Genomic DNA, 47,906 nt, shown 5'->3' with positions numbered 1-47,906 from the left:
GATGGTTCCAGCTGAGGCTGACTATGTGGCAGATGCGCTGAAAGAAGCTGACAGCATCGTGATCGTACCGGGCTACGGTATGGCGGTGGCACAGGCTCAGCAGTCTGTTTCCGAGCTCACCAAGCGCCTGCGCGCCAAGGGCAAGGAAGTCCGCTTTGCGATCCACCCAGTGGCGGGCCGTTTGCCGGGCCACATGAACGTGTTGCTCGCTGAAGCCAAGGTGCCTTACGACATCGTTCTGGAAATGGACGAGATCAACGACGACTTCCCGAACACCGACGTGGTCATCATTATCGGCGCAAACGATATTGTGAACCCGGCGGCTCAGGAAGATCCGAACTCGCCAATCGCCGGTATGCCGGTTCTGGAAGTGTGGAAGGCCAAGCAGGTGTTTATCTCCAAGCGTGGTCAGGGCACCGGTTACTCCGGTATCGAGAACCCGCTGTTCTACAAAGAAAACAGCCGCATGTACTATGGTGATGCGAAAGGTTCCATCGACAAGCTGCTCCAGCTCGTCGACTAACCAAAGCACCACAAACAAAAACAACAAAGCCCCCGCCATAAACGGGGGCTTTGCCGTTTAGAGCAGCTAAACCTTAGTTTCTTAGGGGTGGCGTCCTTTAGCAATGGCCAGCAGACTTTTACTCTACGGAGGGATTTCATGGAAAAGGTCTGCGTACTCGGGCTAACACAGGATAGTTACCAGCTTATAAGAAGCCTCGTTTCCTACGGAGCGAAAGTGAATGTTGTTGAAAGCGATCCAGCAGCGATTGAGGCCATTAACACGGGAAGCGTGCATGTCAGAGATGGCATGGAATACTCATTTACGGCTGAAGTAGGCCTGAATGTTCGTGCAAGCTTTGACTTTGCCGATAATCTCTCCGAAATCGACCTTGTCATAATTTGCCTAGACCGGCTCGACTATCATCAGATGGCGTTGGCCGTTGAACATTTGGCTTTTGCTCTTTCTAAAGACGTTCCCGTTTCGCTTGTCCTTCTGGCATCAAAAACGGTTCCAATCAGCCATATTGAGCAGTTCTTCGATTTAGAGCGAAACTACCCTCATGCGGGCGCTGTGTATTTGCCAGCCAATCCTTCAGCGAAGACCGAAGCGTCTACAAACCTGCCCCTTGCAGGTGTTCTAGATAACGCAAACAAACCGGAGTATTTCGATACGCTGGCTGAGGTTCTTCCATTCATGAAGAATCCAATCATCGTACCTTTTAAGGATGCCCACTATCTTCATAGTGCGCTTGAATCACTTGAGAATACGCTAGATGCCTATGTGTGGGCATCGCAAGGGGCCTTAGAACAGGCTGGGTGTGCCTCTGTGAAAGAAGTCATCGCCGCTGCGTTTGTGGCCAAGTCTATGGTTCCCCCGCCATCTAAGCCTCTAGGATATGGGCTTTCCTCCACAGAACAAGAAGAACCGCTAAACGCTCCGCTGAGCCGTTTAGACCCTGAGGAACTATTTGCAAGACTTCCTCAAAGGCTGAGCCAAAGGCAGATCGAAAAGCTCATCAGCCTTACTGAGGTTTACTCGAAGAAAGGGGAGACCGTTGGGATTGTCGGTTTACCAGACTGGAGCCCTAAAGAGGCATCCACAAACATCAGCCTGCATCTGATCGAAGCACTACAAAACACAGACCGGATCGTGTCTTTTTGCGCCGCCAACGCCTTGTCGCGGACTGCAGGAATTGTATCTGCCTCAGTTCGGGTTGAAGAGAATGCTTTGGATATTCTCCCCGACCTAAAACTGATCTTATTTATGGAAGACTCGCCGGAATATCGAAGCATTCCGACATACTTGTTCCGACATGACGCCGTGGTCATTGATCCATGGAGTATGTTTTCCATGGATCGTCTACCGTCAGGCGTAACGCTTCTCCAGCCGGGAAATGGATACGATAGGGCACCCCTATTAATGGGCAGTGCCCTAGAGACCACATCTTAGGCTATTGGAATTTTCTGGAGGCATCCAGAGCGAGACCAAGGCCCACGCTACCAAAAGTATCACCGGCAACAAACGGCTGGTTTGGGAAAATCTCTCTCACTGCTAACTGCAATGCAGGAACGCGCGTGGAGCCACCGGTCAGGAAGATAGTATCAATCTCTTCAGCCTTAACGCCCGCTTGGGTGAGAGCATCGTTGATGGTTTGCTTTAGCTTTTCCAGCTGGCGGAAGATTGCTTCATTAAATGCGAAGACACTTGCCTGAACCTTCAACGTCTCTTCTTCAAGATGAAGCTGGATTCCAGCGGTCTCTTTCGCTGACAAGTGCATTTTGGCCTGCTCCACATAGGTTGCCAACGCATGACCCTGACGCTCTCGAATAACACTTGAAAGCATCTCTACAGCGTCCGGCAACATCGCATCTCGCCTTACTTGCACGAGTTCGCTCAGGATTTTCGGATCGTACAAATAGTTGATCCTATGCCACGTTGCGAGCTCGAAATAGTATTTTGACGGGAGAGGGCGTTTTCCATCTTTGGTCATAGAGCCATAGCCCATGGCAGGCATCACCTGCGCCATACTCAGCACACGGTCGAAATCCGTACCACCGATGTGCACACCGGTGTTTGCCAGAATGTCATCTTTGCGGTCTGCTTTGGAGCGTCCCTCAGGCGATACGCGCACAACAGAAAAGTCCGATGTACCGCCGCCAATATCAACTACGAGAACGAGCTCTTCTTTGGTGACGTCCTGCTCATAGGAAAGGGCTGCTGCGATGGGCTCGAACTGGAAACTGATATGCTTGAAGCCCTGTACGCGGGCCATGTCCTCAAGCGTAGTCTGCGCGGCTTTATCAGCAGCATCATCTTCATCTACAAACCGGACAGGGCGGCCCAGAACAACACTTTCAACGCAAGCCTCTGACTGAGTATCAAGCTTCTGCTTCAAGTGTTTCAAAAACATCCCAATGATGCTTTTGAATGCAACACGCCCCCCAAGAATAGCGGTGCGCTCTTCCACCAGTGAACTGCCAAGAACGCTCTTCAGAGACTGCATCAAACGGCCTTCATCACCACGGATGTATTCCGCTTTCGCCTGCCTGCCATAACTGACGGTTTGTTCTTCGAAATTGAAAAACAGAGCTGTAGGGATGTCAGTATGGGAGCCTTCCAAAGGAAGCAGGACAGGTTTGCCCTCTTGAATAAAGCCAAGCGTTGAATTGGATGTGCCGAAGTCAATACCAGCGTATTGGATGGTCATAGGGGTCAGGCCGTTTCAGAAAAGTTCTTGTAAGGTATCCCAGCGGAAATGGGAGGGGCTGTTTAGCCGACATACTCCACCGGCGCTAGTCTTTTCCGCTATCTGATGAGCAAACTGGGAAAACTGTTAGGGCGCAGCAACACTCAAGCGGTCCTTTAAACCCTGATAACCCTCGTTCTTTTCCCATACGACAAATAACGTGGCTGCAGACAATAATTGGGTAGCCCTTCTCCCCAAAACCGTGTAAACGGGCGCGACTGTGCGCAGGCTGCTTCGCCCTGAATGCACATGTAAAAACCCCGGATTTGCGCGCAGGTCTATTTTGCCTGAAGGCGCGAGGAGTTCTAAATGTCCGATAATTTACGCCTCAAGGCTCGCCTTGAAGGCTATGTTTTCTTGTGCGGATTTGCCCTTTGCATTCCGCTTTCCAACTGGATGCTGGCCAATGTTGGCAGTGTGTGCCCAGCTAATGGCCCATGTCTGATCCCTGTAGGGTTTGGATTGATGGCCCCGAGCGGCGTTCTGGTCGTTGGCCTCGCTCTGCTTTTCCGCGATATGATCCAAAGACGTCTTGGTATCAACTGGGCTTTGTTGGCTATCGCCGCAGGGGCGCTGCTCTCTTGGTGGATCGCACCTCCGGCATTGGTCGTGGCCTCAGTCGTAGCCTTCCTCTTTTCCGAAATCGTTGATCTCGCGATCTTCACTCCATTGCAGAAACGGGGCTTGGTTAAGGCGGTTGTCCTTTCCAGCGGCGTGGCCCTTGTAATAGACTCTTTCCTGTTCCTTTACCTAGCGTTCGGCTCGCTCGACTTCCTTGTGGAGCAGATCGTCGGCAAGGGGTGGATGGTGTTGCTTACAGTTCCGCTTATCGCCCTCATTCGCAATCGCGATGAAAAGCTCGGCCTTATGCCTGCATAAAAACAAAGGAAAAACACATGGCATCCTATACAAGCGAATTGACCCAGCTTGGCACAGCGACAGAAGCTGCAGCCTCTCCAGAACAGGCAGTTTTGGAGCGCGTTCCCAACCCACACGCTGACACCGATTACGTGACCCGCTTCACGATCCCCGAGTTCACCTCCATCTGCCCAGTTACAGGTCAGCCGGATTTCGCGCACCTTGTTATCGATTTTGTTGCCGATAAGTGGCTAGTGGAATCGAAGAGCCTAAAACTCTACCTCACTTCCTTCCGCAACCACGGTGCATTTCACGAAGACTGCACGGTTGGCATTGGTAGACGTCTGGTAGAGCTTATGGAACCGCGCTTTCTGCGCATTGGCGGCTACTGGTACCCACGTGGCGGTATTCCTATTGACGTGTTCTGGCAACACGGCGAATTGCCAAAGAATGTTTGGCTGCCAGACCAAGGTGTACCGACCTACCGTGGTCGCGGTTAACGCAAAAACCCCGCTGACGAAGGCGGGGTTTTTTATTTGTCTTTATCGAAAGCACTTTTCGATACCGAGACAGTAAAACTCAAAGAGGGCCTAGTCGAATTTGCGAATGCTGCAATAGCTCCAGCTCTTCCAGAGCAGGGTTGCGCATTACGCGTTCCTGACAGCGCGTATCTGTAGGTTTTTGAAGATTAAAGCGTACTGGGAGGAATTCGATAACCCCAACCATCCAGTTAATTGTTTGCTTTAGAGTATTGGTCATGGCTGTCCCTCATTCCGTGTCTTGTCGTTCCATGGCCGCGACGGCTGATACACTTATTATTACTCAGGAACACCTGAGCGCTTGTTTGATATATCTAATATAAAGAACCTCGCAAAAACGCTCCATTCGGACAAGCACCTATCATTTTACTTTAGCTTGGATAATTAAATATGGCAGAGCAATAATATTAATCCATAATTTACACTTGAGACACATTTCGAAAGAATACGTTTGCTTCACATCAATACGTCAGTATGCCTTATGCATAATTTCGAGATTTTTATTTACTGACTCCACTCCGGTTTTTACACTGATTCACATGAGACAGGTACGCTTACCTTTCCATTTTTACTTGAGTACAGCCGAATACAAAAGATGGTTGGTAGGCATCTAAATCAGCAAAAGGGCGATTGATGCAGCTTAACGGACAGCTATAAGCAAGTTTCTTCTACCAGCGGGCCACCAATGCAAATACGACCTATCAATGCAGAACAAACCCTTCCACTGCGCCACAAAGTATTATGGCCGGATAAACCGATGGACTTTTCCAGAGTGGAAGGAGACGAGACCGCTTCCCATTGGGGCTTGTTCATAGACACCGAGATAGTGGCTGTCGCTTCCGTTTTCACAGCGAACAACACCGCACGTCTGAGGAAGTTCGCCATTCATGCTGACTACCAGAGGCAAGGATACGGCACAAAGATCATCCAATTCATTCTCGAGGCATTGAGAACTGAAGGCGTAGAAACCTTCTGGTGTGATGCTAGAGAGGAAGCTGCTCCGTTTTATGAAAGGCTTGGGATGACAATCTCTCCGCAACGCTTTTTCAAGTCAGGTCAAGCCTACTTCAAGGCAACAATAGACCTTTAAATATCAGCATTGCCACAATCGTGCTTGAATTGCGGGTGAGGGTGTTGGGTAAGCAGCACCCTCAACTTCGTTATAGTGATAAGTAATTGATAGTTTATCAGGGTGTTATGAGCAAGATCCAAGAACCTTCGAAGTCCGTAAACAAATTACAACCCTAGCACCTCAAAAAATACTTCAGTCAAATTTGTAAAATATCGCCGCTCTACTAAAAATTGAATTGGCATAAAAATACTAAGTTCACATCCCTAAAAGTATATTCCAGTCAATATCTATTGAGTTGCTAACCAAAGACTTCGATACCATCTTATTAGGAGGTGCAACGGGTTGGTGGAGGCAATCTGAGAAAGGGCGCGTTATGGATGTATTTTCTCTGTATTCAGAAATTTATGACCGAACTAAAACCGAAGAAATGTCCCTACAGGACTATATTCTAGGCTGCCGCGATGATGCCAGCATGAGGGCAACTGTGGCCGAACGGATGATTTCTGCAATCGGAGAGCCAGAAGTCATCGATACGAGCCTTGACCAGCGTTTGGGACGCATCTTCCTCAACAGAACTATCAAACGATATCCCGCTTTTCGTGATCTCTTCGGTATGGAAGAGACCATAGAGCGAATTGTAGGCTTCTTCCGGCATGCCTCTCAAGGGTTGGAAGAACGCAAACAGATCCTCTACCTGCTGGGTCCCGTTGGCGGTGGTAAGTCCACCTTGGCTGAAACTCTAAAGACGCTTATCGAGAAAGAACCGATCTACGTGCTCAAAGCCGGAGATGAAATCAGTCCCGTGTTTGAGTCTCCGCTAGGACTGTTCGACCGCGAGCAAACCGGAGAGCTTCTGGAGGAAAAATACAATATTCCGCGCAGGCTCCTGACAGGGCTCATCTCTCCATGGGCAACCAAGCGGCTTGATGAGTTTGAAGGCGATATCTCCAAGTTCAAGATCGTGAAGCTTTACCCTTCAAAGCTACGCCAGATTTGCGTTACCAAGACAGAGCCAGGCGACGAGAACAATCAGGATGTATCATCGCTGGTGGGTAAGCTCGATATTCGTAAGCTTGAGCATCTCAGCCAAAATGATCCCGACGCCTACAGCTACTCAGGCGGCTTGAATAGAACAACTCAGGGCCTTCTAGAGTTCGTAGAGATGTTCAAAGCGCCAATCAAAGTGCTTCACCCACTGCTGACAGCGACGCAGGAAGGCAACTATGTTGGCACAGAGAACATTGGAGCGTTCCCGTTCCAGGGCCTGATTGTGGCCCACTCAAACGAGAGCGAATGGCTTCAGTTCAAGAACAATAAGAACAATGAAGCGTTCCTTGACCGTATTAGTGTGGTGAAGGTTCCTTACTGCCTGCGTGTGACTGAAGAAACTGAGATCTACAAAAAACTTCTAGACAATAGTGCCTTGGGCGATGCTCAGTGTGCACCGGAAACACTGAAGCTCATGGGTCGTTTCTCGGTTCTTTCTCGCCTGCAAGAGCATGAGAACTCTACGCTTTACTCCAAACTCTGTGTTTACGACGGCGAGAACCTGAAGGATATCGACCCGAAGGCAAAATCCGTGCAGGAGTATAGGGATACAGCTGGCGTGGACGAAGGCATGCACGGCATCAGTACCCGCTTCGCCTTCAAGGTTCTTTCCGAGACCTTTAACCATGACACAGACGAGGTTGCGGCTGATCCCGTGCATCTCATGTATGTTCTTGAGCAAGCGGTAAAGCGTGAGCAGTTCCCGGAGGATCAAGAGAACAGCTATCTGGACTTCATCAAGTCGGAATTGGCACCGCGTTATGCTGAGTTCATCGGCAACGAAATTCAGAAAGCTTATCTGGAATCTTACAAGGACTACGGCCAGAACCTGTTCGATCGATACATCGCCTATGCAGATGCTTGGATTGAGGATCAGGATTACAAAGACCCTGACACAGGCCAGATGTTCAATCGTGAGATCCTTGAACAAGAAATGTCTAAGATTGAAAAGCCAGCAGGAATTGCGAACCCGAAGGACTTCCGCAATGAAGTCGTAAAGTTTGTACTTCGAGCACGTGCAGAAAATGCTGGCAAAAATCCGGATTGGCAGACCTACAAGAAGCTGCGCCGTGTAATTGAGAAGCGCATGTTCGGTCAGGTGGAAGATCTACTTCCAGTCATCAGCTTCGGGTCAAAGAAGGACCGCGATACCGACGCAAAGCACCACGAGTTTGTCGAGCGTATGGTCGATCGAGGCTACACGCACCGGCAGGTCCAGCGTTTGGTTGAATGGTACATGCGTGTGAATAAGGCTGGCTAACACTCTTATTCCGAAAGCCGAAAAAGGACCGGAATCTATGGCCAACTTCATTGATCGCCGCCTCAACCCAAAAGACAAGAGTTTGGGGAACCGTCGTCGGTTCCTCAAAAGAGTGCGCTCGCATATCAAACGCGCGGTGGACGATAGCGTTCGTGAACGCGGTTTGACTGATGTCGAACGTGGTGAAAAAGTATCTGTGCCAACCAAGGGCATTGAAGAGCCAGTGTTTCGTCGCGACCCAAAAACGGGAAAGCGGGAACACGTTCTGAGCGGCAACAAGCAGTACATTGTTGGCGATAAAATCCTGAAACCCGGCGGCGGAGCAGGTGCTGGTAGCGGCAAGGAGGGCTCAAACAGCGGGGAGGGCGAGGATGAGTTCGTCTTCGCTCTATCGCGTGATGAGTTCATTGATCTGTTCTTTGAAGACTTGGAACTGCCTGACCTAATCAAACACTCTATCAAAGAGGTACAAACCTACAGGCCACGCCGCGCGGGATATTCTGTCTCTGGCTCGCCCAATAACATCAACGTTCTCCGCACCATGCGCAATTCGCTTGGTCGTCGATTGGCACTGAAACGGCCGGACAACAAGCAGATCAAGGAGCTTCAGGCAGAAGTCTTCAAGTTGGAGAAGGTTTCCAGGAAGACCAAAAAGCAGCAACAAGAGTTGGCGCGACTCCACGCTGAACTGGAAGAGCTTCTGCGTCGGCAGCGGGTCATTGCGTTTATTGATCCGCTTGATGTGCGCTACAACTATTTCGAACACGCGCCGGAACCTAATGCCAACGCCGTTATGTTTTGCCTTATGGATACATCTGCTTCCATGGGTGAGCGCGAGAAGGATTTGGCAAAGCGGTTTTTCATTCTGCTGCATCTATTCCTGAAACGCCGATACAAAAAAATCGACTTGGTCTTTGTGCGACATACCCACAACGCGCAAGAAGTTGACGAAGAGGCATTTTTCTATTCGCGGGAAACAGGCGGGACCGTAGTTAGCACAGCATTAAAGGAGATGAAGCACATCATAGATGAACGCTATCCGCCGTATGAGTGGAACATCTATGCCGCTCAAGCATCTGATGGTGAGAACTTCGCCGGAGACACCGATGTGTGCGTCGAGCTCCTGAAGAACGAAATTATGCCGGTCTGCCAGTACTATGCGTACATCGAAATTCTGGAGGAAGCCGAAGCCAAGCTTATGGAAGCCGAAGAAAACGGCATGGAGCTTTGGAGAGGATACAGAACGGTGAAAGCGGACTGGCAGAACTTTGCCATGAAGCGAATTTCAACACCCTCTGACATCTATCCTGTCTTTAGGCAGTTGTTTGCGAAAAAACAGGCGGGGGCTCAGCAATGACGAAACCCAAAGCTTCCAAGAAGGTCAGTAAGCCGCTTTTTGAGGATGCTGACTGGAACTTCGATACACTGCGCCGCACCTATGATGCCATTGAAGACATTGCACTGAACGAGCTTGAGCTAAGTGTCTACCCAAATCAGATTGAGATTATCTCGGCAGAGCAGATGTTGGATGCCTATTCCTCTGTTGGCATGCCTCTCATGTACGCCCACTGGTCTTACGGCAAGCACTTTGTCGCCAACGAAATTCAATATCGGAAAGGTCTCAGGGGCCTCGCATACGAGATCGTCATCAACTCCAGCCCGTGCATTAGCTACAACATGGAAGAGAACACCATGGCACAGCAAACGCTGGTCATGGCTCATGCTGCGTTCGGTCATAATCACTTCTTCAAAAACAATCAGCAGTTCCTACAGTGGACCGATGCCGAAGGTATTCTCGACTACCTAAATTTTGCAAAAAGCTACATCACTCAGTGTGAGGAACGCTACGGGGTAGCTGAGGTAGAGAGCGTACTCGATGCCGCTCACGCGTTAATGTCCCATGGCGTCTTCCGCTACCGCAGACCTCAAAAGCTCTCACTCAAGGCGGAAGAAGAACGTCGTAAAGAGCGGATCGCCTACGAGGAGCGGATGGTACATTATCTGTGGGATGGCCTTACGAGTTTGGCGAAAGCAGAACCGAACGATGCGCAGCGCGAGGCTGAAAAGAGAAAGCATACCCTACACTTACCAGAAGAGAACCTGCTTTACTTCCTTGAGCAATACAGTCCCATTCTCCATACGTGGCAGAGGGAAGTGCTACGCATCGTGCGCAATATCGCACAGTATTTTTATCCGCAGCGCCAAACCAAGGTGATGAACGAAGGCTGCGCGTGTTTTGTCCATTACTACATCACCAATCGGATGCATGAAAAAGGACAGCTAACCGATGGGACCATGCTGGAGATTTTGCATAACCACTCCAACGTAATTACCCAGCCGGACTTTGACGAAGCTCACTATGGCGGCTTTAACCCTTACGCCCTTGGCTTTGCTATGATGGAAGACATCAAGCGTATTTGTCTGGAGCCAACAGAAGAAGACTACGCTTGGTTTCCTGAATTTGCGGGCAATCGCGATTGGAAGAACACCATCAAAGACGCGTGGGCAAACTACCGCGACGAGTCGTTCATCACTCAGTTCCTAAGCCCTCATGTGATCAGAAAATTCCGGATGTTCACCTTGAGCGATGAAGCGCGCGCGGCTCACGTTCAAGTATCAGATATCCATAACGAGCAGGGGTACATCAATATCCGTGAAAAACTCGCTCGTACATATGATATCGCGATAATGGATCCGGATATTCAGGTCGTCGATGTGGACCTTCTCGGAGATCGTTGCCTCAAGCTGCAGCACCTCAAGCGCGATGGAATAGCATTGAACAATGTTGAAAGAGACAAGGTACTTTCGCATCTGCGAAAGCTATGGGGTTATGACGTCGCAATGGAAGAAGTGGAAGCAAGCTAGTACCGCGTGTTCTCCCGCAAATATAAACCTGAATTCACAATTCAGATAATCCACAACCTGCCCATTAAAAGGTGAACTTAAAAATCATATATTTCATGAACTTATGAGAAAAGGACAGTTTAGAAATATTCTAACATATTGTTTTTTCTAAAGTTTAGTTGACGAGTCACATGCCGATATAGTTTTTACCGTAGGTATATAGACGCAGTTCATCATTCTTCCTGATAGCCGGCGAGGGAGAAATAGAGAGCTGCGCCTCCCTCTTTATGTACCCTTCGGAGACTAATTCTATGGCTCGCTCTCTTTCCCTGCTTCTAGGTACTTCCTGCCTCGTTGCGGGCTTTGCATCCGCTTCCTTCGCAGCGCCAACCGCAGTTCTAGATAACTACGGCGATATCGCTGAAGCGATTTTCGAAGACTCTCTTGCCAGCGCGAAAGATCTTCAAGAAGCTATCAATACTCTGGTTGCAAATCCAACTGAAGAGAACCTCGCAGCAGCTAGAGCCGCTTGGGTAGAAGCACGCAACCCATATCAGCAGAGTGAAGTGTACCGCTTTGGCAACGCTATCGTTGATGAGTGGGAAGGCAAAGTGAACGCTTGGCCCCTCGATGAAGGTCTTATCGATTACACCGATGCGTCATACGGCACCGAAAACGAAGAAAACCCGTTCTATGCTGCGAACGTTATTGCAAACGCCAAGCTCAACGTAGCGGGCGAAACTGTAGACGCTACCAACATTACAGCTGATTTTCTATCAGATCAGCTACAGGAAGCAGGGGAGGTAGAAGCAAACGTTGCTACCGGTTACCACGCCATTGAGTTCCTGCTTTGGGGGCAAGACCTTAACGGAACAGGCGCGGGTGCAGGTTCCCGCCCTGCGACAGATTTTGATGCAGCGAACTGCACCGGTGGTAGCTGTGAGCGCCGTGTAGAATACCTCAAGGCAGCAACTGAGCTCCTTATCTCTGACCTTGAAGAAATGCTGGCAGCTTGGCGCGATGGCGGCGAAGCACGCAAAGAGCTTACAGCAAAAGGTGAAGCGGGCGGTATTGCTACAATTCTCACTGGCATGGGCTCCCTCAGCTACGGAGAGTTGGCAGGTGAGCGCATGCAGCTTGGTCTCATGCTTCATGATCCGGAAGAAGAACATGACTGCTTCTCTGACAACACGCACATGTCGCATTACAACGACGTTGTCGGAATTCGTAACGTCTTCTTCGGTGATTACACACGCATCGACGGTTCCAAGCTTGAAGGTGCTTCCTTGAAAGACCTTATTGCAGCGAAAGACCCTGCGGTTGCAGCGGAGTTGGAAGAAGGCCTCAACAAAACGCTGGCAGCGTTTGAAGTGATGAAGACCCGCGCTGAGACCGTTGAAGCTTACGATCAGATGATTGGTGAGAACAACGAAGAAGGTAACGCTGTGGTGCAGGCTGCAATTGATGCGCTTGTTGAGCAGACTTCCTCCATCCAGCGTGCGGTTAAAGTTCTCGAACTTGAGGAAATCGCGTTCGAGGGGTCGGACTCCCTCGATAATCCAACAGCAGTTTTCCAATAAGTTGAAGCAATTTAGGCGCGGCACCACTGCCGCGTCTTACCCTCAAAATTAAGGCAAGAACAATGGGTGGATACGGGTTCTTCGGGCTTAAGCGTTTTGCAGCGTTCGCATTGGCGGGCGCATTTTTGCTTTCCGGCTCCTTTGTTGCGGCAAACGGTCAATTGCCTATGCAACACCGCGATGACCTTTCGGCAAAAGATAAAGCGCGTGTATCAAAGGTCAGTCAACCAGCAGGCACTTTTGATGATGCGGAACCTTTTGAGGTTATGCAGGGGGGCGCGGGTACATCACGCAAACGTATCAATCGAGATGCCTTTTCGCACCCTACCCAAAACATCACGTTTGAAGAAGAAAAGCAGTTCAAGGTCGGCAACGGCCTCTTTAAAAAGCTCTGGGTTTCGTCGCCATCCTCCACACAAGCCTCAGACGGCTTAGGCCCACTTTATAACGCCAGATCTTGCCAAGGCTGCCACCTCAAGGATGGTAGAGGCAGACCACCTGCACCTGGTGAACGAGCAGTATCTCTTTTCTTACGATTGTCTGTTCTGCCTGAAACAGATGCAGAAAAGAGCGCCATTGAAAGTGGTAAACTTGCCTCCATCCCGCACCCCGTCTACGGCGGTCAGCTTCAGTCATTCGCTGTTCCCGGTTTAGCTGGTGAGGGTGAGCCCAAAATCACTTACACCGAGTTTCCGGTAGAGCTTGCAGATGGCGAAGTCGTCATGCTTCGCAAGCCTCTCTATTCGGTAGAAAATCTTGCCTACGGCCCTCTCGGTGATAGAGCATTGGTCTCTCCTCGTGTTGCGCCCCCGATGATCGGCCTCGGGCTGCTGGAAGCAATCCATCAAGGCGATATTCTGGCCAAGGCTGACCCTGATGACCAGAATGCAGATGGCATATCTGGCCGTGTTAGCTGGGTAAACAATCCAGCAACTGGTGAAAAAGCAATCGGCCGATACGGCTGGAAGGGCGGAAACCCAACAGTTCGGGCCCAAAGTGCAGGTGCTCTTCTTGGCGACATTGGCATCTCCAACCCAGATAAGCCAAATCCATACGGCGATTGCACAGAAGCTCAAACCGATTGCCGTGCGCTTCCGCATGGCGAGCAAGAGCGGCTAGGCCCAACAGAAGCACCTGATCCGGTTCTAGACCTCATTACGTTCTATTCAGAAAACTTGGCCGTTCCAGCAAGGCGAAATGCTGACGATCCGCAAGTTCTGGCCGGTAAAAAGGTATTTTATGAGGCTGGCTGCACTTCGTGCCACACGCCGAAATATGTAACTAGCAGAAGCGCAGAGACCAAGGCACATAAGTTCCAGTTGATTTGGCCTTACACTGATCTGCTTTTGCATGACATGGGTGAAGGGCTTGCCGACGGCCGTCCGGTTGGATCTGCCAGTGGGCAAGAATGGAAGACGCCGCCTCTTTGGGGCATCGGCCTAACCGAGACAGTCAACAAACACACATTCTTCCTGCACGATGGCAGAGCGCGCAATTTACTTGAGGCCGTTCTCTGGCATGGTGGTGAGGCAGAGGCTGCCAAACAGCGCATTGTAAATGCAAGTAAGCAAGAGCGAGAAGCACTCCTTAAGTTTCTGGAGTCCCTTTAGATGCTCAAAAAACTCGCAATAATAGTAGCGTCTCTTGCGGCTCTCACAGTTCCAGTTAGGGCAGACTTTTCAGTTCATGCTCCGGCATTTGTTCAGAACTACGTTCTGCCGGAAACTGCCAAACTCGTAAAAGCGCTAGAACGCCTTCGTGAAACGAGCGCTGGCCTCTGCACCACGCCCAATGATGAAACCACTGCTGCTTTTAACAGCGCGTTTTCAGAAGCTGTAGCGCAATATGCACGCATCGATTTTGTCCGCTTTGGACCCTATCTAGAAGACAACGCCCTTCAGCGGCTCGCCTTTGTGCCAGACCGGCGCAACGTAATACCTCGCCAGCTAAACAAGATACTTGCAAAGCAGGATAAAAGCGTAACAACCGCAGCCGACTTGAAGCGAAAAAGTGTAGCATTACAGGGCCTTACTGCGCTGGAACGATTTGCCTACGACAAGGAAGCCAATCTGACACTTGGGGATAATAGCGCCGAGCGGGGCTTTAAGTGCGCTTATGCAGTCGCGCTAACGGGCAATCTCGTTAAAACAGCGGCCACCATTGAGGATGGCTGGCAAGATCCTAACGGCTTCACTGCGACGTTCATCAATCCCGATCCATCTCATAGCGCTATCAAGACAGATCAAGAAGCAGCAGAGCTACTTTACAATTCGCTTGTGACTGGTTTGGTGTTGGTGAAAGATCAGATCATGCTGCCCGTCATCGGCCCAACTGCCAAAAAGGCCAAGCCTCACAGGGCACCTTTTTCGCGCAGCGGAAATGCGGTTACATACCTTACCAGCCACCTTTCTGGTATCGAAGATGCGCTTATAGCCTCCAACTTCTTTAAGGAACTGCCTGAGAACGGCAAGTGGGCTGGCGAAAGTCTCAGCTTTGAATTTGGAAACGCCCGAAAGCTATTGGACGACCTTCCAGTTTCATTCAACGCTTCAACCAAGTCACAAGAGGGTCGGGAGAAACTAAAGTTCTTCGTCGTTCTCATCGATAGCCTGAAGACAACAATGGCTGATGATACAGCAGGCTACCTTGGGATAACGGGAGGTTTCAACGCACTTGATGGGGACTAATCAGGGGCCACACCTTTCCCGCAGAGAGTTTCTGCGCGGGCTTGGCTCCATTGCAATACTAGCCGGTTCCACTCTACCAACTATGGCCTCATCTCAATGGCAAGCTGGAGAGGGTGAGCCTCTTTTTGCTAGCGCTCTACGAAAACCAGATGGAACCTATGCCTTTTCCATTCTCATGGAAGATGGGACAGCAGTATTTGAACATGCATTGCCTGACCGAGGGCACTGCTGCGCTTGGCACCAACAAACTGGAAAGCTTGTAGCCTTTGCACGCAGGCCAGATAACTTCGCTGTACTTATAAACGGGCGTTCGCGAACGGAACCAATTGCGTTTAAGTCTCCCACCAACCGACACTTTTATGGGCACGGCGTATTTTCGCCTGATGGCCGCCTCCTATTTGCTCCCGAAAACGATTGGTCTGCAAAACGCGGGGTAATAGGCGTCTATGATATGAGCGATGCTCGGGCGGTTCACCGTATTGGCGAGTTTCCGAGCTACGGCATCGGGCCGCACGAAATTCTCTGGTCTGAAATGCACCAATGTCTGGTGGTCGCAAACGGCGGCATTCTCACCCATCCTGACAGGAGAAGGCAAAAGCTTAACATCGCGTCCATGGCACCAAACATATCGTTCATTGATCCAAGTAGTGGGTCCTTGATCGCGCAGCACCAGCTACCTGCTCATCTTCATCAAGTTTCACTGCGCCATATGGCGCTTGATGCACTGGGAAAAGTTTGGGTAGGCGGGCAATATGAAGGGCCGGAGCAGGATTTGCCGCCACTAGTCTCCTGCTTCTCGGTTGATCACGAGCCTGAGCTACTTGAGCTACCAGAGCAACTGACGAGCAGCCTCAACAACTATGTGGGCAGCGTGAGCACCTCAAAGGACGGCACCGTCATCAGCACCACATGTCCGCGAGGCAATAAGGTTCTTTTTTGGGAAACTGCCACTAAAGAACTGATAGGCACCCAAGGCATAGATGACGGGTGCGGCGTTGCCGCTTTAGGAAAACGCGAGTTCCTGATAACCGACGGATCAGGAACTCTTCGCTATGTCCACGTAGATGAAAACTATCTGGAAGTGACGGGCGTCCGTTCAGGCGCGAGCTGGGATAATCACCTCACAGCATTGTAGAGATCAGCTTCACACCTTCATGAAGCTTTTGACCGCAAGGCCCAACTGCTCACGATTGACGGTTTTGGCCATAGATTCCTGACCACTGTCTGCAATTGCATCACTAAGGATCGTACCGCGACGGCTTTCAATAAGCGCGCTAGTGAAAGGTTTGCTGAACTCAGGGTGCCCTTGAACAGTTATCGCAAAGTCTGGATACCAAAGGGCCGCGAACTCGCAAAAATCACTGGATGCGATTGTAACAGCCGTTTCCGGTTTCGTTAGAACCTGATCCTGATGATAGGCTTGAATGGAAATCTGCTCCGGCTTTGCACCCAGTTCCACAGGCCATTCTTCTGTACTTGGATAGTCATGTACGCCAAGGCCCCAGCCTTTATCTGACTTTTTGACCAGCCCGCCCATGGCCTGAGCAATAAGCTGGTGACCAAAGCAGATTCCAACCATTGGCTGCTTAACGCTTGCACACTCGCGGATGAAAACTTCAAGAGGGGCGATCCACTCGTGGTCTTCATAGACACCAAATTTGGAGCCCGTGATAACCCAAAGATCTGCATCTGCCGGGTTTGTTGGCAACACGCCATCAAGCACCGCGTACACCTTGTACGAAGCAGGGATCTCTCCAAGCCAAGACTGTACCATTTGCGGATAATCGCCGAAGGCTCCACCCAGTTCTTCCGGCGGTCTGCCAGTTTCAATGATACCGACCGAAAGTGACTTTGCCGCCATGTCCTAGCCTTTCCGCAAATACGCCTTGGCATTTGATTGCCATGAGCTACCAGAGATAACACCGAGCAGGTGTAATGTCGCGGGCAATCAAACTGTAGTTTCACTGCCTTCATTTTGTGATCACATTATTAATCAGTCAAGCGAGCGTCTTAGGATACTGCCAGTTTATTTATGAACAGCACACGCGCTCCCTAACCTGCTGAAAGGTAGCCATAAAAGAGATCGCGGCGGTGCGCGTAGACATATCCGCCTTAAACCTTAAGTTCCTAGCCAAATAATTTGATCAAAATAACTTCCTGCTATAACCTCGTATTTTCATGTAGAAATCTATCAGAGCTATTCCGTGGGCTTTGAGTTACCCGCCAGTGTGGAGTTCAAAATTATATGAAGCGCATATACGAGAGCTTCGCCTATGGCGATGGGCCGATAGCAGAGCGTTATTGGGACACAACAGTAGACGCAAAGCCGAACTTTCCACCCCTCGAAGGTGATGTCTCCTGCGAACTAGCAATTATCGGCGGAGGTTATACGGGCCTAAGCGCGGCAATTGCTTTGGCGAAGGAAGGCGTTCGCGTTGTAGTACTGGATGCAAAGCCGGTAGGATGGGGCGCTTCCGGCCGAAATGGCGGATTGGTCTCGGCAGGAAGCGCAAAACTCGACGACGCTGCTATTAGCAAACATTTTGGAAGCATAGACGCGCAGACATTCTTCGACGCGGAAAAGCAAGCTGTAGCACTCGTTGAGCACTTACTTGAGGAGCACGGCATTGATGCGGACCGACACTCCAATGGCTACACCTGCGTTGCTCACTCTCCGCGCCATCTAGCGGGACTGAAAGACTACGGCGAGCAATACTCCAAACGCTACGGCCTCCCATTTGAATACCTTGACCAAAGTGAGATGGTAGGGCAGGGGCTCAATAGCCCTGACTTTTTTGGCGCGGTTCACCTACCCTTGGGCTTAGCACTTAATCCGCTGAAGTTTGTTCTGGGTTTGGCAACCACCGCAGAAAAGGCAGGCGCAACACTTGCCTATTCAACCGAGATTACTTCGATTGCATCTTCCTCCGGTTACGAATTGCGCCATAGCCGCGGAACCATCAGATGCAAAAAGCTAATCGTCGCTACGAATGGCTACACTAGCGATGATATGCCAAAGGCAAACGCTTCGCGATACCTACCAGTACAGTCTAACATTCTTGTATCTCGTCAGCTGACAGAGGAAGAAATAGAAGCGCAAGGTTGGTGGAGCAGACAAATGGTATGCGACACCCGCAACTTGCTCCACTATTTCCGTCTTCTGCCGGACAACAGGATGCTCCTTGGCTTGCGTGGCTCCATCAATGCCACACCGGAAAATCTGGCAGCGATGCGGAAAGTAGCAAGAAGCGACTTTGATCGCATGTTCCCCGCTTGGCAACACGTTGAAACCCCGTTCTTTTGGTCGGGCCTCATCTGCATGACACGCAACCTCGTGCCGTTCTGTGGTCCACTCCATGGGCTTGACGATGCGTGGGGGGCATTTGGGTATCACGGCTCCGGCGTAACCATGGGGCCATATGCAGGGCAGCTACTGGCCAATATGGTGCTGGGCAAAAGCACTCTGCCGCATCCAGACTTTATGAAAACAACACCGAGAAAATTTGAGTTTGGCCCCTTGAGAAGAAATCTGCTTGCACCAGTTTTCAGTTGGTACAAACTCGTCGACAAGTTTTAGTGAAAACCTTTTGGGAGGCACAATGGCTTACGCTAATACCGATGAATTCTATATAAACGGGCAATGGGTTACGCCAAAATCGAACCAGACTATTGCTGTTATTGATCCGGCGAGTGAGGAAGAGTTTGCCCGCCTGACTATGGGCACCGAAGAAGATGCGAACAACGCTGTTGCCGCTGCAAAAGAGGCTTACAAAACGTGGAAGCATTCTACGAAAGCGCAGCGTCTAGAACTTATTGACTCTATCCTTGCAGTTTATGAACGTCGCAATGAAGAGTTTGCCCAAGCAATCAGCCGTGAAATGGGCGCTCCAATCAAACTGGCAAGAGAACAGCAGGCAGCAGTTGGTCTTTCCCATGTAAAGGCATTCCGCAAAGCCTTTGCTGCTTATGATTTTGAGTCGACACTTCCGAATGGCGATTGTCTGGTTCACGGGCCTATAGGCGTATGCGGCCTAATCACCCCTTGGAACTGGCCGATCAACCAGATCGTTCTTAAAGTCATTCCGGCACTCGCTGCTGGCTGCACCATGGTTATGAAGCCAAGCGAACTTACCCCGATCTCGGCAATCCTTTACGCCGAAGTGCTACATGAGGCAGGCGTGCCAGCGGGCGTATTCAACCTCGTTCACGGCGAAGGACCGGTTGTTGGCGCTGCTCTCTCCAAGCACAAAGACATTGCTATGATGTCCTTCACCGGCTCCACGCGAGGTGGCACAGCAGTGACGCGTGATGCTGCAGAAACGGTGAAGCGTGTTGCATTGGAGCTAGGCGGCAAGTCACCAAACATCATCTTTGCAGATACCGATGTAGCAAAGGCTGTCACAAAGGGCGTGCGCACTTGCTTTAACAACACGGGTCAGAGCTGCGACTCTCCCACTCGCATGCTGGTAGAGGAAAGCGTCTACGACTTGGCCGTGGAAGCGGCGAAGGAAGCAGGCGCCAAGGTACAGGTTGGCGTGCCGTCAGAAGATGGACGCCACATCGGACCTCTTGCAAGCCAGATGCAGTTCGACAAAGTCCAGTCCATGATTGAGATGGCGATTGAAGAAGGTGCAACACTCATTACCGGCGGCCTTGGCAAACCAGAAGGTTTTGACAAGGGCTACTATGTGCGCCCGACTATTTTCGCCAATGTGAACAATCAGATGCGCATCGCTCAGGAAGAAGTGTTTGGCCCAGTGCTGACGATCATTCCGTTCAAGGATGAAGCCGACGCCATCGAAATCGCCAATGACACACTGTATGGCCTCTCTTCCTACATCTCGTCTGGAGATAAGGAGAAGATCAAACGCGTAGCCCTGCAACTGGAAGCGGGCATGGTGAATGTCAATGGCGGCTATATCGCGTCCGGCAGCCCATTCGGCGGCTACAAGCAGTCCGGCATCGGTAGAGAAGGCGGCGCAATCGGTATTGAAGAGTTCATGGAAACCAAGGTGATTTCCCAATACTGATCGACGTAGACATTATAACAAAAACAAAAAAGGGGCTGGAAATTCCAGCCCCTTCTTCTTGAATGGATCTAGCAGCGATTACTTCGCGCTTGGAGCCATAGCTTTTACGCGGTCGATGATGTCTGCAACAAGCGGGTTAGCTTTAGCAGCGCTTTCATGCATAGGCAGAACTGCCTCGATGAATGGACCTTTTTCAACTTCGATGAACTTCACGCCAAGGTCGTTCTTCGCGATTTCGATCATTTCGAGAGTCTGCTTGTTGTAAAGATCGCGCTGGAATGCGAGCATCTCTTTACCAGCTTCCATCAGAGCTTTCTGCTGATCTTCTGGAAGAGCATTATAGGTTTTTTCAGAAACAACCAGAACACCAGGGATCATGGTGTGTTCGTTCTGGGAGTAAACTTTTGCTACTTCGCCGTGACGAACGTCAACCAGAGCCTGTGGGTTGTTTTCTGCACCATCTACAACGCCCTGCTGAAGAGCGGAGTACAGTTCACCGAATGCGATTGGGGTAGGTGCACCGCCGAGCAGTTCAACCATCTGAATTGCAGATGGAGAAGGCTGAACGCGGATCTTCATGCCTTTCAGGTCAGCAGGAGACTTGATTTCTTTGTTGGCATAGAAAGAACGGGAACCGTCAACCATGAAGGAAACACCAAGGAAGCCCTTGCCTTCGGAAGCTGCAAAAATGTCGGATGCAACGTCAGACTTCAGCACTTCGTAGAAGTGTGGTTCACTTTCAAACAGGAACGGAAGGTTCATAGCTGCATATGCAGGCTCAAATGCTTCCATTTCAGCAGCGTTAGAGCGAGCCATGTCGAGCAGGCCGTTCTGCACCAGTTCAACGGACTCACGCTGAGTGCCAAGCTGAGCGTTTGCGAAAACGCGCATTTTCAGCTCACCGTTGGTCTTTTCCTTCAGCAGGTCAGCCATGTGTACGAGAGCGATGTGCGCTGGGTTTTCTTCTGGCAGGTTGTGGCTAACGCGCAGGGTCTTTGCGCCTGCTACAGTGGTGCCGAGCATGAGTGCGGAAGTAAGTGCGATACCAGCAATTTTAGCGGTGCGGAACATTCCCGAATTCTCCCTTGAAGCTGCGAGTGGCAACTTATTACTTCTTTGCGGCCGTCCGTCCTGAGGACAGCTTCCTCCGACCGCATGAGAGGAAGTGTTGTCCAATATTCATAATTGGTCAACCACGATTTTAACCGATAGGTAGTGAACCGGCAGCTTAAGCGCTTTCCTTTCGGCAGAATCCCGCCGTTCCTTGCTGTGATATTTTTGTATAGATAAACCTGATTTGATTTAAATCCGGCCGACCAATTAGTAGTTTACCGCATAACAAATCTAAAGGTTTTTCTTTGAGGACGTTACGTTTCCTGCAGCAATCGGCACCACATTTGCGCACTTCGAAAACAGAAAAGCCCCGCCGTTTTCACGGCGAGGCTTTCCCAAGACCTACGATCCAAATTGGATCAGTATTTGTCTTTCAAATTACTGCTGAGCAGGCGCCATGTCTTTGATGCGCTTGATCAGGTCGCCCATCTGAGGGGACTGCTTAGCAAGTTCGTCGTGCATAGGCAGAACTTTTTCTACGAACGGGCCTTTTTCAACTTCGATGAATTTCACGCCGAGGTCGTTCTTAGCTTTCTGAATCGCTTCTTCAGTCTGCTTGTTGTAAACGCCGCGGTGGAAGTCCATCATTTCACGAGAAGCCTGCTGCAGAGCTTTCTGCTGGTCTTCTGGAAGGCTGTCCCAAACCTGTTCGGAGATGATCAGAACGCCAGGGATCATGTTGTGTTCGGACTTGGAGTAAACTTTCGCTACTTCACCGTGACGAACGTCAACCAGAGCCTGTGGGTTGTTTTCTGCACCATCTACAACGCCCTGCTGAAGAGCGGAGTACAGTTCACCGAATGCGATTGGGGTAGGGGCACCGCCGAGCAGCTCAACCATGCGGATCGCAGATGGGGAAGGCTGTACGCGGATCTTCATGCCTTTAAGGTCATCAGGGGTTTTGATTTCCTTGTTAGCGTAGAAAGAGCGGGTGCCATCTACCATGAACGCAAGACCACGGAAGCCTTTGCCTTCAGACGCTTTGAAGATTTCGTCTGCTACGTCAGAAGTCAGAACCTTGTAGTAGTGGTCTTCATCCTGGAAAAGGAAAGGCAGGTTCATGATGGAGTAGGTAGGCTCAAACGCTTCCATTTCAGCAGCGTTAGAGCGAGCCATGTCGAGCAGGCCGTTCTGTACCAGTTCCACGGACTCACGCTGGGTGCCCAGCTGTGCGTTCGCGAAGATGCGCATTTTCAGATCGCCGTCGGTCAATTCCTCAACGCGGTCTGCCATGTGCTGCAGAGAAACGTGTGCAGGGTTGTCGGTTGGCAGGTTGTGGCTAACGCGCAGGGTTTTCGCGTTTGCAAATGCGGTGCTGAGAAGTAGAGCGGAGGTAAGTGCTACGCCAGCGATCTTTGCCTTGTGGAACATTATTATCGTTCTCCCAGAACATTTTTGAGCGAATTGGTCGCCCTATTTTTTTGTTTTTGCTCACGACCAATCCCCTAAAGCTTCCATCGGGGATCAGTGCCGCTGAGGTCATAACAACCGGAAAAGGCCAATTGGTCAACCAAATAAAGCCAAATACGCGTTTGCACCTACACTCTTTCTTCCTGTAATATATTGGCGACTTTAGGGCACATTTAAGCCAACACCATGACGGGTGCATTCAGCCACACTAAAACGGCAATTTCTCTTTAATTTCATTGAATTGGGCCGCCAATTTTCTAAATATATTACTACATACGGCTAGCTCCGTAAGGCTAATTTTCTACAGCTCACCCACAACGAAAGCTGCAAAAATTTTTCAGCTTAACCCACACCCATGGGGATTTCTCTCTTGTGTGCATGGCTTCATTTGCATTGGACCGCGCAACCAACGGCTTTAGCTTTCCCATAGAAAGGCGGGCGTAGATTTAAGCAGGATGATAGACGATCTAGCGGTCGCACCGCAGGCCGAAGCGGCGCATCTAAAACTTACGCTAGTGTATCGGACAAAATGATAAGATGAACCGCCGAGAATTCACACTAGTCAGGCAAAAGGAGTCTTCTTATAACAGACTTTTAATGCCTTATTCGATTCTAGCAGCCTTTCAGTATTGCAAGAAGGGGCAGGTAACTGCCGCATCTATTAAATGTGGCTCCGCGCGACCCTAAACCAACGGTTAGCAGGAGGGCTTATGTTAAAAAAATTCTTTTTTGGTTGGGCTAAGACAGCAGTTGTTGCTGTTGCAGCACTCGGAACAGCTGTTTTCGGGCTGTCTTCCGCCCCAGTACAAGCGGATGAACCGCTCAAGGTAGCCGCGATCTACACGGTTCCGGTAGAGCAGCAGTGGGTGGGACGTATCCACCAAGCCTTGAAGGCGGCTGAAGAAGCTGGCCAGATTGAGTATGTCTTTTCGGAAAATACAGCGAACACCGACTATGAACGCGTAATGCGTGAGTACGCAGAAGCTGGCCACCAGCTCATCGTTGGTGAGTCCTTTGCCGTTGAACGTGCAGCACGTGCGGTAGCAGCAGAGTATCCAGAAGTTGCGTTCCTCATGGGCTCATCTTTTGGTCCTGAAGAGCCAAACTTTGCAGTTTTTGATAACTACATTCACGAGCCTAGCTACCTCTCTGGCATGATTGCAGGCGCAATGACCAAGTCCAACACCATCGGCATGGTCGGCGGTTTTGCTATTCCAGAGGTGAACCGCTTGATGCACGGCTTTATGGCTGGCGCACAGTCGGTTAACCCGGATGTGAAGTTCATCGTGAACTTCATCAACTCTTGGTACGATCCGCCAAAAGCCAAAGAAGCTGCCTACGCGATGATCGATAACGGCGCGGACATCCTCTACGCAGAACGCTTTGGTGTTTCTGATGCAGCCAAGGAAAAGGGCATCTACGCCATCGGCAACGTGATTGATACGGCCCCTGACTATCCGGGCACCATTTTGGCTTCAGCAATCTGGCACTTTGAGCCAACCGCACAGAAGGCGATTGAGGCTGTAAAGGCTGGTAATTTCAAAGCCGATAACTACGGCATCTACAGCTACATGCAGCCGGGTGGTTCCACGCTTGTATTCGATGAAACCATCATTCCAGCAGATGTTTTGGAGGCTGTGAAGGCCAAAGAGGCTGCCATCATGGATGGTTCGTTTACTGTCGAAATTGACGACAGCGAACCAAAATCCACCAAGTAATCAAAGCATCAATGGCCGGGTCAGTCCCCGGCCATTTTTCCGCGTCCTTACGCTTTTGCGAGATTGGGACGCTAACTTATGAATTCAGCTGTTGTTTAAAGAGGGCTCATGACACAGCAGGAAGGGGAGCGGACCCCGCTGCTTTCATTGCAGGCCATTACCAAACGGTTCGGGCCGCTGATCGCCAACTCCGATATCAGCCTTGACCTGTATTCGGGCGAGATTATTGCCTTACTGGGTGAAAACGGGGCAGGTAAAACGACCCTGATGAACATTTTGTTCGGTCACTATGTGGCAGACGAAGGCGGCATTTGGGTGCAAAGTTCCGAGGGTACGTTGGAAGCGCTGGAACCTGGCACTCCGCACGCTGCTCTTGCCTCTGGTATCGGCATGGTTCACCAGCATTTCACCCTCGCTGAGAACCTTAGCGCCCTTGATAATATTCTCTTGGGAACCGAACCCCTTTTGAAGCCAAGATGGAGCCGAAAAGCTGCTCGCACTAAACTGCAAGCGCTGATGGCCAAGTCAGGGCTTGAGGTGGACCTCAACCAGCAAGTTTCCAAGCTGGCTGTTGGTGAACGGCAGCGCGTTGAAATTTTGAAGGCGCTCTATCGCGATGCCCGCATCCTCGTTCTTGATGAACCAACGGCGGTTCTCACGCCGCAGGAATCTGAGGGACTATTCAAAACGCTTGAGCTACTTGCGGCGAACGGCCTCGGCATCATCTTCATCTCCCACAAGATGGCTGAGGTTCTAAGCGCTTCAGACCGTGTTCTGGTACTGCGCCATGGGGAACTCGTAGCCGATCTTGAAACCTCAATTTGCGACCGCAATCTGCTTGCTGACCTGATGGTTGGCCACAGTGTAGACGTACCTACCCGTGATGCGGCAACACCGGGGCCTGCCACTCTCATGTTCCGCGGAGTAAGTGCAGGAACGGGACGCGAGGCGCTAAGCAACGTAGACTTTTCCCTTCGCTCTGGAGAGATCCTCGGTCTTGCCGGTGTTTCTGGTAACGGGCAGGGCACACTCTCCAAACTGCTATCCGGCCTGGAACAACCGACATCTGGAGCCGTCGAACTTCATGGAACGCCCCTATCGCGCAATGCTGCAGGCGTCATCAAACAAGGCGTTGCCCGCATTCCTGAGGATCGCCATCATGACGGTATCGTCGGTGCTATGAGCGTTGCTGATAATCTGGTTATCGAGGAAATACGCTCGCCTGCATATTCGCGCTTCGGCATGCTGCGCTTTGGTGAGATCAAGAAGCGCGCGGTAGAAGCAATTCAAGCCTACGACATTCGCTGCCCGGGGCCATCCGCACGAGCACGCCTTCTATCCGGGGGTAACATCCAGAAAATCGTTCTTGCCCGCACTCTGGATCAGGAACCGCAGGTCGTTCTGGCCGCTCAACCTAGCCGCGGCCTTGATGTTGGCGCGACAGCAGAGGTGCATCGTCGTTTGATAGCGGCAAGAGACAGGGGCGCCGCTGTTCTAGTCATCTCTGAGGATCTCGATGAGCTGCTCCGCATTTGTGACAGCATTGCTGTAATCCATAGAGGACAGATCTCTGCACCTGCTCCGACAGAAACACTAGATAAACAGAGGCTTGGCCTAATGATGGCCGGTCACCCGGCAAACAAGGAGTTGGCAGGATGATCCGCATTGAGCCACGCCAAAACGTTTCCCATCTCTACGCCTTCTTCGTACCGGTCTTGGCTGCGGTCGCGGCCCTTGGACTCGCCGCCATACCTCTTTACGCTGCTGGCGCTGATATCAGCTCGGCCTATGTCAGCATGTGGAAAGGGGCATTCGGTTCTGCCTTTGCGGTCTCCGAGCTTTTGACGAGAGCAACGCCGCTCATCCTCACAGGACTGGCTGCTGCTGTCGCCTTTAAAGCAAAACTCTGGAATATCGGGGCGGAAGGTCAGCTTTATGTGGGAGCCTTAGCTGCGGTTGCCATAGGGTCGGGTGCAATCAACGCGCCGCCTGCCATAATGATCCCGCTTGTCATGCTTAGCGGCATGCTCGCTGGCGGGCTGCTGATGCTGGTTCCTACGCTGATGAAGACAAAGCTAGGAGCGGACGAAGTCGTCACCACGCTTCTGCTCAACTTCATTATTTTGCTTTTTGTACAAATGATGCTGGAAGGGCCAATGAAGGACCCAATGGGCATGGGTTGGCCGCAGTCAGAGCCTATGTCTCCAGAGGCTACGCTTCCAAAGTTGTTTGCCCGAATGCGCGTGCATTGGGGCCTTATCATTGCGCTCGGCGCTGCACTCCTGCTCTACATCATCATGACCCGCAGTGTCTGGGGTTTTGAAATGCGCGCACTTGGTGAAAACGTATCCGCTGCGCGCCACGCTGGCATTCCTGTTACCGCAACTTACATAAAGGTCGGTTTGATTTCTGGTGCTATGGCTGGCCTAGCAGGCGTTAGCGAAGTGGCAGGCCTTAAGGGATATCTTACCTCCGACATTTCGCCGGGCTTTGGCTACTCTGGCATCGTGGTGGCTATGCTGGCGGGCTTATCGCCTATCGGCGTAATCGTCGCTGCTGTTTTCATCGCGGCGGTCTTTGTTGGCGCTGATAGCATGAGCCGCGCCATGAGCGTTTCCAACTACATCGCAGACCTCGTGGTTGCCCTATCGCTGCTCTGCGTTCTGATCTCCAGCGTATTCGTTCGTTACAAAATCCGTTTCATCACCCCGCGTTTGCCCAAAGCGGCCCGAGAGAAGGAGATCTGAGATGGAGTATCTAGACATCCTCCTCAACGCGAGTTTCTGGCAAGCCGCCATCCGCATCGCAACGCCATTGATCTTCGGTGTTTTGGGCGCGCTTATCTGTGAGCGGGCCGGGGTGCTAAACCTCGGTATTGAAGGCATCTTCGTTGTTGGTGCTATGTCTGGCTGGATGGCCGTTTGGCTGGGCGCAAGCCTATGGGGCGGGGTTGCTGTTGCCGCAGGCTGCGGAGCGCTATTCGGTCTCGTGCATGGCATTTTGACAGTGCCTCTTGGCCTGTCTCAGCACGTCTCCGGTTTAGGCATTACAATGTTTGCAACGGCTGCAAGCTACTACACCTACAGAACTGCTCTGCCAGATGTAACGTCCCCGCCGCGTATCGAGGCATTCAAGCCATTGGATATTCCAATGCTCAGCGATCTACCATTCATTGGCGAAGCACTCTTTAGCCAAACGGCAATGACGTTCCTTGCGCTGTTTATGGTGCTGGCGGTAGCCTTTGTTCTCTACAGGACGCCTCTTGGTCTTGCGATCCGCGCCGTTGGAGACAACCCCGCCGCTGTCGAAGCACAAGGGCTATCGGTCTACGGCCTGCGCATTGGCGCGATCATGGCAGGGTCCGCGCTCATGGCACTGGGCGGGGCATTTCTCACCATGTCGGCGTTTGATGCGTTCTTCTTTGGCATGATCAACGGCCGCGGCTGGATTTGCATTGCGCTTGTGGTGTTTGCCTCATGGAGACCCGGAAAGGCTCTGCTCGGTGCGCTGCTATTCGGCGCGTTTGACGCTTTCCAAATCCGTTTGCAGAACGAAGTAGGCGCAGCGGTTCCCTCTCAGGTTTTCTTGATGGTTCCGTATGTCCTTTCTATCATCGCGCTTGTACTCGTTGCCCGCAAAGCAGACTACCCGCGCGCATTGCTACAACCTTACTTCCCCGGCCAGCGCTGAGTACTGCTCGGCAGCCTAATAAGAGGACACCATTATGTCTCTTGATCTACTGGTCAAAAACGCAACGCTCGCTTCTGGCGAGATCGGTGTAGACATCGCAGTATCCAGCGGTCGCATTACGGCCATCGAGCGCGGGATCACTCAGGAAGCAGGAACGGTTATCGATGCCGGAGGCTATCTTGTTTGCCCGCCGTTCGTAGACGTTCACTTCCATATGGATGCAACGCTCTCCCTTGGCCTGCCACGGCTAAATCGAAGCGGAACACTGCTGGAAGGCATCCAGCTTTGGGGGGAACTAAAGCCGCTACTAACCGTAGAGGCGGTGGTTGAGCGCGCCCTTCGCTACTGCGATCTGGCGGTCTCTCAAGGGCTATTAGCAATTCGCACGCACGTTGACGTTTGCCATGACAGCCTTATCGGGGTTGAAGCGCTTCTTGAGGTGAAGAAGAAAGTTGCGCCGTATATCGACCTTCAGCTGGTAGCTTTCCCGCAAGATGGCTACTACCGCTACCCGACAGCGCAAAAGAATCTAGAACGCGCATTGGATATGGGCGTTGATGTGGTCGGCGGCATTCCCCACTTCGAGCGGACAATGGCAGATGGCGCTCGCTCAATGAAGGATCTTTGCGAGATCGCAGCCGATCGCGGTTTGCTGGTGGACATTCACTGTGATGAGACCGACGATCCAATGTCTCGCCATATCGAAGCGTTGATCTACGAGACCCAGCGGCTCGGTTTGCAAGGCCGCGTAAACGGCTCTCACCTTACCTCCATGCACTCCATGGACAATTACTACGTCTCCAAACTCCTGCCTTTGATGGCGGAGGCAGAGGTTTCAGCGACCGCGAACCCGCTGATCAATATCGTCATTCAGGGCCGCCATGACACCTATCCGAAACGGAGAGGCCAAACCCGTGTGCCAGAGATGCGTGGCTACGGTATCAATGTAGCCTACGGTCATGATTGTGTGATGGACCCATGGTACTCGCTCGGCAATGCAGACATGCTTGAAGTTGCCAGCATGGGGCTGCACGTCTCTCAGATGACATCAAGAGATGACATGCGCTATGCCTTTGATGCAATTACGCATAATCCGGCCAAGATCATGCATCTTGATGGCTATGGTGTTGAAGTTGGCTGCAATGCAGATTTTGTTTTGCTGCAAGCGAAAGACCCGATTGAAGCAATACGCCTGAAACCAAATAGGCTGGCGGTGGTTAGAAAAGGGCGCGTTATTGCCCGTTCCGAACCGCGTCTAAGCACACTTGCTCTGGACGGACGGCCACAGACAGTGAACGCTGCGGATTACCACCCTGTTTCAGCGGAATAAAAGTATTCAAGGGAAAGCTCGCGCCAACTCTGCAGCGCGAGCTTTTCATGTTTAGCTTTTCAGCCAGCTTTCGGCTTCTTTAACAGCATCTCCGCGGAAATATGCCACCTTGGCATGAAGAATTACCGCAAACACGCTTTCGGCCACGTGCTGCCAGCGTTTGTTTCCTACAACTGCAACGCGGTCAGGAAATTTCCGGTTCTTGCGTACCAGTGCAAGGTGCTCAGAGAATGCACTCAAGCCTTCCCAACCTTCAAATTCCCTTAGATCAATCAGTAGCTTGTTGTTGTCTTCACTGGAGAAGTAGCGGTTTAGGTCTTCTTCGATATTATCGTAGGAAGAAGGTTCTAGCTTACCAAGCATGGTCAATTTCAAGATGCCATCTTCCACCTTGGCATGAATGCTACCCATAGACTCGCTCAGCCACAGCCGTGCTTCATCCAAACGGCTGTTGGAGAAAACCTGAACGGGACACGGCATCATCAGCGCCATCGCATGGATAGCATTGCGAACCCAACCAGTGTCTGTAACGACTGCTATGCGCTCAAAACCATGCCAGTGGTGCAAACCAAGATAGGTGTCATCCCACGCTGCTTTGAGGTCATAGCCTTCAAAGCCTTCGTCCAAATGGGCCAGAACCTTTACGTGCTCTCCATTGTCGAACGCGGCTTGCAGGCGCGGTACGAGGACTTTCTCATAATCATCGCGACTAATGGTGCCGGTAAAGCGGAATTCATAGGTACCTTCAGGGCGGCCGGTTATTTCTTCAATCATTGCCGTTCTCCTAAATTTGATAGCCGCACCTAGACTAGCAAAAAAATCTTATGCCCAATGAAATAGATAGCCCTAAGGTTGACGACAATTTGACGAGACCGCCCAAAGCCGGAATTGAAAACAGGAATTGCCCCTGCGCGTTTACCCTAAGTGGACGCTAGAAGGTTCCGGTAATAGCCCTAGAGGCACTATCAGGGCTTATCACTTTGGGAGAAGACATGAGCACCCTTAACGATACAACTACATCAGCTGAAAATGGTGCCTGTGCTGTTCTTGGCACCGGTACAATGGGTGTGCAGATTGCGTTTTCTTTGGCGTTTGGCGGCAAGCCTGTTGCGCTTTGGGGACGCCGCGCAGAAGCCCTTGAAAAAGCGAAGGAAACCTTCGTCGATATTTTTGACTTTCTGGTAGGTGAAGGTCTCGCCGCTGCCTCTGAAAAAGAAGGCGTACTGGCTCGTCTGACATGCACCAGCGACTTGGCAAGTGCTGTAAAGAATGCCAGTTTCGTAATTGAAGCAATCGTTGAAGACTTCAACCAGAAACAGAGCATTTTCAAAGAGGTAGAGGCTCTCTCTTCACCTGAAACTATCATTGCAAGTACAACATCGGCGCTTTGTGCACGCGACTTGCAAAACGGTTTGGCGCGTCCAGAAAAGTTCTGCGTGGCGCACTACATCCAGCCAGCTCATCTTATGGCGCTGGTGGAAGTTGTTCCAGGTGATCAGAGCAGCGAAGAAACAACCGCAGCGCTGACCAAGCTACTGGAAGAAACCGGAAAAGCGCCAGTGCGCTGCCCGGATATTCCGGGCTTCCTGTTCGCCCGCATTCAGCACGTCATTCTACGCGAGTTTGCAGACCTTGTTGGCAAAGGTCTTGTAACAGCAGAGGCTTGCGATACAATCATGCGTCAGGGCTACGCCGCGCGTCTTCCTGCTATGGGACCATTCGAGCACGCCGATCTTTCTGGTCTTGATTTGCAAAACAGCGCCGGAGCTAACGCCGTGTGGGCAGACCTTTGCACTGCAAGCAGCCCATCGCAGACCCCAGTTGGTGATCTCTTCCTTAAAGAAGGCCATACCGGAATGCGATCTGGTCAAGGCTTTTATAACTGGAAAGAACGCGATCAGGATGTCTTCAAGGCTGAACGCGATAAGGAAATCGTGCGCCGCATGAAGATCAATAAGGGCGGACGCATCGTCATGGATTGATGACGAAGAGTTGCTGAAGAAGCACCTTCAGATCATTGTCGTTTGATCGGGCCTGCCCTATCTTTTTGGCAGGGCAGGCTCGGATCAGGCAGGGAATGATGAACACAGCAACCGAAAACTGGATCGACCGTTTTACCGGCCTTATGAAGCTTGAGGCGGGCATTAGAGATAGACTGGTTAGTGGCAGTTCTGTTGTAAGTCTTTCCAAAGACACTGTGATTTTCGGACCAGATAAAAAGCCGGAATATTTGCTGCTCCTGCTATCCGGAACTGTGCGCGTTCAGCAAATCTCGGAAAGCGGACGCGAGATTGTTCTCTACCGCGTTTATGCTGGCGAAAGTTGCGTTTTAACAACAGCTTGCCTGCTGGCCTATGAAGACTACTCAGCCGAGGGAATAGCAGAGACAGACATTGTTGCTGCAGCTATACCGCGCAGCGTCTTTGACGAACTGGTAGCAACCTCAGATACATTCAGGCAGTTTGTTTTCTCCGCCTACTCAAAGCGCATCACCGATCTCTTTCTTGTAATTGAAGAAATTGCGTTTCAGCGCATGGACATTCGCCTTGCTGATAAACTGCTTCAACTTGCTGGAGACGACGATCTCGTAGTCAGTACGCACCAGCAACTGGCAGCAGAGCTTGGAACAGCAAGAGAGGTAATTTCCCGTCAACTAAGGGAGTTCCAGCGTAGAAACTGGATTAATCAGTCCAGAGGCCAGATTGCATTGCAGGATACCTCGGCCCTTAAGAAGCTATCAGACACAATCGTTTAACTGCAAATCTTCAATTGATATCTGCAATTTGGTCCCTTTGGTGACATCGTCACTGAAGGGCACCAAAGCACCCTCTATCTTTTATGCAGATTTACTAAAGGAATCGCAGCTGGCAGGCGAAAATAGCGTTAGAGTTCACACTAACGCTTCGGGCTAAGGTTGCTTCCAAGGTACGCTGTCATTTGAGTGAGGGAGATCATGTCTACTTTTGCGATCGATTTGGCTAAGCGCCCGCAGGTTAAGGCGTTCTTTGATCCAGATACCAACACAATCAGCTATGTGGTCAAAGACCCAGATAGCAATGCTGCTGCGGTGATAGACTCGGTTCTGGACATTGACTACGCCGCCGGACGTATCTCTTATGCTCATGCGGACGAGATCATTGAATACATTAAGCAAAATGACCTCAAGCTTGAGTGGCTGATTGAGACGCACGTCCATGCAGACCACCTTTCCGCAGCGCCGTACATTCAGGAAAAGCTTGGCGGAAAAATCGGCATCGGCGAACATATCATTACGGTGCAGGAAACCTTCGGCAAGGTGTTTAACGAGGGAACAGAGTTCCAGCGCGACGGTAGCCAGTTTGATCGTCTCTTCAAAGATGGCGATACCTACAGCGTTGGAAATATGGAGGTTCTCGCGCTCCACACTCCCGGTCACACCCCCGCCTGCATGGTGCATGTGATGGGTGATGCCGCTTTTGTTGGCGATACTCTGTTTATGCCGGATGGAGGTTCTGCTCGGGCTGATTTTCCCGGTGGTGATGCCGGTGTGCTTTACGACTCCATCCAGAAAGTCCTTTCTCTTCCAGATGAGACGCGCCTGTTCATGTGCCATGATTACGGCCCGAACGGCAGGGAAATCCAATGGGAAACAACGGTTTCTGCGGAAAAAGACAGAAACATCCACGTCAAGGCTGGCACCAGCCGCGAAGACTTTATCGCCTTCAGGACAGAGCGGGACAAGCAATTACAGATGCCTCGTTTGATTATTCCATCTTTGCAGGTGAACATGCGGGCAGGCGAAGTTCCGACAGATGAAGATGGAAATCCGGTACTCAAAGTGCCGCTGAACAAGCTGTAAGGAGAAGACAGATGCAAATTAGAGAGCTTTCAAGCGACTTCTCTGTAGCAGGTCAAATCACCGCGCAAGACGTTGCAGATATTAAAGAAATGGGCTTCGGTAGCATTATGTGCAACCGACCGAACGCAGAAGAGTTCGGCCAGCCGGATTATGAGGAAGTAGCCGCAGCGGCCAAAGCTCTGGGTATGGGCTTTGGATTCCTACCGATCTCTTCGCACAATCTTTCGCTCGCTGTTATTGAAGAGTTTAACAGACAGCTGGAGGAACTGCCGAAGCCGATATTTGCGTATTGCCGCTCTGGCGCTCGCTGTACTCTCCTTTGGTCAGCGAGTTCACAAGCCAGCTAAGATTGCCGCACCTGTTGTTTTAGGTAGCGCTCAAGGCACTACTTGAGGCAAATTACAGTATCCATATCATAGACTTACCTTGTTCGCCCCGTTCAAGGAACGCTACCCGTGTGCTCACATGATACCCTCAAAGCTTCGCCGCCTTGTTCCTGTTCTGGAGTGGGGACGGACCTACAATAAAACCATGCTGATGGATGATGGCATTGCAGCCGTTATCGTCACTATAATGCTTATTCCTCAAAGCCTTGCCTATGCTCTCCTCGCAGGTCTGCCGCCAGAAGCTGGGCTTTATGCTTCAATCGCGCCGATCGTGCTTTATGCCATTTTCGGCACCAGCCGTGTTTTGGCGGTAGGTCCAGTTGCGGTGGTATCGCTTATGACTGCCGCAGCGTTGGGGCAAGTCGTGCAAAGCGGCACCGCTGATTACATTTCGGCGGCCCTTACACTTGCCCTTATTTCCGGCGGTATATTGCTGGTTATGGGTTTGTTTAAACTGGGCTTTCTTGCCAACTTCCTCTCCCATCCGGTGATTGCAGGTTTCATTACAGCATCGGGAATATTGATCGCCGCAAGCCAGCTTAAGCACGTCCTTGGTGTAGATGCGCACGGCCATACATTATGGGAGGTTTTGCTCTCGCTCGCTTCTAACATGGGAGCAGTCAATTTCTATACGGTAGCGGTGGGCAGTGGCGCGCTTTTGGCTTTGTTTTGGATGCGAACTGGCCTCAAACCGGCGCTTTTCCGGCTCGGTTTTGGCGCTACCTTAGCAGGCAACATCACAAAGGCCGGTCCTGTCTTTGCAGTCTTCATGACGACGCTTCTCGCTTACCTTTTCAAGCTTGATGACAAGGGCGTTCAGATCGTCGGCCACGTTCCTCAAAGTTTGCCGCCGCTGGTAATGCCGAATTTGAACTTCGGCCTGATTGAAGCGCTCTTCATGCCAGCGCTGCTGATCTCTGTCGTTGGCTTTGTGGAGTCCGTTTCTGTCGCGCAGACCTTGGCAGCAAAGCGGCGCCAGCGGATCGATCCTGATCAGGAGCTCATCGGCCTTGGCGCTGCAAACATCGGCGCGGCTTTCACAGGCGGTTATCCGGTTACGGGCGGTTTTGCCCGTTCTGTTGTCAACTTTGATGCTGGAGCCAGAACTCCGGCAGCAGGCGCGTACACGGCAATGGGCCTTGCGTTTGCTGCTTTGTTCCTAACACCTCTGATTTTCTACCTTCCAAAGGCAACTCTTGCAGCGACAATCATCGTGGCTGTCCTTTCGTTGGTAGACTTCTCAATTTTGAAGAAGACGTGGAACTACTCCAAAAAGGACTTCAGCGCGGTAGCTGCGACTATTCTTGTTACCCTTTTCTTCGGAGTGGAACTTGGCATCAGTGTTGGCGTGATCACCTCCATTGTGCTGTTTTTCTTCAAGACCTCTCGTCCCCATGTTGCCGAGGTTGGCTTGGTGAGCGGTACGGAACATTTCCGCAATATCAACCGTCACAAAGTGCTGACGGTGGAAAGCCTTGTTAGCATCCGCATTGATGAGAGCCTCTACTTTGCTAACGCCCGCGTTTTGGAAGACACCATCTATAACCGTGTTGCCAAAGATCAACCGATCAAACACGTTGTGCTGATGTGCTCTGCGGTCAACGCTCTAGACCTCAGCGCTTTGGAATCCCTTGAAGCGATTAATTTGCGGCTGAAGGATATGGGCGTTCTTCTACACCTTTCAGAGGTGAAGGGGCCTGTGATGGATCGCCTTCAACGCACTGACTTTGTTGAGCATTTAACAGGTGGGGTATTCCTTTCCCAGTACCAAGCCTATGAAGCTTTGGCTCCTGAAATCATCGAGGGGGAGAAAGCCCGCAGGACCCTGTTGGCCTCGTGACACTGCCATTTTTACAGAGCAGCCAACAAAAAACGGGCCGAGAGATCGGCCCGTTCTTCTTTTGCCATAAGCACTTAAAGCTTACTTGTTTGCGTCAGCCCAACTTTTGATCAACTCGTCGTAATCAACGGTGATCGGCTGTGGCTTCTCGTTGTCGAGCTTTGCCTTTGGCGCGCCCGGCTGAGACAGCCAGTAATCGCGAGACTGTGGCTCGTTCAGCTTTGGACCACATTCCCCCTGAACGCCTGCGCGCTCAAGACGGGCCAGAACCTTATCCTGTGCAGTTGCCAGAGCAGTCATTGCTTCCTGAGCAGTTTTTGCACCGGAAGAAGCATCACCAATGTTCTGCCACCACAGCTGAGCCAGCTTTGGATAGTCAGGAACGTTGGTGCCAGTTGGTGTCCACTGTACGCGGGCAGGGGAGCGGTAGAATTCCACCAGACCGCCCAGCTTTGGCGCACGCTCTGTGAAGGACTCGTGACGCACATCGCTGTCACGAACGAAGGTGAGGCCAACGTGGGACTTCTTCAGAGAAGTAGACTTTGCAACGGTGAACTGGGCATAAAGCCACGCTGCCTTTGCACGGTCTTCCGGAGTGGACTTCATCAGCGTCCAAGAACCAGCATCCTGATAACCCAGCTTCATGCCTTCTTCCCAGTAAGAACCTTTCGGAGAAGGAGCCATGCGCCACTTTGGAGTGCCATCTTCGTTCACAACTGGTAGGCCGTCAGCCACCATGTCTGCGGTAAACGCGGTGTACCAGAAGATCTGCTGAGCAACAGAACCCTGAGCAGGAACTGGGCCAGCCTCGGAGAACACCATACCCGGAGCTTCAGGCGGAGCGTACTTTTTCAGCCAGTCAATGTACTTGTTGATGGAGTAAACAGCGGCCGGTCCATCGGTTGCACCGCCGCGCTCAACGGAAGAGCCAACCGGCGAACAGCCGTCAACACGAATGCCCCATTCGTCAACTGGTAGGCCGTTTGGAATGCCCTTGTCGCCAGCGCCAGCCATAGAAAGCCAGGCATCAGTAAAGCGCCAACCCAAAGACGGGTCTTTTTTACCGTAGTCCATGTGGCCATAGACTTTCTCGCCGTCGATCTCTTTCACATCGTTGGTGAAGAACTCAGCGATGTCTTCATAAGCAGACCAGTTGACCGGCACACCAAGCTCATAGCCATACTTGGCTTTGAACTGAGCTTTGATTTCTGGGTTTGAGAACCAGTCATAGCGGAACCAGTAGAGGTTCGCGAACTGCTGGGAAGGAAGCTGGTAGAGCTTGCCATCCGGGCCGGTTGTGAACGAACGGCCAATGAAGTCCTCTACATCCAGCGTAGGCAGAGTAACGTCTTTACCCTCGTTCGCCATCCAGTCAGTCAAGTTGCGAACCTGCTGGTAGCGGGCGTGGGTACCGATCAGATCGGAGTCGTTGATGTATGCATCGTAGATGTTCTCGCCAGACTGCATCTGGGTCTGAAGCTTCTCTACAACATCACCTTCACCGATCAGATCGTGAGTGACCTTAATGCCGGTGATCTCTGAAAAGGCTTTTGCCAAAACCTTCGCTTCGTATTCATGCGTCGTGATGGTTTCGGAAACCACTTTGATTTCCATGCCTTTGAACGGCTCAGCGGCTTTAACAAACCACTCCATCTCGCTCATCTGATCGTCCATAGAAAGCGTCGATGGCTGGAACTCGTCCGCAACCCATTTCTTCGCAGCTTCCATATCCGCAAATGCAGAACCAGTTGCAGCAAGCAGACCTGCCAGTGCAACCGAGGTCAATAAAGAACCTCTCATTCTTACCTCCCAAGTTTCCCAAGAGTGCGGCGCGTGGCTCAATGTCCCCCCACGCACCTGTGCCTTTGCCCTAAACCCAGCGAAACACCGCTAAGGCGTAGAGAAGGCAAACGCCGAGCGCAAACCAGAGATTTGGCCCGACAAATCCCAACCAGAATAAACAAATGAACGCGCTGCCTAGCAGCGAGATAAAAAGGCGGTCACCGCGCGTAGTATGTAGGCGCAATATGCCAAAGCGCGGGCTGCCACCGGGAACAAACCATTCCCACACCGCCATGCCTGCAATAAGGCTGGCAATTGTTATGAAGAAAATTGCGGTAGGCTGGGTCCATGCCATCCATGAAAGATCCATGTGTACGCCCTCCTAAACCCGCCCGAGGGCAAAGCCCTTGGCTATGTAATTGCGAACAAACCAGATAACGAGCGCACCGGGGATAATGGTAAGCACACCCGCTGCCGCTAGCACGCCCCAGTCTAGCCCTGAGGCGGAAACCGTTCGTGTCATCGTCGCCGCAATAGGCTTTGCATCCGTCGTCGTTAGTGTTCTCGCAATGAGAAGCTCGACCCAAGAGAACATGAAACAGAAGAAGGCAGCGACGCCAATGCCGCTTGCGATCAACGGCATGAATATCTTCACGAAGAAGCGTGGGAACGAGTAGCCATCAACATAAGCCGTCTCATCAATTTCCTTCGGTACGCCCGACATAAAGCCTTCCAAAATCCATACGGCGAGCGGCACATTGAACAGCGTGTGCGCAAGCGCAACTGCAATATGGGTATCGATAAGACCGAAGGCGGAGTAGAGCTGGAAGAATGGCAGCGCAAACACAGCAGGCGGCGCCATCCGGTTAGTTAGCAACCAGAAAAACAGGTGTTTGTCACCGAGGAACCGATAGCGAGAAAACGCATAGGCAGCAGGCAAAGCAACACTTACCGAGATGACAGTGTTGAGCACCACGTAAATGATGGAATTGATGTAGCCGCTGTACCAACTGGAATCTGTAAAGATGACGATGTAGTTCGCCAAAGTAGGGTTCTGCGGCCATAGGCTGAACACCGACAGAATTTCCTGATTGGTTTTGAAGCTCATATTGATGAGCCAGTAGATCGGCAGCATCAAAAACACGATGTAGAGCGTTGGCACCAAGAAGGAAAAGCGGCTGATATCGGCCTTGGAGCGGGTCTTTCGCTGAAAACCCTCTCTGTTGGAACTCGCATTTACCGGCGGCGTTTGAGTATTAGCGTCCAGAGTTGTTGTCATGCCTCGGACCCTCCTTTACTCGCGTTAGCAGTGCTGTCGCTATCGCGGGTCATCAATGTGTAGAAAATCCAGGAAAACAGCAGGATAATAAGGAAGTAGACGAGGGACATGGCAGCTGCTGGCCCAAGATCAAACTGACCGATTGCCATCTTTACCAAGTCGATGCTGAGGAATGTGGTGGAGTTGCCCGGTCCGCCGCCCGTTACTACAAACGGCTCCGTGTAGATCATAAAGCTATCCATGAAACGCAGCAAAACAGCGATCAAAAGCACGCGGTGCATTTTTGGTAGCTGAATGTAACGGAACACGGCCCAACGGGAAGCGCCATCAATACGCGCGGCTTGATAATAAGCCTCTGGAATAGAGACAAGGCCCGCATAGCACAGCAGCACGACAAGGCTTGTCCAGTGCCATACATCCATCACCACAACGGTGATCCATGCGGCCAGCCAGTCCTGCGTGTAGTTGTAGTTGATGCCAAGAGCGTTGAGCGTATAGCCGAGCAAGCCAATATCCACGCGGCCAAACACCTGCCAGATTGTTCCCACCACGTTCCATGGCACAAGTAGCGGCAGTGCCATAAGAACAAGACAGATAGGCACGCCAATACCTTTGCGCGGCATACAAAGCGCAACGCAAATGCCAAGAGGAATCTCGATAGCAAGGATGAGGCCGGAGAACACGAGGTTGCGGGCTAACGCATTATGAAAGCGCTCGGAGTGAAGAAGCTCCTGAAACCAGTCTAGCCCCGCCCAGAAGAACTGGTTGTTGCCGAAAGAATCCTGAAACGAGTAGTTCACCACCGTCATGAGCGGGATTACCGCAGAAAACGCCACCAGCAGAAGAACGGGCAGCACCATGAACCAAGCTTTGTTGTTTAAGGTCTTGTCCATTGCTTAAGCCTCCCGCGCCACGCGCCAGCTATCGGCGTAAAGATTTAGACGCTGAGTATCGAACTCCACCGCCGCGCTTTCCGGTATGCTTTGGTCTTCCGGCACCACCGCGTTAAGCGGCAAACCATCAAGCAAACCACGGACGATCTTGTAACGCCCGACATCTTCTACCGCTTGGATCTGGATAGGCATGCCGCTGCCTGCCTCAGTCAGGCGTACAAATTCAGGCCGAATGCCAAGCTCTGTGTTTTGGGAGGCTGGAGGATTTCCTAGGCCGCTAAGCTCGATAGTGTGCTCACCGATGCGGGCTTGGTTGCCGTTCATTGCGCACTTCAAAATGTTCATGCCCGGAGAGCCGATGAAGTACCCAACAAAGGTATGTTCTGGGTTCTGGAACAACTCATCCGGCGTGCCCACCTGCACCACTTGCCCCTCGTGCATCACCACCACTTTATCGGCAAAAGTGAGTGCTTCGGTCTGATCATGGGTGACGTAAACCATGGTGTAAGCAAACTGACGGTGCAGCTCTTTTAGCTGGGAGCGAAGAACCCACTTCATATGCGGATCAATGACGGTGAGCGGCTCGTCAAACAAAATGGCATTCACATCAGAACGAACAAGACCGCGCCCCAGCGAGATCTTCTGCTTTTCGTCCGCGCCAAGACCTTTCGCCTTGCTTCCCGCTTTATGTTCCAGCGCGATAAGCTCAAGGATATCGCGCGTTTTTCGGCCAACTTCATCTTCCGGAACGCCGCGGTTTCGAAGAGGAAAAGCAAGGTTGTCGTAAACCGTCATGGTGTCGTAGACGACGGGGAACTGGAAAACCTGCGCGATATTCCGGTCCTGCGTGGAATAGTCCTTAACCGACGTTCCATCAAAGAGCAGGTCGCCTTCTGATGGCTTTAAAAGCCCTGAAATGATATTCAGCAGCGTCGTTTTTCCGCAGCCCGACGGACCTAAAAGGGCGTAGGCTCCGCCATCCTCAAAGGTCTGGTGGACCTCCTTGAGCGCATAGTCCTCATCACTTTTGGGATTTGGCTTATAGGAGTGGCGGATATGACTTAGCTCGATACGTGCCATTGTGCGCTCCTCAGGCCGCTTCCATGAGCGCAGAAGCCCGCTGGCCATGCTCATCAAACAAAAGAAAATCGCTAGAGCGCAGATAAACGGGAACGCTAGAACCAGCATCAAGATTACGAACGCCGTGGGTCAGGGCTACCCAGCGCTGGCCGAGAACATCGACATGAACGAAACTCTCTGAGCCTGTAATCTCGCAAACCACAACGGTTCCGGTAACCTCAACAAACTCGCCGTTTGGCCGATCCAACCAAAGGTGATGCGGACGAATACCGGCAGTGTATGTGCCATCAGCCAATGCCTGCTGGTTCGACGCAACAGGAACGCTCGTGCTCTCTCCCAGATCAAAGGATGAGCCGCGTTTTGCTATGCTGAGCGTATTCAGAGGTGGATCAGAGAAGGTTCGCGCCGTCTGAAGGTTTACCGGATTGCGGTAGACATCTAGCGTCGGCCCAAACTGGCTGACCTTGCCGTGATGCAATGTTGCTGTGTTGCCGCCAAGCAGCAAAGCTTCGGCAGGCTCTGTTGTTGCGTAAACAAAAATAGCTCCGCTTTCGGCAAATACCTTCGGCAATTCTGCGCGCAGTTCCTCGCGCAGTTTGTAGTCTAGGTTTGCAAGCGGTTCGTCCATGAGCACCAAACGGGCACCTTTTACAAGGGCACGGGCGAGTGCAGTCCTCTGCTGCTGACCGCCGGAAAGCTCTAGAGGATGACGATCCATGTAAGGCGTCAGCTTCAATAGTTCGGCAGCAGAACGAACCTTCTGATCGATTTCCGCAGGTTTTGTGCCTGCAACCCGTAACGGGGAGGCGATGTTTTCATAAACGGTAAGGGAGGGATAATTGATGAATTGCTGGTAAACCATGGCGACGTCGCGCTTACGTACAGTTATACCTGTAACGTCTTCGCCGTCCATATAAACCGAGCCTGACGTCGGCTTATCCAAACCCGCCATAATGCGCATCAAGGTTGTTTTTCCGGAAAGAGTTGGCCCCAACAAGACGTTGAGCGTTCCTCCCTCAAGGCGCAGTGAAACGCTGTCGATATGCGTTTCAGCCCCCACCTGCTTACTTACATCAGTTAGTTCCAGCATGCCGCCCCTCCCAAGGCATATGCTTTGAAAGCACTATTCTTTTTCAAAATCGTCCAGCATCCAGACCCGATGGCGAACAAAAGCCAAAGGTAAACTGATCAAACCCCTAAAAAATCACAGCACACGTACTTCAAGCCCCTAAGCACGTATCCTGATTACATGAACAGCGCCCCGTCGCGCCGCTTTTCTCCCTCTGCGTTAACGTTGCAGTATGTTTCCTTATTCGTCAATATGAAAATAATCGAAACCAGAATACAGACGTTTTTATAACATTCGAAACCTAGAGGCAGAATCACGCACGCCAAGACTTCATCCCACCATGAAAAGTAGTATGGGCGCAATTCACGATATAATTCCCCATGGCTATTCTTTAGGTGCAGTTTACCGCTGACAAAACTCGCAGGTATTTCACCTCTAAAGGCACCTTCTGACGCAAGCTTCAAAGCCCCGTAGCATCGATAAAATCCGACAACTAATGCACGAAGTAATCCCTACTGGCGAACCGATATAACCTCTGCCTAGGCTTGAGCATCAGGGCAGCAAGTCGCTTGCCTCTCACACCATCAGTGACGATTTCGGGAGGATGAAATGTCGTTCGAGCCAGGTGGAATCTACCCCATTCTCTATGCGTTTTTTAACGAGGACGGCTCGCTCAACCGAGCGAACTTTCAAAAGCAGATCGAACATTGCCTTGCCGCTGGCGCTCACGGCATAGCCATTTTGGGCCTCGTTACCGAAGTTGGATCACTCACACCCGATGAGCGCAAACAAATCATCCGCTGGACTGTAGAAGCAGTGGCAGGGCATGTGCCTGTAGCGACTACTATCGCAGGACGGACAGCGGAGGAACAACGCGCACTAGCGGGCTTCGCGGAAGAAGCGGGAGCGAGCTGGGTTATCTTCCAGCCACCACTAGGGCAAAAGCCGCCAGCTAACGAGCTTCTTGAGTTCTTTGCAGGACTAATGGAAAGCATCGGCATACCCGCTGGCATTCAAAACGCGCCGGAGTTTATGGGTTGCGGCTTGGAAGTTCCGGAGTTGACAGAGCTTTCTCGCCTCCGGCCGAATTTTAAAGTTATGAAAGGCGAGGGGCCGGTCGTAAACGTCAAGCCATACGTTGATGCTCTTGAAGGCAAGGTTAAGGTCTTCAACGGCCGCGGCGGCCTAGAGCTTTACGACAATTTGAAAGCAGGGTGCGCCGGTCTTGTACCCGCCCCGGATTGCGCTGATCTGCAGATAAAACTCTATGATGCGCTGAAGGCTGGCGACGAAATAGCAGCACAAGAATACTACCATAGGTTTCTACCATATGCCGTCTACTCAATGCAGTCCATCGCGACTGCCGTGTTCTACGGCAAGCAGCTTTTTGCAGAAAGAATTGGCTTGGAGGCAGCAGGCCCATGCCGTGCATATTCACTCAGTAACGACCGATTCTATCTTGACGCGGGTCGCCTATGGGCACTGCGACTCGGCCCCTATGCAAACATGAACTAAGAGAAATGGGCCCGCAGCTAACCAGCTCCGGGCTTATCCTTGCCAATCATCTGCTGAAATATTTCACAGTATGTCTGACATGAAAATTTCCAAACCGACATTTGGAAGGTATATCCGGACTTTCATTTTACCGAATATATTTAACAGCATAAGCGATTAAATACTATTTCATCAAAGATGCTTTCACTCTAATCGCAACATAGTCGCACCAAATCATACTATCGGTGATATACGTTAAATATTATTGACGTTCTCTTTGTGATTAAACGATTCATCAAATAATTATTACATGTATGTATTGCATAGTTCGCATTATAGATGCCCTAGCGTAATCGTTTTTAACTTACTTTTACTTTCGCTATAGGTATTGGGACATATATACGACTATGTCTGTTTTAGTTAGCTTTCTCCCACACATAAGGCCATTGAGCATCGGGAGGCTACTAGGTCTATGCGAGCACCATCTGTTCAAGATCTTAGACACAGAACCACTGAAGCTTTGGCCAAGCAGCTCTTCAGCGGACAGATCAAGCCGGGTGATTTTCTGCCCAAAGAGGTTGATCTGGCAGAACAGTTCAGCATTAGCCGAGCTACCGTCCGCGGGGCCTTAGAGACCTTTAACTCCTTTGGCATTATCAAGCGAATTTCCGGTTTAGGCACTCGCGTACAAGCCTATGATAGCTGGAACATTCTTGCACCACAGGTTGCAGAGTGGATTGCGCGATACAGCACGCCGGAGCTTCCATTTTCGAAAGAGATTTTTGATTTCCGTGCTGCCACCGAGCCGTTTCTGGCTATGGAAGCAGCACGCAAGGCAACCGCGCATGATCTGCTGCTCATCGAGAACGCGTGGCAGGGTATGTACCGTGCTTCCAAGTCCTCTGACAGCAGATGGCGGGGCCGTCATTTCCAAGAATACGACTGTGACTTCCATGAGGCGATCTATCAGGCAAGCCATAATCTTGTTTGGGTGCAGATTGCCCGCAGCGTACGGCCAGCGGTGATCTACATCATCCGCCAGACAACCGAGCAGGCAGATGAACTGACTGACAGCTTGGGCCGCCACAAAGCGCTTATGGAGGCTATTCGCCTACGGCAGGTATCAGCTGCACGCGAAGCGGCTCTGCGCATTATCGACAGAACCGCTTTTGACCTGAACCTGACAGACTACGACCGAAATACATTCGAGATTCCATCGCTTTAACAAAGGGACCCTTTGGGCCGCGGTGGCGATAGGCACTGCATCTACTAGGGAGAGATGCAGCAATTAAACCAAACCTCGTGGAGGAAATAATGCTTAGCAAACTCAAGACACTGGCACTGGGAGCTGTAGCTGGTCTTGTAATCGGGGGCGCTGCGAGTGCTGCTGAGTACGAGTGGACTTTCCAGGCATCTGAGTCTGCAGGTGAACCACAGTTCATCCTGAAGCAGGAATGGGCCAAGAAGGTCGAAACCATGACCAACGGCCGCATCAAGGTAGACTTCCTGCCAACCGGCGCTGTTGTTCCGCACAACCAAACCCTTGACGCTGTTGGCGCTGGCATTTTGCAAGGTAAGTCGGATGACCCATCCTACTTTGCAGGTAAAGATCCGGCATTTGCTATGATGGGTAACCTTGTGGGTGCTTGGGGCGACCCACTGGAATTCCTTGAATGGATGAAATACGGCGGCGGTGAAGAGCTCTATAACGAACTCGTTCATCCATACGGCGTGCACCTCATCGGTACTCTGGTTACCGGCGTAGAGTCCTTCCCATCCTCCAAGCCTATCCGCACCATGGACGACCTTAAGGGTCTTAAAGTTCGTGCTCCTGAAGGCATGGTCTATGAAATCTTCGCGAAAGCAGGTGCAGCTCCTGTGAACCTGCCAGGTTCTGAAGTTTACACCGGCCTTGAAAAACGCGTTATCGACGCTGCTGACTACACCGTACTGGCAACCAACCACGACATGGGTCTGCACAAGTTTGCAAAATATCCTGCATATCCAGGCTTCCACTCCCTGCCTATGCTGGACTTCTCTATCAATAAGGAAATCTGGGACAATCTTCCAGCAGACCTGAAGGTTATTCTTGAAACCTCCGTTGATCTTCTTGCTTACGATATGGCTCTGACCCTGAAACAGCGCGACATTAAAGCTGCTGAACAGATCCGTCAGGATCCATCTGTAGAAATGATCGACATGGCTCCAGAAGAACGCGCGAAGTTCCGTAACATCGCGAAAGAAGAATGGAAAGTTTGGGCTGAAAAGTCTGATCTTTGCGGCAAAGTTTACAACAGCGCAACCGAGTTCCTCACCGCTCGCGGCCTGATGTAAGCCCAAGTCTTCATCTTCGAGGTTGCGGCAAGTCCGCAACCTCTTCCTTCTCTAATTCCGACATCTGCATAGCTACTCAAGCACAGGGCGCAAAACCCTGTGAACGGGATTTTTATGGCTGTGCCTTGGATAAGGGTCATCGACATGACGGCGGATAAAGCCGAAAACGGCACCCCAGACATGCAGGGTGGTCTCCCTGAAGATGAACACGCCATGGACGGTATCCAGCGGACGTGGCTTGATCGCCAAATCTGCAAGGTAGGCTCTGTAATTGCCTGGATTATCTTCATCGCGATGGCGATTTCGGTCGTCGAAGTGTTCTCTCGCTATTTCTTCAACTCCCCAACCTCATGGGTACATGAAACCGTTGTGTTTCTTGTTGCCATTTCCTTCGCTATTGGTGGTCCTGTAGCACTTGCCCGCGACAAGCACATCCGCGTGCGCATGATTTATGATGCTCTGCCGATCTCCAAACGCAGATATCTCGACATTCTAAACTGTCTCATCACGCTGCTCTTCTGCTTCGGCTTTGCCTATGCTGCTGCTGTCATGGTTGACACCGCGACCCACAACCCATTCGGCGAAGTACAGTTAGAACGTTCCGGCACATCGTGGAACCCACCATTCCCGGCCTACATCAAGATTGTCATCTTCATCAGCTTGGCCACCATGACTGTGCAGACCGTTCTTCACCTCATCTACTTCCTGCGCGGCGGCGACGAGCGCTTCCTTAATGCAGAGGAGGGCAAGAAATGATCGCTGAATTTCTGCATGAGTTTCTAAACCTCAAAGCGCTTGGTATCGAAACCGGTACTTATGTACTTATTGGCAGTATCTTTCTTCTGCTCCTTACCGGTCTGCCGCTTGCCTTCGTTACTGGTCTTGTTGCGCTAATTTTCACTTTCGGTTGGTTCGGCCCAATGGCCTTGCCGCTGGTAACGGCGCGTATCTACGGCTTCGTTGTCGAATACTCGCTCGTTGCGGTGCCAATGTTCGTGTTCATGGCCTCGCTCCTTGACCGATCGGGTATTGCCAAGGACTTGTTCAACACCATGCGCCTGTTCGCAGGTCGCATTCCAGGTGGTGTCGCCGTTCAAACGCTCTTCGTAGCGTTCTTCCTTGCTGCAATGTCCGGTATTATCGGCGGTGAAATCGTTCTGCTCGGCATTCTCGCACTGCCGCAGATGCTTCGCCTTGGCTATAACCGCAACATTGCAATCGGTGTGTGCTGCGCCGGTGGTGCGCTTGGTACGATGGTTCCGCCATCGATCGTTCTCATCATCTATGGTTTGATGGCATCCGTTTCCATCGCAGACCTCTTTGTGGCAGCTGTTACCCCGGCAACCATCTTGATGCTCAGCTATGTGGCGTATGTTCTCATTCGCTGTCATCTGAACCCTGATCTTGGTCCGGGCCTACCGCCAGAAGAAGCAAACCAGCCTTGGAGCGTTAAGCTCAAAGCTATGAAATCTGTCATTCTACCGGTCATGGTGGCAATGATGGTTCTTGGCTCCATCTACGGCGGTATCGCATCGGTTACCGAAGCGGCTGCAATGGGTGTATTCGGCGTATTGATCTCCATCATCATCCGCCGCGAGTTCACCTTCGATCTAATCAACAAAGCAGTCGTTCAGACCATGAACACCTGCGGTATGATCGTCTGGATCGGTATTGGTGCAGCAACCCTTGTAGGCGTTTACAACCTCATGGGCGGTACGCGCTTCGTATCTGCTGCAATCCTTGGCATGGGCACCTCGCCAGAAGTTATCATCCTAGCGATGATGGGTATCCTGCTGATCCTCGGTCTCTTCCTCGACTGGATCGGTATCGCGATGCTCTGTCTGCCGATCTTCGTGCCAATCGTTGTTCAGCTCGGCTACTCTCCAATCTGGTTCGGTATCCTGTTCTGCGTGAACATGCAGGTTTCCTTCCTGTCTCCACCATTTGGACCGGCGGCCTTCTACCTCAAGGGCGTGGCCCCGCCAGACATATCCTTGAAGGATATCTACATGGCGCTGATCCCGTTCATCTGCATTCAGCTTTGCGTACTGGCACTCCTCCTATTCTTCCCACAGATCTCTATGTGGATGCTCTAGGAGTAACGAAAAAAATGCTGGCGGCGGATTGCGGCTGCCGCCAGCCAACCTCCCAAAACAAAATCGACGTACATCCATCATTCTCAAGCTGTACGCCTCACAAGTTCCTTGCATCACTGTGAAATAGGTACTCCCAATGACTAGTCATAAGCCATCCCGTCGATCTCAAGCATGGTTTGGCGGCGTAGATAAAGACGCCTTCATCCACCGTAGCTGGATGCGCAATCAGGGCCTGCCTGATGACACCTTCGACGGTCGTCCGGTAATCGGCATCGCCCAGACATATTCAGAATTTACCCCGTGCAACGCGCACTTCCGTGAAGTTGCTGAGCATGTAAAGCGCGGCGTACTGGAAGCAGGCGGCGTCGCCTTCGAATTTCCCGTA

At 51.4% G+C, this 47,906-nt stretch carries 42 protein-coding genes and 1 pseudogene; 31 read left to right on the top strand and 12 right to left on the bottom strand.

All coding sequences use genetic code 11. The features are described from left to right. Together E1162_RS13450 and E1162_RS13445 are read left to right on the top strand one after the other, a co-directional pair. On the top strand, positions 1-523 hold a 523-nt coding region (locus E1162_RS13450), incomplete at its 5' end, for an NAD(P)(+) transhydrogenase (Re/Si-specific) subunit beta (protein ID WP_257098974.1). Between the two features lie 138 nt (positions 524-661). Then, a complete protein-coding gene (locus E1162_RS13445) occupies positions 662-1,954 on the top strand; it encodes a hypothetical protein (protein ID WP_155131880.1) in 1,293 nt (430 codons plus the stop codon). A gap of 1 nt (position 1,955) precedes the next feature. On the opposite strand, the gene E1162_RS13440 is transcribed toward E1162_RS13445, so the two are convergent. Beyond that, on the bottom strand, positions 1,956-3,212 hold the full coding sequence (locus E1162_RS13440) for an Hsp70 family protein (RefSeq protein WP_155131877.1): 1,257 nt from the start codon (positions 3,210-3,212) through the stop codon (positions 1,956-1,958). 348 nt (positions 3,213-3,560) lie between these two features. Between E1162_RS13440 and E1162_RS13435 the strand changes: the two genes are divergently transcribed. Both E1162_RS13435 and queF read left to right on the top strand, forming a co-directional pair. Then, positions 3,561-4,130, top strand: coding sequence for a VUT family protein (locus tag E1162_RS13435; RefSeq protein WP_155131874.1), 570 nt, complete (start codon positions 3,561-3,563; stop codon positions 4,128-4,130). 17 nt (positions 4,131-4,147) lie between these two features. Next, the gene (gene queF / locus E1162_RS13430) at positions 4,148-4,609 is read left to right on the top strand and encodes a preQ(1) synthase (RefSeq protein WP_155131871.1); all 462 of its coding nucleotides are present in this window, start codon (positions 4,148-4,150) and stop codon (positions 4,607-4,609) included. Positions 4,610-4,688: 79 nt separating this feature from the next. Here queF and E1162_RS13425 read toward each other — a convergent pair whose 3' ends face one another. Further along, entirely contained in the window at positions 4,689-4,868 is a 180-nt protein-coding gene (locus tag E1162_RS13425; protein ID WP_155131868.1) for a hypothetical protein, read from the bottom strand. Positions 4,869-5,333: 465 nt separating this feature from the next. On the opposite strand from E1162_RS13425, the gene E1162_RS13420 reads away from it, so the two are divergent. The 9 genes from E1162_RS13420 to E1162_RS13385 all read left to right on the top strand — a co-directional run bounded on the left by E1162_RS13420 (position 5,334) and on the right by E1162_RS13385 (position 16,274). Beyond that, on the top strand, positions 5,334-5,738 hold the full coding sequence (locus E1162_RS13420; protein WP_155131866.1) for a GNAT family N-acetyltransferase: 405 nt from the start codon (positions 5,334-5,336) through the stop codon (positions 5,736-5,738). A gap of 355 nt (positions 5,739-6,093) precedes the next feature. Continuing rightward, positions 6,094-8,028, top strand: coding sequence for a PrkA family serine protein kinase (locus E1162_RS13415; protein ID WP_155131863.1), 1,935 nt, complete (start codon positions 6,094-6,096; stop codon positions 8,026-8,028). Positions 8,029-8,065: 37 nt separating this feature from the next. Next, on the top strand, positions 8,066-9,385 hold the full coding sequence (locus tag E1162_RS13410; RefSeq protein ID WP_155131860.1) for a YeaH/YhbH family protein: 1,320 nt from the start codon (positions 8,066-8,068) through the stop codon (positions 9,383-9,385). Continuing rightward, positions 9,382-10,893, top strand: a complete 1,512-nt coding sequence (locus E1162_RS13405) for a SpoVR family protein (RefSeq protein WP_155131857.1) — start codon at positions 9,382-9,384, stop codon at positions 10,891-10,893. The genes E1162_RS13410 and E1162_RS13405 overlap by 4 nt, the downstream gene beginning before the upstream one ends. Before the next feature lie 290 nt (positions 10,894-11,183). Beyond that, entirely contained in the window at positions 11,184-12,452 is a 1,269-nt protein-coding gene (locus tag E1162_RS13400; RefSeq protein ID WP_155131854.1) for an imelysin family protein, read from the top strand. Between the two features lie 62 nt (positions 12,453-12,514). Then, the gene (locus tag E1162_RS13395; protein ID WP_155131851.1) at positions 12,515-14,062 is read left to right on the top strand and encodes a di-heme oxidoreductase family protein; all 1,548 of its coding nucleotides are present in this window, start codon (positions 12,515-12,517) and stop codon (positions 14,060-14,062) included. Further along, the gene (locus E1162_RS13390; protein WP_155131848.1) at positions 14,063-15,139 is read left to right on the top strand and encodes an imelysin family protein; all 1,077 of its coding nucleotides are present in this window, start codon (positions 14,063-14,065) and stop codon (positions 15,137-15,139) included. 113 nt (positions 15,140-15,252) lie between these two features. Then, positions 15,253-15,402, top strand: a complete 150-nt coding sequence (locus E1162_RS19790) for a hypothetical protein (RefSeq protein WP_371311938.1) — start codon at positions 15,253-15,255, stop codon at positions 15,400-15,402. Further along, complete coding sequence (locus tag E1162_RS13385; protein WP_371311937.1) at positions 15,348-16,274, top strand: DUF1513 domain-containing protein; 927 nt, start codon at positions 15,348-15,350, stop codon at positions 16,272-16,274. Before E1162_RS19790 ends, E1162_RS13385 begins: the two co-directional genes overlap by 55 nt. A 9-nt stretch (positions 16,275-16,283) precedes the next feature. Here the strand turns inward: E1162_RS13385 and E1162_RS13380 are convergent, their stop codons facing one another. Next, the gene (locus E1162_RS13380; protein WP_155131845.1) at positions 16,284-17,000 is read right to left on the bottom strand and encodes a type 1 glutamine amidotransferase; all 717 of its coding nucleotides are present in this window, start codon (positions 16,998-17,000) and stop codon (positions 16,284-16,286) included. A 384-nt stretch (positions 17,001-17,384) separates the two neighbouring features. Here E1162_RS13380 and E1162_RS13375 point away from each other — a divergent pair, with 384 nt between their 5' ends. After that, entirely contained in the window at positions 17,385-18,716 is a 1,332-nt protein-coding gene (locus E1162_RS13375; protein ID WP_155131842.1) for an NAD(P)/FAD-dependent oxidoreductase, read from the top strand. A 22-nt stretch (positions 18,717-18,738) separates the two neighbouring features. Then, positions 18,739-20,169 (top strand): aldehyde dehydrogenase family protein, encoded by a 1,431-nt coding sequence (locus tag E1162_RS13370; RefSeq protein WP_155131839.1) that lies wholly within the window; start codon positions 18,739-18,741, stop codon positions 20,167-20,169. Positions 20,170-20,247: 78 nt separating this feature from the next. Here E1162_RS13370 and E1162_RS13365 read toward each other — a convergent pair whose 3' ends face one another. Both E1162_RS13365 and E1162_RS13360 read right to left on the bottom strand, forming a co-directional pair. Then, positions 20,248-21,240, bottom strand: a complete 993-nt coding sequence (locus tag E1162_RS13365; RefSeq protein ID WP_155131836.1) for a TRAP transporter substrate-binding protein — start codon at positions 21,238-21,240, stop codon at positions 20,248-20,250. Positions 21,241-21,660: 420 nt separating this feature from the next. Beyond that, positions 21,661-22,653, bottom strand: coding sequence for a TRAP transporter substrate-binding protein (locus E1162_RS13360; RefSeq protein ID WP_155131833.1), 993 nt, complete (start codon positions 22,651-22,653; stop codon positions 21,661-21,663). A 749-nt stretch (positions 22,654-23,402) separates the two neighbouring features. On the opposite strand from E1162_RS13360, the gene E1162_RS13355 reads away from it, so the two are divergent. The 5 genes from E1162_RS13355 to E1162_RS13335 all read left to right on the top strand — a co-directional run bounded on the left by E1162_RS13355 (position 23,403) and on the right by E1162_RS13335 (position 29,430). Beyond that, the gene (locus E1162_RS13355; protein ID WP_257098973.1) at positions 23,403-24,410 is read left to right on the top strand and encodes a BMP family protein; all 1,008 of its coding nucleotides are present in this window, start codon (positions 23,403-23,405) and stop codon (positions 24,408-24,410) included. Positions 24,411-24,518: 108 nt separating this feature from the next. Continuing rightward, entirely contained in the window at positions 24,519-26,069 is a 1,551-nt protein-coding gene (locus tag E1162_RS13350) for an ABC transporter ATP-binding protein (protein ID WP_155131827.1), read from the top strand. Then, positions 26,066-27,157, top strand: a complete 1,092-nt coding sequence (locus tag E1162_RS13345) for an ABC transporter permease (protein ID WP_155131824.1) — start codon at positions 26,066-26,068, stop codon at positions 27,155-27,157. The genes E1162_RS13350 and E1162_RS13345 overlap by 4 nt, the downstream gene beginning before the upstream one ends. 1 nt (position 27,158) lies before the next feature. Further along, positions 27,159-28,100: an ABC transporter permease gene (locus E1162_RS13340; RefSeq protein ID WP_155131821.1), complete on the top strand. Its 942-nt coding sequence runs from the start codon at positions 27,159-27,161 to the stop codon at positions 28,098-28,100. A 34-nt stretch (positions 28,101-28,134) separates the two neighbouring features. Beyond that, positions 28,135-29,430, top strand: coding sequence for an amidohydrolase family protein (locus E1162_RS13335; RefSeq protein WP_155131818.1), 1,296 nt, complete (start codon positions 28,135-28,137; stop codon positions 29,428-29,430). 51 nt (positions 29,431-29,481) lie between these two features. Here the strand turns inward: E1162_RS13335 and E1162_RS13330 are convergent, their stop codons facing one another. After that, complete coding sequence (locus tag E1162_RS13330) at positions 29,482-30,204, bottom strand: SpoIIAA family protein (protein ID WP_155131815.1); 723 nt, start codon at positions 30,202-30,204, stop codon at positions 29,482-29,484. 218 nt (positions 30,205-30,422) lie between these two features. Between E1162_RS13330 and E1162_RS13325 the strand changes: the two genes are divergently transcribed. From E1162_RS13325 to E1162_RS13305, 5 genes are all read left to right on the top strand, one after another. Further along, positions 30,423-31,412: a 3-hydroxyacyl-CoA dehydrogenase family protein gene (locus E1162_RS13325; RefSeq protein WP_155131812.1), complete on the top strand. Its 990-nt coding sequence runs from the start codon at positions 30,423-30,425 to the stop codon at positions 31,410-31,412. 98 nt (positions 31,413-31,510) lie between these two features. Then, a complete protein-coding gene (locus E1162_RS13320) occupies positions 31,511-32,185 on the top strand; it encodes a Crp/Fnr family transcriptional regulator (protein ID WP_155131940.1) in 675 nt (224 codons plus the stop codon). 198 nt (positions 32,186-32,383) lie between these two features. Beyond that, positions 32,384-33,268, top strand: a complete 885-nt coding sequence (locus E1162_RS13315; protein ID WP_155131810.1) for an MBL fold metallo-hydrolase — start codon at positions 32,384-32,386, stop codon at positions 33,266-33,268. An 11-nt stretch (positions 33,269-33,279) separates the two neighbouring features. Then, complete coding sequence (locus E1162_RS13310) at positions 33,280-33,615, top strand: protein tyrosine phosphatase family protein (protein ID WP_155131807.1); 336 nt, start codon at positions 33,280-33,282, stop codon at positions 33,613-33,615. 118 nt (positions 33,616-33,733) lie between these two features. After that, positions 33,734-35,494: a SulP family inorganic anion transporter gene (locus E1162_RS13305; RefSeq protein ID WP_155131804.1), complete on the top strand. Its 1,761-nt coding sequence runs from the start codon at positions 33,734-33,736 to the stop codon at positions 35,492-35,494. An 81-nt stretch (positions 35,495-35,575) separates the two neighbouring features. Here the strand turns inward: E1162_RS13305 and E1162_RS13300 are convergent, their stop codons facing one another. The 6 genes and pseudogenes from E1162_RS13300 to E1162_RS13275 all read right to left on the bottom strand — a co-directional run bounded on the left by E1162_RS13300 (position 35,576) and on the right by E1162_RS13275 (position 41,618). Next, positions 35,576-37,294 carry an ABC transporter substrate-binding protein gene (locus E1162_RS13300; protein WP_155131801.1) on the bottom strand — a complete coding sequence of 573 codons (1,719 nt, stop codon included), beginning with the start codon at positions 37,292-37,294 and terminating at the stop codon, positions 35,576-35,578. Positions 37,295-37,364: 70 nt separating this feature from the next. Beyond that, entirely contained in the window at positions 37,365-37,646 is a 282-nt protein-coding gene (locus E1162_RS13295) for a DUF2160 domain-containing protein (RefSeq protein ID WP_155131797.1), read from the bottom strand. A gap of 12 nt (positions 37,647-37,658) precedes the next feature. After that, positions 37,659-38,447, bottom strand: a pseudogene (locus E1162_RS13290) (carbohydrate ABC transporter permease); the annotation flags it as partial. 104 nt (positions 38,448-38,551) lie between these two features. Further along, the gene (locus E1162_RS13285) at positions 38,552-39,448 is read right to left on the bottom strand and encodes a carbohydrate ABC transporter permease (RefSeq protein ID WP_155131794.1); all 897 of its coding nucleotides are present in this window, start codon (positions 39,446-39,448) and stop codon (positions 38,552-38,554) included. 3 nt (positions 39,449-39,451) lie between these two features. Next, positions 39,452-40,528: an ABC transporter ATP-binding protein gene (locus E1162_RS13280; protein ID WP_155131791.1), complete on the bottom strand. Its 1,077-nt coding sequence runs from the start codon at positions 40,526-40,528 to the stop codon at positions 39,452-39,454. Between the two features lie 10 nt (positions 40,529-40,538). Then, a complete protein-coding gene (locus E1162_RS13275) occupies positions 40,539-41,618 on the bottom strand; it encodes an ABC transporter ATP-binding protein (RefSeq protein WP_155131788.1) in 1,080 nt (359 codons plus the stop codon). Between the two features lie 588 nt (positions 41,619-42,206). Here E1162_RS13275 and E1162_RS13270 point away from each other — a divergent pair. The 6 genes from E1162_RS13270 to E1162_RS19580 form a co-directional block, all read left to right on the top strand. After that, positions 42,207-43,112, top strand: a complete 906-nt coding sequence (locus E1162_RS13270) for a dihydrodipicolinate synthase family protein (RefSeq protein ID WP_155131785.1) — start codon at positions 42,207-42,209, stop codon at positions 43,110-43,112. Between the two features lie 451 nt (positions 43,113-43,563). After that, positions 43,564-44,316 (top strand): FadR/GntR family transcriptional regulator, encoded by a 753-nt coding sequence (locus tag E1162_RS13265; protein WP_155131783.1) that lies wholly within the window; start codon positions 43,564-43,566, stop codon positions 44,314-44,316. Positions 44,317-44,405: 89 nt separating this feature from the next. Next, positions 44,406-45,425 (top strand): TRAP transporter substrate-binding protein, encoded by a 1,020-nt coding sequence (locus E1162_RS13260; RefSeq protein WP_155131780.1) that lies wholly within the window; start codon positions 44,406-44,408, stop codon positions 45,423-45,425. 99 nt (positions 45,426-45,524) lie between these two features. Then, on the top strand, positions 45,525-46,181 hold the full coding sequence (locus E1162_RS13255; protein ID WP_371311933.1) for a TRAP transporter small permease subunit: 657 nt from the start codon (positions 45,525-45,527) through the stop codon (positions 46,179-46,181). Further along, a complete protein-coding gene (locus E1162_RS13250; protein ID WP_371311936.1) occupies positions 46,181-47,521 on the top strand; it encodes a TRAP transporter large permease in 1,341 nt (446 codons plus the stop codon). Before E1162_RS13255 ends, E1162_RS13250 begins: the two co-directional genes overlap by 1 nt. A 136-nt stretch (positions 47,522-47,657) precedes the next feature. Then, positions 47,658-47,906, top strand: a 249-nt coding sequence (locus E1162_RS19580; RefSeq protein WP_257098971.1) for a dihydroxy-acid dehydratase domain-containing protein, incomplete at its 3' end; no start/stop codon positions are given.

The organism is Pseudovibrio flavus, assembly GCF_009711345.1.
GTDB classification, from domain to species: Bacteria; Pseudomonadota; Alphaproteobacteria; order Rhizobiales; family Stappiaceae; genus Pseudovibrio; species Pseudovibrio flavus.
This window is presented reverse-complemented; position numbering and strand designations above follow the sequence as displayed.

Bases quoted from the DNA above. Each gene is read 5' to 3' on its own strand.
- E1162_RS13445 (WP_155131880.1), top strand. From the start codon at position 662: ATGGAAAAGGTCTGCGTACTCGGGCTAACACAGGATAGTTACCAGCTT.
- E1162_RS13440 (WP_155131877.1), bottom strand. From the start codon at position 3,212: ATGACCATCCAATACGCTGGTATTGACTTCGGCACATCCAATTCAACG.
- E1162_RS13435 (WP_155131874.1), top strand. From the start codon at position 3,561: ATGTCCGATAATTTACGCCTCAAGGCTCGCCTTGAAGGCTATGTTTTC.
- queF (WP_155131871.1), top strand. From the start codon at position 4,148: ATGGCATCCTATACAAGCGAATTGACCCAGCTTGGCACAGCGACAGAA.
- E1162_RS13425 (WP_155131868.1), bottom strand. From the start codon at position 4,868: ATGACCAATACTCTAAAGCAAACAATTAACTGGATGGTTGGGGTTATC.
- E1162_RS13420 (WP_155131866.1), top strand. From the start codon at position 5,334: ATGCAAATACGACCTATCAATGCAGAACAAACCCTTCCACTGCGCCAC.
- E1162_RS13415 (WP_155131863.1), top strand. From the start codon at position 6,094: ATGGATGTATTTTCTCTGTATTCAGAAATTTATGACCGAACTAAAACC.
- E1162_RS13410 (WP_155131860.1), top strand. From the start codon at position 8,066: ATGGCCAACTTCATTGATCGCCGCCTCAACCCAAAAGACAAGAGTTTG.
- E1162_RS13405 (WP_155131857.1), top strand. From the start codon at position 9,382: ATGACGAAACCCAAAGCTTCCAAGAAGGTCAGTAAGCCGCTTTTTGAG.
- E1162_RS13400 (WP_155131854.1), top strand. From the start codon at position 11,184: ATGGCTCGCTCTCTTTCCCTGCTTCTAGGTACTTCCTGCCTCGTTGCG.
- E1162_RS13395 (WP_155131851.1), top strand. From the start codon at position 12,515: ATGGGTGGATACGGGTTCTTCGGGCTTAAGCGTTTTGCAGCGTTCGCA.
- E1162_RS13390 (WP_155131848.1), top strand. From the start codon at position 14,063: ATGCTCAAAAAACTCGCAATAATAGTAGCGTCTCTTGCGGCTCTCACA.
- E1162_RS13380 (WP_155131845.1), bottom strand. From the start codon at position 17,000: ATGGCGGCAAAGTCACTTTCGGTCGGTATCATTGAAACTGGCAGACCG.
- E1162_RS13375 (WP_155131842.1), top strand. From the start codon at position 17,385: ATGAAGCGCATATACGAGAGCTTCGCCTATGGCGATGGGCCGATAGCA.
- E1162_RS13370 (WP_155131839.1), top strand. From the start codon at position 18,739: ATGGCTTACGCTAATACCGATGAATTCTATATAAACGGGCAATGGGTT.
- E1162_RS13365 (WP_155131836.1), bottom strand. From the start codon at position 21,240: ATGTTCCGCACCGCTAAAATTGCTGGTATCGCACTTACTTCCGCACTC.
- E1162_RS13360 (WP_155131833.1), bottom strand. From the start codon at position 22,653: ATGTTCCACAAGGCAAAGATCGCTGGCGTAGCACTTACCTCCGCTCTA.
- E1162_RS13355 (WP_257098973.1), top strand. From the start codon at position 23,403: ATGTTAAAAAAATTCTTTTTTGGTTGGGCTAAGACAGCAGTTGTTGCT.
- E1162_RS13350 (WP_155131827.1), top strand. From the start codon at position 24,519: ATGACACAGCAGGAAGGGGAGCGGACCCCGCTGCTTTCATTGCAGGCC.
- E1162_RS13345 (WP_155131824.1), top strand. From the start codon at position 26,066: ATGATCCGCATTGAGCCACGCCAAAACGTTTCCCATCTCTACGCCTTC.
- E1162_RS13340 (WP_155131821.1), top strand. From the start codon at position 27,159: ATGGAGTATCTAGACATCCTCCTCAACGCGAGTTTCTGGCAAGCCGCC.
- E1162_RS13335 (WP_155131818.1), top strand. From the start codon at position 28,135: ATGTCTCTTGATCTACTGGTCAAAAACGCAACGCTCGCTTCTGGCGAG.
- E1162_RS13330 (WP_155131815.1), bottom strand. From the start codon at position 30,204: ATGATTGAAGAAATAACCGGCCGCCCTGAAGGTACCTATGAATTCCGC.
- E1162_RS13325 (WP_155131812.1), top strand. From the start codon at position 30,423: ATGAGCACCCTTAACGATACAACTACATCAGCTGAAAATGGTGCCTGT.
- E1162_RS13320 (WP_155131940.1), top strand. From the start codon at position 31,511: ATGAACACAGCAACCGAAAACTGGATCGACCGTTTTACCGGCCTTATG.
- E1162_RS13315 (WP_155131810.1), top strand. From the start codon at position 32,384: ATGTCTACTTTTGCGATCGATTTGGCTAAGCGCCCGCAGGTTAAGGCG.
- E1162_RS13310 (WP_155131807.1), top strand. From the start codon at position 33,280: ATGCAAATTAGAGAGCTTTCAAGCGACTTCTCTGTAGCAGGTCAAATC.
- E1162_RS13305 (WP_155131804.1), top strand. From the start codon at position 33,734: ATGATACCCTCAAAGCTTCGCCGCCTTGTTCCTGTTCTGGAGTGGGGA.
- E1162_RS13300 (WP_155131801.1), bottom strand. From the start codon at position 37,294: ATGAGAGGTTCTTTATTGACCTCGGTTGCACTGGCAGGTCTGCTTGCT.
- E1162_RS13295 (WP_155131797.1), bottom strand. From the start codon at position 37,646: ATGGATCTTTCATGGATGGCATGGACCCAGCCTACCGCAATTTTCTTC.
- E1162_RS13285 (WP_155131794.1), bottom strand. From the start codon at position 39,448: ATGGACAAGACCTTAAACAACAAAGCTTGGTTCATGGTGCTGCCCGTT.
- E1162_RS13280 (WP_155131791.1), bottom strand. From the start codon at position 40,528: ATGGCACGTATCGAGCTAAGTCATATCCGCCACTCCTATAAGCCAAAT.
- E1162_RS13275 (WP_155131788.1), bottom strand. From the start codon at position 41,618: ATGCTGGAACTAACTGATGTAAGTAAGCAGGTGGGGGCTGAAACGCAT.
- E1162_RS13270 (WP_155131785.1), top strand. From the start codon at position 42,207: ATGTCGTTCGAGCCAGGTGGAATCTACCCCATTCTCTATGCGTTTTTT.
- E1162_RS13265 (WP_155131783.1), top strand. From the start codon at position 43,564: ATGCGAGCACCATCTGTTCAAGATCTTAGACACAGAACCACTGAAGCT.
- E1162_RS13260 (WP_155131780.1), top strand. From the start codon at position 44,406: ATGCTTAGCAAACTCAAGACACTGGCACTGGGAGCTGTAGCTGGTCTT.